We start from the raw sequence: 44,357 nt of genomic DNA, 5'->3' as shown, positions 1-44,357 counted from the left end.
ATAAATACATTATAAATATAATTAAAGAAAATGATAATTTATGTCTAAAAAACTTAAATAGTTAAAAAATTATATTCACGAATTATTTCTTTAATAATATTTTAAAAATTAGTTATTCTACTGCTAAAATATCTATCAAAAAATATATTCCATTATTAAATCGTCTTAAATTATACATAACAAAAAACGACTCCTAATTTGAACTTTTATTTCAAGCCATTTTAGGGGTCATTTTAAGTGTGCTTTCACATAAACACATTATTTTTTTATTCTTCGTTATACATTATATAATCAAACAATTCAAAAAAAACGTCTATTTCGCTTTTGTCTTTATTTAACTTTAACTTTAGCATAGTTCCTTCCATTTGATTAAGTAAAATTTTTGAAACTTTTTCTGAATTAATATGCTCATATCTTGAATTAATTTTTTTTAACATTTCTAAAAATAAGGTAAGTCTTAATTCAATTTTTTTATAGTTTTTTAATACTTCTTTTCTTACATCTTCGTTTATATCTGACATTTCTATAGCAATATTACCTAAAAGGCTACCACCATGATAATCATTATCTATTATACTATTAAAATACTTATTGAAAAATAGTTTTAACTTTACACTTGATAAATCATCAACAACAGCATCAAAAAATTTAATTAAATTATCAGAATGGTAATCAATTACTTGTACTAATAAATCTTCTTTATTTTTAAAATAGTAATAAAATGACCCTTTAGGTATTTTACATTCTTTTAATATTTCACTAATACCTGTATTTACATAACCTTGATAATAAAATAATTTAGCACTCTTTTTTATAACGTCTTGCTTTTTTTTCTCAACTTTTATATCCATATTTAAACTCTTTTACTAATATACTAATCATTAATACGATAACCGTAGGGACAAGCCAAGCCATTCCTATTTGACTAAGTGGCAATGTGTTAGCCATTATTTGATCTATAATAGCAATTGTTAATGTTGTATATGTTGTGTAAAATATAACCCTATCAGTTATTAGTCTACCCTTAAATATTGTAAGTCCAATTAATACAATAAGTACTGGGTAAAATACATTTAATATCGGACCTGCTAATTTTATTATTATATCTACTTTTAATTGTGAGATTATAAAAGAAATAGTAGATATTACGATTACAATTATCTTATAATCAATTTTTTCGTTTAACAATTCTTCAAAAAATTCACTAACAGATGCTATAAGTCCAATAGCTGTTGTAAGACATGCTAATGAAGTTATTATTCCTAATATAATTTTACCATAATTTCCAAGTAAAACTTCTGTTATTTTTATAGTATATTCTGTTCTGTCATATTGAATGGCATTAGGTATATTTACTGTATTTCCTAAATACATAAGTCCTGCATAAACTCCCATCAATCCTATTAATGCTATAAATGAAGCTTTAATAGATAATTTCATAGCATTTTTTTCATTTTTAACAGCTTTGTATATTAACTGTCCAAATATTATAGCTGCTATTGCATCTAATGTATTATACCCTTCTAAAAATGAAAAAGTAAAAACATTTTTTACTGTTACTGGATTAACTACTGTGTCTTTATTAAATATTCCTAATACTATTAATATTATTAAAGTTATTAATAATAAGGGAGTTAATATTTTACCTATTTCATCTAATACTTTTGCCTTATTTATACAAAAAAGTATACATAATACAAAAAATATTCCTGTTACAATAGTTGCATTTACACTAGGGAAAATAGGGTATATTCCCATTTCAAATGTAGTTGCAGCTGTTCTTGGTATAGCGATTATTGGTCCTATTGATAAAAAGGCTAGTAGTAAAAAAATCTTACTAAACATTTTACCCATAGGATCAAATAAAGTTAGATAATTCCCTTTATTTTTAAATACGACTAATAATCCAACTAAAGGTAGTCCTACCCCTGTAATTACAAAACCTATTGTTGCTAATAAGAGATGCTCTCCAACTCTTAAACCTATGGCACTTGGTAAAAGTACATTACCCGCACCAAAGAACATAGCAAACAATGCAAAACCTAATATTAAAACTCTTTTTGTATCTTTCATTAAAGCTCCTCTTCTAGTAATACTGTTGCGATAGCATAATCTTTTTCATGTGATATGCTAAGTTTAACTTTATGTTGTTTATATTTTATATATGGTTTACCCATATCATTATTTTTTATTTCTATATCTAGAAAATTAAAATTTCCTCTAAAACCTGTACCCATCGCTTTTGAAAAGGCTTCTTTTGCTGCAAATCTACATGCATAAGATTCAAATTTATTTTTTCTACTTTCACAATATTTTATTTCATTTTCAGTATAAATTTTTTCTCTAAAGCCATCTTTAGATAAAGCTTTTTTTATTCTTTCAACAGAAACTATATCTACTCCTATTTCCATAATTTATACCCTTTATATGCATTAATAGTTGTAGTTTCTACAACTTCTTCATAACTTATCCCCTTAATATCTGCAATTTTTTTTGCAACATATTCAGTAAATATTGGATTATTTCTTTTACCTCTATATGGCTCTGGTGTTAAATAAGGGCTATCTGTTTCCAAGACTATTCTATCTAATGGAATTTTAGATACCATTTCACTGGTTTTTCTATTATTTTTAAATGTTAAAACTCCACCGACACTTACATAATATCTATCTAGTATATCTTTTACTTGTTCATATGTACCTGGATAACAATGTAATATTCCACCAACGTCATTATATTTTTTCAATATATTTATAGTATCTTCTATTGCATCTCTTGTGTGTATGACTATTGCCTTATTTAATTTTCTTACCATTTCTATTTGTCTTATAAAGCCAGCAATCTGAATGTCTTTTGGGTCAGTCATCCAATGATAATCAAGACCTATTTCACCTATACCTACTATCTTAGGATTAGTTCTAGCCAATTTCTCTAAATGGCTTAATTTTTCATCTGTCATAGTAGATATATCGGTTGGGTGAAAACCAATAGAAGCATAAATTTTTGCATTCTCATTAGCAAACTTTATTGCTTCTAATGAACTATCATAATCCCAACCCGAACAAACTACAAATTCCATATTTTCATTTATATTTTCTATTATATCATGTATATCTGTATCATATTTACTATCATTTAAATGACAATGTGCATCGACTAATTTTCTATTTTTATCTTGCAGCATCTACTCTTACTCCATATTTATAGTATTTTTTCCAATATGAATTATTTAAACTTGATAATATAACTCCCTTTGAAGATGAAGCATTTATAAATAATGAATTACCTAGATATATAGCAACATGATTTACTCTATTTCTTGGTCTGAAAAATAGTATATCTCCTGGTTTTAATTCATTTTTATTTGTTATTCTTTTGCCATTTTTTACTTGATCAATACTTACTCTTGGTAGTTCATATTCAAATACTTTTCTATAAACTCTTCTTGTTAAAGCAGAACAATCAATTCCATTGTGTGAATCTCCACCCCACTTATATTTGACACCTTTCCATTCTTCAAAAGATGAACTTAATTTATCAAATAATATAATATTATCAATTTGTTCATAATCATTATCTAAACTTTGTCTTAATTCTTCTGATTTTACTTGTATATATTCTTCATCATGTACATATTCACTATCATAATTTTCCAATTCTACATTTTCTAAATTTTCTAAATCTGCACTTGCTGCATCTATTTTTATATCAACTTCATTTTGACTAATATCTGCTCTTACCAATGTGAAGTTTAATAACAATAAAATATATGCAAATTTATTCAGTCTACTTCTTATCATATAACCTCCTTTTAAAATTCTAATATTACATTAACAGGACCTGTTGCATTAGAAATAATATCCATGTCACTTTTAAATTTACCTGTTACTACCTTATCATACTCTATTTTTAAATTTTCTACAAATTTATCATAAATTTTTTGTGCCAATTCATGGTTTGCACTATCATCAAAACTAAGCGTAGTTCCTTTATCCGCTTTGGCATATAAAGAAAAACTAGACACTACCATAATACTTCCATTAATATCTTTTATATTTTTCTTTAATTTTCCTTCTTCATTTTCAAAAAATCTTAATTTAAGTAGTTTATTAATTGCCTTATCTATATTAGTATAATCATCATCTTTTTTTATACCTAAATATACTAATAAGCCATATTCCATTTTCTTCTCAATATCACTATTTATTGTAATGTTAGCAAAACTAACTCTTTGTATTAATAACTTCATTATTTATTACTTTCATTCTTTTTATTAAATATTAAATCAATAGGACAACCTACAAACCCAAAATATTCTCTTAACTTATTTTCAATATATCTTTGATAAGAAAAGTGAACTAATTCAGGATTATTTGAGAAAAATACAAATCTAGGTGGTTGTACTCCAACCTGTGTTGCATAATTTATCTTAACAGCACGACCTTTTCTTGTAGGAACAGGATTTTGTGCCATCATATCTGCTAATACTTGGTTAAGTATTCCCGTTGTTATTTTCTTATTATATTCTTCATTAATTTCTTTAACCATATCTATTATATCAAAAATTCTTTTACCTGTTAAGGCAGATATAGTAACTATTGGTGCATAATTTAAAAATGGTACTTCTGATTTTACTTTTTCAACATATTCTTTTACTGAATTATTATCTTTTTCAACTAAATCCCATTTATTTATTGCAATAATTATTGGTTTTCTAGCTTCATGTATAAGTCCTGCTACTCTTTTATCTTGCTCAGTAATAAGTTCTAATGAGTCCAACATAAGTACACAGACATCTGCTCTATCTATAGCCTTAACTGCACGAAGAACACTATAATATTCTATACTATCTTCTATTTTTGATTTTCTTCTTATTCCTGCTGTATCTATTAAAGTATAAGCTGTTTCTTTATATCTAAAATTAGTATCTATTGAATCTCTTGTAGTTCCTGCAATATCACTTACTATATTTCTTTCTTTATTTAATATCTTATTTATTAAAGAAGATTTTCCAGCATTTGGTCTACCTAGTACAGCAATCTTTAGACCTTCATCTACATTATCGTATTTATCATTTTCAAATTTTTCGACTACTTCGTCTAATAAATCTCCTAAGTTAGTTTTATGCTCTGCAGATATTCCTACTATTGTTTCAAAACCAAGTGCATAAAATTCCAAAACATTATCTTTATCTTTAATGTAGTTATCTATTTTATTTACTGCTACTACTACTTTTTTATCTTGTTTTCTAAGTATTTCTGCTATTTCTTCATCTAATCCTGTAATTCCTACTTTACCATCTACTAAAAATATAATAACATTGGCTTCATCAATAGCAACTTGTGCTTGTTCTTTAATTTTACTCATTAAAAAGTCATTATTCCTAGGCTCTAATCCACCTGTATCTACCAACACAAAATCTTTACCTAACCAGTCAATACTTCTGTATAGCCTATCTCTGGTAACACCTGGTACATTATCAACAATAGAAACTCTATCTCCTACTAATTTATTAAATAGTGTTGATTTTCCAACATTAGGTCTACCAACTATTGCAACTATTTGACTCATATTTTTTCCTACTTTCATTTAACAAAAAAATATCTTACAATCTTATTATATCAACATTTTTGATATTTTCAAATTTTTTTATTTGTTTTTTTGTTAATTTTAATTTAAAATTTATTTTTTCTAAATAACTTTTTTCTATTATTTCTATGTTTTCATCATTTATTATTTTATCAACTATATTTTGTTTGGTATAATCAAAATTGATTATAACGGTGTATTTTTCTATATATTCTTCTATTTTACAAACTTCAAACAATTCTTTTGCAACTCTTGCATAGTTTCTAATAAGTCCACCTGCACCTAATTTTATGCCTCCAAAATATCTGGTAGCAACAATCGCAAAGTTATATATTTTTTTTCTTTCAAAAATATCAGCCATAGGTTTTGCTGCTGTATTTTGCGGTTCTCCATCATCGTCATATTTAAAATATTCTTGACCATTTTCTACTATTCTATATACTGGTACATTATGTGTTGCATCTTTATGCTTTTCTTTAATATGCTCAATGAAATCTATGGCTTCTTGCTTAGTTTTAACACCTTTAATATAACCTATAAATTTTGATTTTTTTTCTATAAATTCTATTTTAGTACTACCTACTACAATATCCATGACAATAATCCAAAAACATATGTATATACACTTCTTAGTATATTAGAATATATAAGTAACATAATAAGAAAGAATGATATAAAAGGGTTAGCTTCTATTCTATCTAATGCATATTTAAAATCTCTTGGTACTATTAATCTTAATATTCTACTACCATCTAACGGTGGTATAGGAACTAAATTAAATACTCCTAATACTATATTAATTATAATAAATTCTATTAAAAATATTCTAACATATACTATAAATATAAATTTATACAATAGTAGTGCGGTAATTACCAATAAAAAATTGGTTGCTACTCCTGCTATGCTAACAAGAAATATTCCTAATTTTTTTAGTTTTAAATTATAGTAATTAACTGGCACTGGTTTTGCACTTCCGATAATAATTGGCGAACCAAATAAAAGTAACATTGCAGGTAATAATAGACCTTCTAAATCAAAATGTTTTATTGGATTTAAAGTAAGTCTCCCTGCATTTTTAGCAGTATTATCTCCTAAATAATAAGCAACTATACCGTGTGCTATTTCGTGTAAAACCACTGCTATAAAAAATGCTGTTACTCTAAATATACTAAGTATTATGTCATTTCTGTCTATAAATAAACTTAATAATATGATTATTAATGGTATAAATTTTAAATATGGGTATTTTAAATCTAAATATTCTATTCTATATCTTATCTTGTTTAAATTATTCATCATCTTTATTCCCTACAACTTTCTTCATTTGCTCAACTACACTCGCAAAAGTCTTTTTATTTTCTTCATTTAAATTCATTAAAGTTTCGTGTAATTCTAATATTTGCTTTGGATTAGCAGGTAAATTTTGTATCTTTTTACCTTCAATTAGAATTTCTTCATCTAGTATTATTAAAAATTTAAGTATTCCTGTTTGCTTTAATATATTTATTATTTCTTTATTAGGCTTTAATAAATTCAAATACTCATCATTTTTTTTCTTAAATATCATAGTGTATTTAGCAATAAGACCTAAAAATGTACTATCTAAATATGTAGTTTCTGTAAAATCTAATATAGGCGTTTTATCACTTTCATCTAGTATTTTTTCTATACTAGTTACATTTTTCATAGTAGCCTTACCACTTATTTTTATAATATTTACACCATTACATTTATCGTAAATTGCTGTATCCATAAAATCTCCTAACTAAAATCCTCAAATCTATATACTCTATTACAAAAGCCACATACTGTTTCTACATAACCTTCTTCAGATAATATTTCGTTAATTTCTTTTTTTTCTAGATTATTTAATACTAAATTTTTAAAATTTTCTTTATTACATTCACAGGCAAACTCTAAATTTTTAGTTTCTAATATATTATATTCTTCTATATTCTCAAATATTAAATCTGCTACTTTTTCCAATGTAAAATCATGTGCTAATAATTCTGTTAAATTATATATCATTTTCATTTTTTCTTCATATTTATCAAATATATTTTCATCTGAATTAGGTAATAACTGTATAATTAATGCTCCGCTTTTATCAAATTCATTATTATCATTGAATTTAATACTAGTTTTAATTATTGTTTTTAATTGTTCAGAATTTTTATAATATTTTTCAAATACTTCTTCTATTGTTTCATCTTCATTTATTTCTAAACCAGTAATATATGGCGTTTTTAAACCTAAATTAGTTTCTACTAATATAGTTCCTTTACCTATTTTATATAAAGACTTAAATTCATCTATATTTTTTACATTATTTATTTTTATTATATCATTTTGATCTAAATTACAATTTGCTATAACTCTACCATCATATTTTGCTAATGCTTTAGCATTACCTAACATACCATCAGCTTTTAATACCAATGCTATTTTACCAGAATCACTTTTTATATTCATAGATAATATAGATGCAATGTTTAACAATGCTATTTCTGATGTTAAAAACATTTCGTTATAATCACTATATTTCTTAGCATTTTTAACTATTGAACTAGTATCTGCTATAGCAAATCTTACATTTTTGCTTGTTCCTATTATTATTCTTGATTTCATTTTTTTCTCCATAAATAAAGACTAGTTAGACTAGTCTTTAACTAAAATGTATGTCCAAATCCAAATGTGATTTTTCCACCTTTTTGTTCACCTTTATTTATTAATGGTACTCCGTAATCTAATCTTATTAATCCCAAAGGAGTATTTATTCTTATACCAGCACCCACGTCTGATTTAATATGAGATTTAAATCCTTTAAATACTTCACCTATTGTTTCATATTTTTGATAACCATTATTATCAAATTTATCTGCACCAGTTTTTTGTTCTGCATATATACCTGCATCTGCAAAGAAAACTGCTTGTAAGTATTTATTAATATAGAATCTATTTTCTGCTGTAACTGAAGTTATAAAATTAGTTCTTGCTGATTCGTTATAACCTCTTAATGTTTTACCATAATTATCTGTTACAAACAATGAATTAGATGGTGTTGAATTTGTTGCAAGACCTAGGTTATATTTAAATGCGAATGAATTTTTATCTTTAATTATTGATTTATAGAACAATGCGTCTAAATTAAATGAACCATAGAATCTTGGTCTAAATACTGTTTTCTTACCTAATCCTGAGTTCTTTCTATAACCATCTATTTTTTGTTCAAAATCCTTTTTATGAGCAAGAGCTTTCTCTTCAGCTAATACTTTACCTTCTGGTGTTAATTTCTTATCTTTAATATGTGGTGTTAAACCAGAATTATCTTGCTCTTTTTTCAAGTCTTCATATGCTTTACTTAATCCAAATGGTGTTAAATGATTATCTTTTAAAATACCATTAGCCTCAAATGTTGCAACTACGTTTATACCATTTTTAGGTAAGAAAACGTCATCTCTTGTATCATAGTTAAATACTAAACCTGTACCTAATAATACTGATTCTCCTATTTTTAAACCATGTTTAGTTTTAGCTGTGTTATAATACAATTTAGGTTTTGCACTTAAATATATATCTTTATACACTCTTTTACCTATACTAAAATCTAAACCAAATGTATATTCATTTGCAGGTCTTATTAAGTTTGCAAATGGTGAATATAGGATATTACCATCTATTTTTTCATCTCTTTCTAAATCCTTTTTAGTAGATTTTTCTCTTTTTAAGAATAATGATGCTCCCGCTTGTACTTGGTCCGTATTTTTTATCCATGGATTATAGTAATTTAATGCAAATTGATAACTTCCACCTGTTGAAAACGAAGCACTTAAACCAACGTCTTGTTGTGTTCCTAAAAAGTTTTTATCTGATATTCCAACTTCTCCAACTAAACCAGATTGTTTTGAATAACTAAGTTGTGCATTGATTGAAGCTGTTCTTCTCTCATCAACAACTATGTTTAATATTCTATTTTTTGTATTAGTTGGGTCTATTTCTAGTCTTGGATCTATAACGTCAAATAATCCTGTTCTTGCTAAATTATTTTTTAATTGTGTAACACCATCTAATGTTAAAATATTTCCTAATTTTATATTTTCATTTCTTTCAAATACAAAAGGTTGTGTTTTTAATTTAAAATCACTTTCTAAAAATCTAACATTATCTTCTCTAACAGTAGATTTAAGATAATTAATTTTAGTTAATGTCCCTTCTGATATTTCTATAACTAAGTTATTATTTTCATCTAAATTTGAACTTGCTATAAATGGTGCTATTACACCTGCTTTAAAGTATGCTTCTAAAATTGGACTTCTTTGTGGGTCAACAAAATAGTAATTAAATAATCTACCCTTTTCTAATCCTAACGATTTTTTTAATTCTTCCACGTCAAATACTGTTACACCTTTTAAAGTTACACTATTTAAAACTGGATTTTCTTTAACATTTAAAACTATATCTACACTTTTATTTTCCAAATTAGTTTTAACATCAGGAGTTATTGTTTGGAAATACCCTGTTTCTATAATTTTATTCATAAGTTCTTTTATTTTTTCAGGATCAAATAAATCTCCTCTTTTTATATTGCTTTGTTTTATTATTTCTGATAAATCTACATTTCTATTCCCTGCTACACTAATATTATTAACATATACATTAACTCTTTGATTAGTATTAGCATTTTGAGTAAGTATATCAGTATTTTCAGCCATAACATTAGCCGTTATAAATAATGAAACTAATAACATTACTTTTTGTAAATTTTTTCTCATTTTTTTCCTTTCCTATTAAAGATATCTGAAATATGATTAAATTTTCTTTTAAAGCTTACCCCAGTATAAAAATCAATATCTTTAATACCTTTTACTTTTGAATCTAATTTAACACCAAAATTAGCGTTAACATTTTCTTTTATATCATATGATAAACCTATATCATAATCTATTGCATTATTTCTTGTGTCAAATGGTATGTTAGTTTTCAAGTTCCAATATATATTTTTATATATTAAACCTTGTAAATAGAAATTAGCAGAAGCGTTTCTTAAATTACCTATTGTAAATTCCTTACCGTTTAAACCGCCTGCATTTATTTCAAATTTTGTAAACCCTAACTTTTGAGCTATAGGGTTAGTAAATGTACTAACTAATTGATTTATGGCAGTTTTAGCTGCAAAATTAAATGCATCTTTACCACTATCAATATTTTTTCCATTAAGAGTCAATAAATTAATTATTTCTTCTCTTGACCTAGAGTTTTCAGATTTAAAGTTTATAAATATATCACTTAATTTTGAATTAATAGATAATTCTATATTCTCATTATTTATATTTGTTGCTGCTTTTAAGTCAATTGATGGGTTTAATTTAACGTCTGTTCTATCAAATTCAACCTTCAATCTATCTACTCTAAAATGATTTTTGTTAAAATCAAATGATCCATTATCTACATTTAAAATTCCATTTACATATGCTTTATTTCTATAATACTCTATATCTAAATTCCCTACTACTTTACCACCTATATCTTTTATTAAGATATAATTAGGAATATCAACTAAAATAGGTTTCTTAATATTTAAATCTACTTTAACTTTATATTCTCTCATTATATTATATACTATTTCTTGAATAATTGTAACAAAATAATTTGATTTTTTATTTTTATTCTTTGTTTCAAAGGCATTTATATCATTTAAGTAACCACCTAATATTTCAACTTTTCCTAATAATTTTTTCTCGTTTAATGTCAGACTTGTATTAAATTTAACATTATTTTTATTATTTTTAAGTACAACATTTCTTGACATTAATTTAAGATTGAAATCATTTAATTTTAATTTTTTGTTATTTATAAAATTTTCATCTAGTACTGGGAACATAAAATTACCTGTCAATTCTATTCTTCCGCCATTTAAATTTGTGCTAAATTCATTTATTTTAACATTTTTATTAAGTAAGCCTATATCTATATTGGCTCTTTCTATGTCTATATCAGTTGTTAATAATCTTAAATTATTAAGTTTAATATCCCCTTTTACATTACCGTTACTGGCAATTAAATCTACGTCCGCTATACCACTTGCTTCTTTTACATTTTTATTAAGTTTTAAAAAACCTAAATCAAAATCTTTTGCAAGTACCTTAAAGTTATAATCTAATGGTGTGTATAATAAATAACCATCTACTATTAAAGGATTTTTTTCATATTCAACATAACCTTGTCCTATATTTATACCTTTATTATTAACTTGTATAGATAATGCTAAATTTTTAAATTTATTCTCTAGAATATTTATTTCCCTAGAGTTAATTATTACTTCTCCAAAATAATCTTTTAAATTACCCCTCAAATATGCATTTAATTCTACATTTCCTAATAAATCAGGAGAAAATTGAGATAAATCTACATTTTTTGAATCTAAGTCTAAATTCATGTTTAAATTTTCTAAATCAATGTATAAATTAGTTGAGTATATACTCTTACCATCCTTTATAAGTTGAAATTTTTCTATATCAATTTTACCTTTTTTATTTTCTTCTAATATATCAATATCTTTAAATTTAGATTTTATACTAAATTCAGGCATACTTTTGTTATTATATTTAATATTTTTAAGCCTTAATGTCATATCTCCATATAAATTATCAAGTTTTCCTTTAATATTTATATCACTTTTAAGTACTGCGTTTAATTCATCAAATTTTTTAATTTTAGATAATTCTTGGTCTATTACCATTTTAGCATCTAAATATTTAGCTTTTATATTATAATTTACTAATAATTTACTCTCATTTAAAATAGCATTTAATTTTAAATTTTCATTTTCAATTAATACGTCTGACTTAATAACCCCTATTTTTTTACCATCTAAATATATATCTGAGTTTTTAAGAGTACCAGTAGCATTAATATTTTTTAAATCTGTACTTCCACTTAACGCTAAATTACTAGCCATAACATTAATATCTAATTTCTTTGAAGTAGTATACAGCATATAGTTTTTTAATTTAGCATCAAAGTATATTAACTTATCATCTAAATCATATCTAGCAGTTGCATCTAAAAATTCATTTTTTATATTATTTATATTTATTTTATTATCAGCATATTCAATATCTGCTTTCACATTAACTAGTCTTTGATAATTTAACCAAACTTCATCTGCTTGAACTTTTGCATTTAATTTTCTTTCACCTAATATATCTTTAATTACACCTTCGGTTTGCAAATTATGTATATCTACAACTTTATAAAAATACTCTGAATTTGTTTTAAATTCAACGTCTATTTTATCTGATTTACCTACTACCTTAGCATTTATATTTCCATATTCTTTAAGTTTTGCAACTATATCATAGTCATGATTAGAATTAGCATCGGTAGTACCATTTATACTGATACTATTATCATTATTAGATAACTTAGCAAATATTTTTTTATCATTATATTCTATATCGGCATTAATTTCTTCAACTACTGGGACATTAGTTGCATCTATATGCAACTTGACCATTTGCTTTTCTATGTCATATTCATTAGATTTAAGTTTTATTTCTATATCATCTAATTTACTGGTTAATAAAATATTTTTTTCATCTAGCGTTAATTTAACGTCTTTTAAATCATTACCAAATACATTTAAACTATCTGATTTAATATCTAAATTATATTTTTCTAATTTTATTTTTTTATCTTTAAAAGTAAATAAAGTATCTATACTTCCACTAACATTTCCATCAATATCAACATTAATTTTATCTAATAATTTATATTTTTTTAAAGTGTAAAATGAAATATCTTCTATATCTAATTTTAATTTCATATTATCATTTAAAACTGTATTTAATGTTAATTTAACTGGTTTATTATCTACCCTAGCATCGGCTATAATATCTATTTTTTTATCTTTTACTACTAATTTAGCATTAATATCTTTAATTTCTTTGTCAAAATCTTTATAATAAGCACTATCAACTGATATATCTAAATCAGATTTAATTTTATTTTCCTGATTTTTTTTATATATTTCCAATGTACCATTTAATGTTGCTAAACCGGATTTAATAAAATCAATGGGTACATATTGTAAAAATTCATCACGAGCCTTATAATCTTTAAAATTTAATTTAAGATACTTATTCTCTTTTCTAAGTCTTACGCCTATAACACCATTTTTAGTAAGACCTTCTACATTTATATCATAACCTATACCTGATAATAAATTAATTTTCCCATTTACATTTTCAACAATTTCTTCTATTTCTTTATCAAATTTTTTACTAATATATCTAATTTTAGAATCATGTAAATATACATTTCCTAAATTAGAATTTCTTCTTTTTTTACGCTTTATATTAGTTTTTGGAAGTATATTATCTACATTAAATTTTCCATCTTTATTTTGTATAATATCAAAATTAGCACCGTAAACGTCTACGCTACCTATTCTTGTTATTAGTAAAGGATTAAATCTTAATGTTGCTTTTTTAATAGTTCCAACTTTTGTTCCGTCTAATTCATTAACTACTACGTCATTTAAATCAATATTAAAACCATTTAATTCTATTTTACCTGCATCAATATTTAATTTCACTAAATCTTTCACGACAAAATTAGTAATTTCTGTTATATTATACTTTATCGTATAATATGTAGAAGTGATTAGTGTTATTAATATTAACGGTATTATATATTTCAATTTTTTCATTTTATCACTCTTTTTTATTTTTAATTACATTATATTATATTATAAATAGTCATATATTTCAAATTTTTTATTTTTCTATTCTTGGGCATTTTTCTCTATCTTATTTTATTTTTAATATGTTTTTACTAGGTAATGAATTTATAATATTTTTTCCATATCGTTTAGTATATACTCTATTATCTAATATTATTATGTCTCCACTATCTTGCTTACTTCTTATAAGTCTACCTATACCTTGTTTTAACTTAATTATCATTAAAGGTAACTGGTAATTCATAAAAGCATTTATATTATGCTTAGACATATTTTCAGTTATTGCTTCAATTATTGGGTCATCAGGAGATATAAATGGAAGTTTTACTATAACAACACTTTTTAATTTTTCTCCTTTTACGTCTACACCTTCCCAAAAACTATCAGTCCCTATCAATATAGACTTTTTATTAATTTTAAAATTTTCAATCAAATTATTTCTAGACATAGTCCCTTGCTTTAATATATTGAAATGTTCTAAATCAAGTTTAGCATAAATTTGTTCAACTTGTTTATATGAAGTACAAAGTATAAAAGTTCCTTCATTATTTTTTTCTAAATATTTATTTAAAAAATCAATTACATATTCCATATAATCATTGCTATTAGGATTGAAATTATTAGTTGATATTCCTATTCTCATATTCTTATCATAGTCAAAAGGTGAATTTACACTATAAAATTCAAAATTATTTAATCCTAGTCTTGATTTTATAAAATCAAAACTATCGTTTACTTTTAAAGTTGCAGAAGTCATTACAACACTTATTCCTTTAAATATGCTTTCAAATTGATTAGATATATCTATTGGTGTTGATACTATACTTAACTCTGCTGTATTTGAATTATATTGAAACCAATTAACATAATCTTCTTCGTTATTTTTTTGTATCTCAAATAATTTTTCTAAATTTTCTTTTATTTTAGCATATAACATATAAAAACTTGATTTTACTTCATCGCTTACTATGTATATATCAAGCATATTTTCAATCTTGTTTTCAAGCTTTATTAAAATTACTAATTTTGATTTTAATCTATCTATATATTCATAATATTTATCTAATTCTTTTTCTATTTTATTTTTTCTTATATTATAACTATTATTATTTAATAGTATGCTTATTAAATTATTACTTAATAATAGATATATATCATATATACTGTTTATGACATCACTGAAATCAATTTTTATATCTTCTAGTTGCTCTTTATTTGCCCCTAAATTCGTCAATTCGTTAATTAGCCTAGTCAATACACCTTTGTTAGTCTTTTTGTTGTGTAATAAGCCTATATTTAAAAATATATCTTTGGAATTAATTTTAACTTCAAAATACGATCTTGCAACGTTTTCTAGTTTGTGTGCTTCATCTAGAATTAAAATATCATATTCAGGTAACATATGCTCAAATTCAAATGAAGAAAATAGCAAAGAATGATTAACTATTAATACTTCTTTACTTTGTAAACTTCTTCTAGATTTGTAAAAAAAACAGTTATTAGTTTTAGAACATTGATATTGTGTACAATAATCAATATCACTACATACACTAAGCCACTGCTCATTAGTTATACTAAAATCTATTTCTGATTTATCTCCTGTTTTAGTATTTTTATACCAATTTATCAACTCTTCATTGTCAGAATTTTTTAGTAATCTATTACCACAAACAAAGTTAGAACGACCTTTTACAATAGCATATTCTATTGGTTGGTCTATAATTTTTTCTAATAAGGGTAAATCTTTATTTAATAATTGTTCTTGTAAATTTATTGTGTTAGTAGATATTAATACTCTTTGTTTATTTTTTTTTGCATATAAAATACTTGGCATTAAATATGCCATTGTTTTACCTATACCTGTTCCTGCTTCTATTAGTATATGTTTATTATTATTTATAGCATCTTCTACTATTTCAGACATTTCTTTTTGTCCTTGCCTATTTTCAAAAAGAAAATCTTTTTCCATTTTATTAAAATATTTTTCCATTCTATTTATCACTTTCACTTATTCATCAATTTCACTATAATATTTATTTTCTAATTCTATTAATTTTCTAGTATATGGATGTTTTGGGTTAGTAAATATATTATCGGTCGTATCACTCTCTATAATCTCACCTTTATACATTACATATATTCTATCTACAAATTTTTTCATAAGATTTATCTCATGAGTTATAAAAATTATAGATTTCTTATTCTCTTTAATCTTTTTTAACAAGTTTATAACTTCTAATTTACTTTCAGTATCTAATGCTGTTGTGATTTCATCTGCTATAAATATCTCTGGGTCAGAAACTAAGGCTGCTGCTATTGCAATTCTTTGATTTTCTCCACCACTAGCTTCAAATGTATATTTATCAAGATATTTTTTAGTATCAAATAATCCAACTTTATCAAATAAATTTTGTATTCTTTTCTCAAAACCGTTATAGGTTTTATAGTGTGAATAATATAAATGCTTTAACTGTTTCCCTATTTTAACTGTTGGATTTAATAGTGTAAAAGCATTTTGGAATACCACTCCTACCTTATCGTTTAATTTAAATTTTTCAACTTTTATTTCACTTCTTTCAGGTAATATACCTAATATATATTTAACTGTCAAAGTTTTGCCAGAACCAGATTCTCCTAATATTCCCACAACTTCATTTTCATAAACTTCCATATCTATATTTTTTAATAAATGTTCTCCATCAATATGTACATTTAATTTTTTAATTTCTAATTCTTTTACCATTCTTTATACTACCTTTACCCTTAGAAAATTTATTTGCATAATATACTATTACTATTATTATGATACCTGGAAATAATGTAAACCATGGTGCTTTTATAAAATACGATCTAGATGCATTTAACATATTTCCAAGAGTTGGTATAGATGGATCTAAACCTATTCCTAGAAAACCAAGGCCTGCTTCCGTCAATATTCCTTTGGAAAAATTTATTCCCAAATTTGTTAAAACATATTTTTTTACATTAGGAAATATATGCTTAACAATTATTCTAATATTTTTAACTCCATATGTTTTTGCAGCAATTACATAGTTTTTATCTTTTTCTTTAATTACTAGTCCCCTTGCATAATTAATCACAAGTGGTAAATACATAATTATCATAGAGATTATTAATGATATTTGTGGTTTTTGTATTATTACTACCACTGTAACTGCAATTAATATTGATGGAATTGATAATATGATTTCTACTAACATTTGAAAAACATAATCAATTATTCCACCAAAATACCCCGATAAAAACCCTATAATATTCCCAATTATTGTACACAAACCTATTGAAATTGCTGATATTAATACAGTATTAAAAGTTCCCAATAATAGTCTAGTATATATATCTCTACCTAAATCATCAGTTCCCATTAAATTACTTAGACTAGATCTTTGTAAAAATTCAGAATTAATATCATATGGATTTTTAATAAATAATACTAGGATAAAAAATATCACTATATATTTTACATATTTTCTCATTTATTAACACCTAACCTTATTCTCTTATCAAGGCTAACATATAGTAAATCAATAATTAAATTTATTATTATTACAACTAAGGATGTATAAATTATTAAAGCTTGTAATAATTTAATATCTCTTGTTGCAATAGATGTTAATAAAAGTCTTCCTATACCTGGAATCGAAAATATTTGTTCTACTATTACTATACCTGTAATTAATTCCAAAATTATTAACCCAAATAATGGTATAGTTGTAAGTATGGCATTTTTTAGAATATACATATTTAATATTCTCTTATTCATTCCATTTGAATATAGAAATTTAACATAATCTAATCTAGTTTCTGTGTAAAGATTTGCTTTTATATTTAAAGTTATAAACGCAATCTGTGGTATTGAAATTATTATACAGGGTAATATAAGAGAAACAAATGTCCCATTATATGAAGTAATAAATAGATTCAATATTACTGAAAATATAAATATAAATATTATGCCTAACCAAAATGTTGGAACTGCTATACTTATATTTAAAATAATTTCAAATATTTTTTTTATTTTTTTATTTTTTATACTGTTTATATAAAACGACAATATAACTGAAACGAAAAAAATTATTAAAAGTGAAATTATGCTAACTAATATAGTCAAAGGTAATGTTTCTAAAACTAAATCTTTTACGGGCATATCATATCTATAAGACATACCAAAATCACCCATGATTACATTTTTTAGCCAATGTATATATCTAAGTAAAATTGGCTCATCTAAGCCAAAATTACTTCTAAATTCTAATATTTGTTCATAAGTTGCATCAACACCTAATATAGCTGTTGCAGGATCACCTGGTATAAGTGATATTATGAAAAAAGATATAGTTGATATTATATATATACTAAAAATTCCCTTTAATATTTTTTTTATAAAATACATTTTATTCTCCAAATTTTAATTTTGCAAAATCAACATATGGTATTGTATAAGTAGTATATCCTGTAATATTTTTGTCCATAGCAACTGCTATCTTAGGATCCATTATAAAGGCACTAGCATAATCATTTATCAATATTTCATATGCTTTTTCATACAATTCATCTCTCTTATTTATATCAAATGTCTTTTTAGCAAGCATTATAAGTTCATCATATTCATTATTACTATAATTTAAAAAGTTTCTTTTATAATCACTTGTAAATCTTCTATATACTGAATCTTTATCTAATTTACCCGATAAAGCTATAAGTGTAATATCATAATTTCTATCAGTATATACATCTTTTAACCAAGTTGCAAATTCTTGTGGTATTATATTAACTTTTATACCATGTTTAGATAATTGCTCTTTAATAACTTGTGCAGTATCTAAATATATCTTGTAATTAGATGGTATTTTTAAATCTAATGTTAAATCTTTTACTAATTCTTTATCAACATTAGTTTTTAAACTTTTTAATTCTATTGCATAGTTATTTGTTGCTTTTTCTATTATTTGTTTCTTATCTATAGCAGATACTATTGATTTTCTTAATTCTAAATTAAATTTCTTATTATTTATACCCATGATAAATAACATATTCTCAGGGTAAGTTATAATCTTTTTATCTTTTATATCATCTAATCTTTTAGTATCAACTGAACCTAAAAAATTGTATTTATTACTTATGAAATTTAAAAATATAGTTTCTACATTAGGTATTATATCTATATCCACTACTTCTATATTTGCTTTATCTCCATAGTATTTATCAAACTTATTAAGAATTAATTTATGTTCTCTTGTATATTTTTTTACAAAATAAGGTCCTGTTCCGTTTTCTATTTTATCTAAATCATCATATGTTTTTTCAGATATTATAGGTGTTGTTAAACTATATATAAATGAAGAATCAGGTTCTTTTAAAACTATATTTACTTCTAATGGATTTTTAGTTTCATTAATTGATACTATATTATTAAATTCTTTCTGATATTTTAATTCTTTAATTTTATTTAAAGAAAATATTACGTCTTTTATGGTTAATTTTTCTCCATTATGAAAATATACATTATCTCTAATGATAAATGAATATGTTTTCCCATCTTTATCTATACTATATTCTTTTGCTATAGCAGGTCTTAATGTTCCATCTTCTTTTGGCATTAATAGACCTTCATAAACATTATACATAATCTCCTTAGTTGGTGCTGAAACCATCTTATATGGATTAATACTATCTATATCAACCTTTATTGCTGTTTTAATCTCTGAATTTTGTATAGTTGAAGTTTTACTCCCGCATGATACTGCTAATACCATAAATAAGCACATAATAATTTTTTTCATAGCTATCTTTCCTCTCTTAATTAAATAATTAATTTTCTAAGTTAATTATAGCAAAAAATACAAATATTTACCACATTTATTAAAATTTATAAAATTTTGATAAATTCATGAAAACACTTGACAACTATATTAATTTTGTAGTAAAATTCATTTGTTGGTCGCATAGCTCAGTTGGGAGAGCACCTGCCTTACAAGCAGGGGGTCACTGGTTCGAGCCCAGTTGTGACCACCATTAATTTGGAGGTGTAGCTCAGATGGTTAGAGTGCTTGCCTGTCACGCAAGATGTCGCGAGTTCGAGTCTCGTCACTTCCGCCAATAAATATATATGCCCAGATAGCTCAGTTGGTAGAGCAAAGGATTGAAGCTCCTTGTGTCCATGGTTCGATTCCGTGTCTGGGCACCATTAAATTATTAGCTAGATACTAGCTTTTTTTTTATAATAACTACGAAAGGAATATAGCAATGAAAAAAAACATAGATGCCATATACATACACATACCCTTTTGCAATAGGAAATGTTCTTATTGTGATTTTTACATACTGACTAATATGGCAAGAGAATACGATAGATATGTAGATTATATAAAAAAAGAGATAAATCTATACCCAAAGTATACATATGATACAGTATATTTTGGTGGAGGAACTCCTTCTGTTTTAGGTATAGAAAATATTAAAAGTATAATTTCAACTTTAAATTATACAAAAGATGCAGAAATTACTTTGGAATTAAATCCAACTAATATGAACTTAGATAAACTAAACGAATTAAAAAAATTAGGTGTTAATAGACTTAGTATAGGTATACAAAGTTTTAATGATGATATACTAAAACTTATGAATAGAGAACATAATAATGCTGATGGTATAAAAACATATTATGATGCTAGAAAAGCCGGTTTTGATAATATATCACTTGATTTAATTTTTGCAGTACCTACACAAACTCTTGAAATATTAGAACATGACTTAGATATGATAGAAAAATTAAACCCTGAACACATTTCCATATATTCACTTATTTGGGAAAAGAAATCAAAATTTTATAAATTACTTAAAGAGAAAAAAATAATGGCTCTTAGTGAAGAATTAGAGACTAAAATGTTCTTAAGAATTATTGAAAGATTAAAAGAAATGGGTTATGAACATTATGAAGTTTCTAGTTTTGCAAAAAATAAATTATACGGTAGACATAACGTTAAATATTGGGAAAACAAAGAATTTATTGGAGTAGGTATAAGTGCTTCTAGTTATTATGATGATAAAAGATTTGAAAAAATAAAAAAACTAAAAACATACTATGAAATGCTAGATAAGGGAATTGTTCCAGTAAATGAAACTACAATTGAAATAGTTGATGAAAAAGAAAGAAAAAATTTAAAATATATATTAAGCCTTAGATTATTGAATAAAGGTATTGATATAGCAGAAGATAAAAAAGAAATTATAGATAAATTAATTAAAAGAGGTTTATTACAAATAATTAATCAAAAAGTACTCTTAACTAGAAAAGGGTTATTATTAGCAGACACAGTTTGCATAGAACTTATGGACTAAAAAAACTAAGCTTTTTAAGGCTTAGTTTTTATATAGTCTATTTTTTATTAATAGGATTTTTTGCATCATAATGGAATATTACATTAGAATCTGAATAAGTTTTAAATTCAGGATTTAATTTCATAAATTTAATTAAACTTTCAGCATCAGGTAAGAATGTATCTTCTGCTCCTCTTTCTTTAAATATTTTTCCGAAAGTAGCATATCCATCTTTTCCACCAGCTATATATGCATTAGTTCCTACTACATATTCTTTACTTTCATCTATTAAACTCCACGCACCAGTCTTAGCATCTTGTATTTCAACTTTTACTAATCTTTTACCATTTGCATCTTTATATTGATTTGCTTCATATCTTATACCTGCTCCATATGGGAATGCTCCTGTTGAATTAGTTGATGCAAAATCTATAGCATCTTCTAGTACTTGTTTAATTTCAGCACCTGTTAATTTCATTAAAACTAAAGTATTTCCAAATGGTAATATAGTATATGCGTCATTATATGTCATTACACCTGGTTCTATATTTGCTCTAACTCCACCAGAATTTTGTATAGTTAAATCTATATGTGCATTTTCTCCAAAACTTCTCATTTGTGTTAACATAGTTTCAGCGATAAATCTAGTTGCAACTGAACCTTTTGGATTATCTTTATTAGGTATTCTATTTTCTGAACCACCTGGCATTGATTCTCCAACTAATTTACCTACAACTTCACCACCTAATGATTTCTTTTGTTTTTCATATTTAGAAAGTATTTCAGCCGCTACTTTATCTGCTTTCGCTCTAACAAAGTATGGATTACCATCTAATTTATTTAAGATTGCTTGTAATTCTTTTCCTTTAGGATTATATTTTTTACCATTATTATCTTTTCTTTCAAAATAATTTGTATGATAGGGGATTAATGGTTGTGCTTTAATTTTAGTTATTAATCCATCTTCATTAAATTGAACTTCTAAATCCCCTACTATTTGTGAATAAGACCACGCTTCAACTACTACAACTGGCTCATTACTAGGGCTTCTAAATACAGTTGGGTATTCACTTTTAACAGGTAAACCTAATTCTCTAAGAGAATCATTACCAAATAAATAATGTGTATCTCCTGTAATTATTACGTCTATTCCTGAAACTTTTTGAGCAATTTCAAAATTCTTTTCTGCTCCTGCATGAGATAATAATATAATTTTATCTATACCCATTGCTTGTAATTCTTTAACATATTTTTCACTTGCTTCTATTTCATCAACAAATTTAATATCTTTACCTGGACTAGAAGAATTTACAGTTTTTTTAACTACATCTAATCCTATAATTCCTATTTTTTCTCCATCTATTTCTTTAATAGCATAAGGTTTCCAATAATTTTCTAATATACTACCTTTATCAGGATTTACATTAGCAGATATTGTAGGGACTTTTAAATAGTCTAAGAATTTTTTTAATCCTTCATTACCAGCATCAAATTCATGATTTCCTAGTGTGAAATAATCTAAACCAGTTACATTCATTAAATCAGCATCTGCTGACCCACCGAATAAAGTAAAATACAGAGTTCCTGTAATAGCATCACCTGCATGTAATACTATGGGATTAGTTTTTGTTTTCTTTAATTCTTTTATTATCCCAACCATTTCAGGATAACCACCTATTTTAACCTTAGTTTTAACACCATCTATTTTCATATTAACAACTGATGGTTCTAAATGTGAATGATGATCGTTAATGTGAATTAAATTTAGTGCTATAGGTTTAGATGCAAATAAAGTTGCAGATACTAATGCTGATATAGCAAAAATTAATTTTTTTGACATAAAATAACCTCCTATTTTTATTTATATTATATTAATACTCTATTATTATACCCTTAATATCGCTATTAGTAAATGATTTTTTTTAAATTTCTTTCAAAAAAGAACCCCTAAAGGGTTCTTTTAAATTATTTATTTTGCTTTTTTTCTAAATGTTTTCTAACTTGTCTAGTTAATTTATCAGCTAATAAATCTATTGCTGTATACATATCTTTATCTATCTCTTCTATTCTAATTGTCTTACCTAAAATATATAAAGTTGCACTTGCTTTATGTAATGTTCCTTCTGTTTTTGTTTTTTCTACTTCAATTTGAACGTCCATTTTATTAATATCTTCGGTATATTTTTCAACCTTAGATAATTTTTCTTCTGCATAATTTTTAATTGCTTCTGTCAAATCTAAATGCTTCCCACTGATAATAAACTTCATAATAACCTCCTATATACTAACTAATTTAGCATTTTTAAGCATATACTTCTTATTTGCTATATTAGCCAATTCAATACTGTGGGTAACTATTATTATAGCCTTATTTTTTTCCTTATTTATTTTTAAAAACAACTCATTAATGTTAATACTATTCTCAGTATCTAAATTACCAGTTGGTTCATCTGCTAAAATAATTTTAGGATTATTTATTAAGGCTCTTGCAATAGCCACTCTTTGCTTTTGTCCACCTGATAATTCACTAGGATAAAAATCTAATCTATCTCCTAAACCAACTAAACCTAACAATTCTTTGGCATGTTCATATACTTTATTTTTATCTTTACTATTTCTAAGTGCTGGCATAGCAACATTTTCAATAGCAGTAAATTCTGGCAACAAATGATGAAATTGAAAGACAAAACCAATATTTTCTGATCTTGTTCCTTCTAATATTATTTTACCCTGATATTGTGTATCAAGCAAGCCTAAAATATTTAATAAAGTAGATTTACCACTACCAGATTTTCCCTGTATAGATATTAAATCTCCATCATTCACTACAAAATTTATATTATCTAATATTTTTATTTTTTCTACTTTTGTTTCATAAATTTTAGTTAAATTTTCTAATCTTAAAATTTCCATATTTACTCCTATAAATTAAATTTAATAGCTTGTGTTGTATCTAATTTAGCAGCATTTCTTGCTGGTATTATAGAAGCTAAAAACACTAATACTAGCGAAACTAAATAAATTATTAATACTTCACTTAGTTTTATATCTATAGGTAATTTTGATAGATAATATGTATTACCTAAAATGGTTTCTGATAATAGTGATAATCCTTTTATAGCAATAGGACTTAGTATCATAGATACAACTATACCGGATATTGCAACAAATATACCTTCAAATAAAAAGATTTTCATTATATTTTGTTTAGTATAACCAAATGCTTTTAATATACCTATATCATTAGTTTTTTCTCTAACAGATATATTTAATATTACTGCAACAACAAAACTTGCTATGATAAATAAAAAACTTAGTATAGTTATCAAAATAAACTTTTCTATTCTTATAGCTGATAATAAATTAGAATTTTCATCAGCCCAAGTGTATGCATATAAATTTGAATCTTTTAATATTATTTCATTTTTAAGTTTATCTAATTTAGTTATATCACTAGGATTTTTAACATTAATATTTATTGATGTTATTTTATTTCCAACTTCATTTAATATTTTACCAACTTCTAATGGAACTATTACTAAATTACTATCATAAGGTAAAAAACCTGTTTTAAATGTTGCGACTAATCTTAATCTTATTTCTTTTCCTTTAAGTGATAATACATTAATATTATCTCCTATATTAGCACCTATTGATTTTCTAAGTTCTTCTCCTATAACTACTGTATCTAAATCCGAACTTAATAAATTCCCATCTTCTATATTAACATTTAAACTTCCAATATCAGTTGCTTTTATTAAAGGTATTATATTTTGTCCATCATATTTAATAAAACCTTGTATATCAATAGCTGCAGTTTTATTAATTATTTCACTGTCATTAATATTAGAAATTGTATTTTCATATTCATTCTCACTTTGATCTATATATTTAACTGTTAAATGTGGATTAAGTGAAAGTAATGAATTAAGTGTATTTTTAGTTAAACCACCTGAAACTGCAAGTGATGTTATAAAAACTACTAAGGCTAATGAAATAGCCGTAATAGAAATTATAGTTTGAAATTTTCTTTCTTTTATATGCCTGTATGCAATAAATAATTCTACCATATTACTCCTATTTTTCTACTTTTTTGCCAGAAATTTTTGATATTATTGTTACAAAATCAATACTTTTATTTAAGTTTAATCTTATAATATATTTTTTCTTTTCTGAAATTAATTCTAAACAACTATCAAATTTAGTTCCACCAATTCTAGCCATTACTATTTTTAAACTGTCTACTTTCGTTAAATCAATTACATTTTTTTCAAATATAAGTTTTTTATTTTCTATGATTAACTTATAAGTAAGAACTGTGTATATTGAATAAATTACATATGAACTTATAAAAAGCAATAAAATCACTACAATAATATTTAGACTGTGTATATTTCTTACTGTATATAATATATTAATACTTATTATTAATATAAACAAAAAAACTTTTAAGTAATAACTTTTTGATATTGTAAAAATATATTTGTCTTGAATTTCTGTTATATTATTTGTTTTCAATTTTTCAAAAAATTGCTCTATTTTATTCAATTATTTATTCTCCTTTTCTTTTTTTATTTCTTTTTCATCTTCATTTTTTTCTTGATTTTTATCTTTTTCTTGATTTTCTTCTTTATTGTCATTATCATCTATAAATTTATATAATTTTTCTCCATCCTTAGACATTTTCAAATTATTTCTAGATATTTTTTCAATATGACTTATTTTTTTTGTATCTTCTATTTCTTGTTTTAATTTTTCATTTATTTTCTTTTCTTCTTTTAATTTTTCTTCTAATATTTTAGTTTGTTCTTTTTGATAGGCAATTTTAGCCCTTCTAGCAGGTATTGGTCTTAAAATACTAATTATTAAGAAAATCATTACTAAAAGAAAAATAATTTTATATATATTTTTTTGCATATTACTTACCTTTTTCTGCTTTCAATTTATTTACTATTTCTATAAAGCTATCTAAATTCTCAAATTTATTATACACAGATGCAAATCTAACATAGGCTACTTCATCTATATCTATTAAATTATTTAATATTATATCTCCTATTTCAGAACTTTTTATTTCTTTTTTATAATTTTCCCTAATTTGCATCTCAATTTTATCAACTAATTCAATTATTTTATTATGATCACAATTTCTTTTTTCGAAGGCCCTTATAATTCCATTAAAAATTTTTTCTCTTTGAAATAAAGAAGTAGTTCCATTTTTTTTGAGTACTAATAAACTAGGAAGAGTAGCAGATTCCATAGTATTAAATCGCTTACCACACTCTCTACATTCTCTTCTTCTTTTTATTGAATTGTTTTCTACTAATCGTGAATCTACAACATTAGTGTCCTCATGTTTACAAAAAATACATCTCATTTTAACTTTCCTTCAATCTTAAAATTTCTCCAATTTCATCTTTAGTTTTAGCATTTAATAATTTTTCTCTAAATTTTTCTTCTTTTATAAATCTTGAAATTTTTGCTAATAATATTAAATATTCTTGTGATAAATTTGTTGGTGCTAAAAACATAAAAAATAATTTTACTTCTTTATTATCAATAGAATTATATTCAATAGGATTTTCAGAAATACCTATTGTCATTATTATTTTATCTACTCCACTAGTTTTAGCATGCGGTATGGCAACACCTTTTCCTATTCCCGTACTTCCCAAATTCTCTCTTTCAAGTAAATCATCATAACATTTTTTAGCATCATTTACTTCATTACAATTTGCTAAGCCTGAAAAAAGTTCTTTTAATATACTTTTTTTATCTTTAGAACCTAATTTTAAATTTATAGCCTCTAATTTTAAGTAATCACTTATTTGCATTTCTACCAACTCCTATCATTATTTGTGTATAATCTATATCTACCCCTAAATAATCATTAATATATTTTTCTATATTTTTTAAGGTTTTAAAATTTATACTATTATCATATATTCCAATATCTAACATAACTTTTTTCAAATATGAGTTTAAAAATTTATCATTAAAATTTTCTGATTTAAGTAAACTGTTATCTATGTTTTCTAAATAATTTAATACTTTTTCTACTCTATCGTACAATAAATGTTCAACTACACTATATGTTAAAATTTTATTTAAAGTATATACAACATACATTGCCATTTGCAATTTATCAATATTACTATATATCTTATTATACCCTATTTTCATATTATAGTTCATTAAAATATAGTTATCATTTGTTTTTTTTAATTCACATTCTATATATGAAATTGGATTAAGACTTATTTTTTCTTTTTTATTAGTAGATCTTACTCCATATGCTATTGCATTTATTTTACCATATTTTTTTGTAAATAATGAAATACTCACATTAGATTCATTTACATTTTTTCTTTTTAATACTAAAGCTTCATCTTTTAATATTTCCATATATAATTTATTTCTTCCTCATCGCTCACAAATTTTATACTACTTATTTTATTATTTTTATATTCAAAATATATTTTATATAGTTCTGACTCTATACGCTTTATTTTTTTATTTTCAACTATATATTTTCTACCATCTTTTACTACAGTTTTATCAATTTTTTGTAATGTTTTTAATGCTAATATTATATCATTATCTTCATTTACATAACTTTGTTTTACCGTTTGTTTTAATTTAGGATAATATACATACTTTTCACTATCAGTATATGTATATATTTCTCCCTTATTTACCTTAGGTTCTAATATTTCTACTCTAATTTTATTTTTCTTATAATCTATATTATATTTCTTATGATATTTTTTCCCTGTTTCTTCTATTTGTGCTGCAAAATCTTTATTAAAAAAATCTACTGCAAATGAATTCAAACTTAGGAAAATAACTATTACATATTTTAAAAATCTCATTTTTTCACCTCTTTTATCACTAATACAAAATTTATATTGGCATATTTATATTCTGGTTTAAATACTAATTCTTTCGTTTCCTTAAATTCTTTAATATCTCTTATTCCGTAAGTACCTATATATATGTCTTTTATAATAAAGTCACTTATACCTGATGTTTTTATTTCAAATCTAATATTATTATAATCATTTATATCAGTATTATAATTTTTAACTGAAAATGTTCCATTCCCATTACCCCTTAATATACCTAAATAACTATCATTTAATATAACACTTATTTTTGTGTCCTTATTAACTAGTAATTTAACTTTTGAATATGTTGGGAAAGTTTTTTCAATTATTCCTATCATACTTCCTGAATATATTACAATTTGTCCATTTTCTATATTGTCATTACTTCCTTTTTTAATGTACATGACATCATTTGAATAAGCATCTTCTACTAATTTAACTTCTGCTACTGTAGTTTCGTACTTAATATCTTTTTTTATTTCTAATAAATTTCTAAGTTCTAAATTTTCCCGTACTACATTTTTTAATCTTTTCAAATCAAATTCTTGTTTTTGATATTTTCTTTCTTTTTCTTCTATTTTTTTTATGTACTCAGCACTATTTGAAACTATATCAATCTTTGTTTTAAAGTTTTTAATATCATCATATATAATTGATTTAAAATTAACTAAATTATCATTCAAATGAATTGTTCCTGTTTTAACATAGTTAAAAGCAGTAAATATAGGTTTTTTTAAAACTATTATAGAAATTATAATAAGTAATATTTTTATTATTCTTTTTACGTTTATTTTATTATATCTTCTCATATACTACTTCCTTATATTTTTTAATACTTCTTCCTTATCCGAAAAATGTATTTTGTTAGTTCCTATTATTTGATAATCTTCATGACCTTTACCAGCTATCATTAAAGAGTCATTTTCTTTAAGCATTAAAACTCCCATTTTTATAGCTTCATCTCGTTTAGTAATTTTTTGATAATTAGTATATGCTAATTCTATTAAGCCTTGCTCTATATTATCAATTATTTCATCAGGATTTTCAGTTCTTGGGTTATCTGATGTTAATATTATATAGTCAGAATACAATGCTGCTTTTTTAGCCATAATAGGTCGTTTAGTCTTATCCCTATCTCCACCTGCTCCAAATATACATATAACTCTACCTTTTGTTATTTCTTTAAGAGTTCTTAATACATTTTCTAAACCATCAGGTGTATGTGCATAATCTACAACTATTTTACAATTCTTATTATTTGGTATTAATTCAAATCTTCCAACCACAGCATCAATTTTTGATATTTTATCAATTATATATTCTATATCTAAACCTAAATTTGTAAGCATACTTATGACTCCTAGTATGTTATATAAATTATGTTTCCCCATAAGTTTAGTATCTAATCTATATTTTTTATTATTATATTCTATTTCTACCTTCATTAATTCATTGGTATACTCTAAAACTTTTCCTTTAATTTTACCTGTTTCTATTCCAAAACTTATGCTTTTTTCCTTTATAGTTAAATCTTTTATAGTCGAAACATATTTATCATCAGTATTTATACTTATCTTGGCATCTTTTTTTAATAAATCTATAATCCTACATTTCGCATTAAAATATTCATCAAGTGTTTTGTGATAATCTAAATGGTCTTGTGATAAATTTGTAAATATTGCACCATCAAATTTTAACATATCTACACGCCCCATTGATAAAGCATGTGAACTAACTTCCATTATAAAATACTCTACCTTTTTTTCTACTGATTTAGCCATTAATTTGATTAAATCAAGTGATTCAGGTGTAGTATTATTTGCATTATAATACTCATCTAAAATTCTATAATTTGTAGTTCCTATTCTTGAACTATTTGGCAATATATTTTCTAGTATATATGTTGTTGTTGTTTTACCATTAGTTCCAGTAATACCTAATATTTTTAGATTTTTTTCTGGATGATTATATATATTAGCAGCAATTTTTCCTAAATTGTTTCTTAAATTTTCCACATAATATATATTAACATTGTATTTAGATATATCTATATTTTTATCATCTACTAATACTATACTAGCACCTTTTTCAATAGCATTTGATATATAATTTTTACCATCTACTATGCTACCTTTCATAGCAACAAAAATATTTCCTTTTTTTATTTTTCTAGAATCATATTCTATACCAGTATATATATCTTCATACAATTTTTTTAACACTTCATATTTTATATTTTCAAACATTTTTTATTCTCCAAGCATAATTTTTACCGTATCTAACACCTTATCTAAACTTACTTCTTTGCTTTCATTAGTTTTTCTACTTTTAACTTCAACTATACCTTCACTTATTTTATTTCCAACCACAATTTTAATTGGTATTCCTATTAAATCAGCATCTTTAAATTTAAATCCTGCCTTTTCTTTTCTATCATCAAATATTGCATCTATATTATTATCTAATAAATTTTTATATATTTGTTCAGATTTAGTTAAAATTTCTTCATTATTTATATTAGTTGCTATAATATCTACTGTATATGGTGCAATAGATACTGGCCATATTATTCCGTTTTCATCATTAAATTGTTCTATTGCTGCAGCTGCTATTCTTGATACACCTATACCATAACAACCCATAATTACAGTTTGTAATCTACCATTTTCATCTAATACTTTTGCATCCATAGCCTTACTATATTTATCACCTAGTTTAAATATATGCCCTACTTCAATACCTCTAGCAATTTTTAGTTTTCCTTTACCATCTGGTGATATATCGCCTTCTCTTGCTGTTCTAATATCTGCTACTACATCATATCTGATATCACTTAAATTAGTATTAATATAGTGATAATTCTCTTTATTTCCCCCTATAACAAAGTTATAAAGATATTTAACACTTTCATCCATAACTATTTGAATTTCTTTAGGCATATCATTAGTTGGTCCCATATACCCTTTTACTATATTTAATAATTCTAAATCTTTTTCATCTACTAATTCTAATTCCACACTTAAACCAAAAGCGTTTTTTACTTTTATAATATTAACGTCTAAATCTCCCCTAATTAAAGCCATGAAATATTTAATTTTGCCTTTAATATCTCCTTTAAATAATAAAGATTTTACTGTCTTAGTTTTAGGAATATCTAAAAAATTAGATAATGCTTCAATAGTTTTTACATTAGGAGTTTCCACTAACTCCATTTTCTTAGGTTCTTCTTTGACTTGTTCTAATTCAATTATACTTCTTGCTTTTTCTACATTTGCTGCATAATCACTTGTATCTGAATAAAGTATATCATCTTCACCTGCACTTGCTAAAACCATAAATTCATGACTTTCAGCACCACCTATAGAACCCGTATCTGCTTCAACAGGTCTAAAATTAAGTCCGCATCTATTAAATATATTAATATATGTTTGTTTCATATTCTCATATTCAGCATCTAAACTATCTTGTGTTAAGTGATAACTATATGCATCTTTCATTATAAATTCTCTACCACGCATAAGTCCAAATCTTGGTCTCATTTCATCTCTAAACTTAGTTTGTATTTGGTACATGTTTATAGGTAATTCTTTATATGAATTTATCATATCTTTGAATATTGCAACTGAAACTTCTTCATGTGTTGGTCCTAATACAAAATCTCTTTGATTTCTATCTTTAAATCTCATAAGTTCAGGCCCATAGTCATTAAATCTACCTGATTCAATCCATAAATCAGAAGGTTGCATTATAGGCATAAGAAGTTCATTAGCACCAGCCTTATTCATTTCTTCTCTTACTATATTTTCAATTTTTTTTAGTACTTTTAGACCGAGTGGTAAATACGTATAATTCCCCCTAGAAATTTGTTTAATCATAGATGCTCTCAACATTAATTTATGATTTATCGCTTCAGCCTCTTTTGGACTTTCCTTGTATGTTTTTATCAATAAGTTTGAAAATCTCATTGTTCCTCCTAATTTTTTTTGATTATCTTATATTATATCATTATTTTAAAGTTTTTTTAAGTTTTTTTTCATTTCTTTTCTCTATTTATATATAAATCAAACATAATTTTTTTAGCTTCTTCTAATGTCAATTTTCTTTGAACTTCTTCCATTTTGCTTTCTATTCTTTTTTCAGTCTCTGTTAAAAATTGTATTCTATCTTCATCATTATTTGAAATATTTGCTAATGTATACAAAATATATTCTTCAATTTTAAATTTTTCTTTTTCATTTTTTAAATCTAGTTTTTTTGAAATACGATTCATGCCATCTAACATAATACCCATATTTTTTTGCTTAACTTCGCTTAATTCTCTATGCCCTATTGTATTACAAGAAACAAACGTAAACATTGCTAATACTACCACTAATACTTTTTTCATCATTCTCTCCTTTTTTTTACATTAAATCATAAGAAACATACAGATAATCTGAATATGGTGTAATTATTTTATCTTCTTTTAATTCTATTTTTTCTATATTATGATCAAATTTTCTATTCATTTTCCTTATTTTAATATTCATTTTAACATTCTCATTTGAATTTGCTTTTTTTACTTCATGTTGCACTATTTTGCAAGATGTTATTAATAATACTGTTAATATTAACAAATTCTTCATCGTGTTTCCTCTATTCTTTATGTTTATTATCTTGCTTATTTTTAATATCTTTTATTAGATATTCATTATTTATTTTACCATTATGTTCTTCTAAATATTTTTTAACAAATTCTTTTACTTGTTCTATTTCTTTAATATTTTTTACTATATCTAGCAATACTAAATCTGAAATTCCACTTTGTTTAAGTCCAAATATTTCCCCTGAATTTCTTAATTTTAAATCTTCTTCTGCAATTTTAAAACCATCTGTTTCATTTTCTAATATTTCTAATCTTTTCTCAGATACTTCATTTGTAGTTGTTGATTCTAAAAAACAATATGCTTTTTTGTCTCCACGACCAACACGTCCCCTTAATTGATGAAGTGATGATAAGCCAAATCTTTCAGCACTTTTAATCAACATAATATTTGAATTAGGCACGTCAACACCCACTTCTATAACTGTTGTAGAAACTAATATATTTATCTTATGTTCTTTAAAATCATTCATTACTGTTTCTTTATCTTTGTTTTTTAATTTACCGTGTAATAATCCTACATTGTATTTACTAAATTTTTCTTTTATTTCATCATATAATTCTAGCACTGAAACCATTTTTAATTTTTCACTTTTTTCAATTAATGGTGCCACTATGTATACTTGTTGACCATCAGATAATTTTTTATCTATAAACTCATACATTTTTTCTTTTTGCTCATCAGTTTTAATATATTTTGTAATTACTTTTTGTCTACCTTTTGGCATTTCATTTATTGTACTTATATCTAAATCGCCATAAATAGTTAATGCTAATGATCTAGGTATAGGAGTTGCACTCATAAATATCATATTTGAAATATTAGATTTTTCTCTTAATGCATTTCTTTGCTCTACACCAAATCTATGTTGTTCATCAATTACAGTAAGTGCTAAACTTTTAAATATTACATTTGTTTCTATCAATGAATGTGTTCCTATTACTATATCTACTTCTCCATTAGCAATATCTGATAATAATTTTTCTCTTTTTTTACCCTTAACTGAACTAGTTAATAGTTTTACTCTAATTTCTAAATTTTTAAAATTCTCTTGCACATTATTATAGTGCTGTGTAGCTAATATTTCAGTTGGAGCCATCATAGCCGTCTGATAATTATTTTCAGCCATATATAGCATTATAATCATCGCTACAACCGTCTTACCTGAACCTACATCTCCTTGTATAAGTCTATTTATTATTTTTCCTTTTTTTATTTCATTGTATATAGTAGTTATTACTTTTTTTTGCGAATTTGTAAGTTCATAATTAAGACTTGCTATATATTTTTTTACTAACATTTTGTTATCATTTGTAAAGTATAAATGTTTATTATTCTTATCAATTAAATATTTATTTTTTAAAATACCCATTTCTAGGACCATAATTTCTTCATATGTAAATCTTCTTATGGCTAAATCCAGTGCTATGCTATTTTCTGGAAAGTGTATATTAGTTATTGATTTTGTTCTAGACATAATTTTGTTGTTATATAAAAAATCTAGGGGTATATTTTCTTGTAATAATACTCCATACTTATCTATTGCATTCTTTATTAAATCTCTTAATTTTTTTTGATTTATTCCCTTAGTTAGAGGATAAATAGGTTCTAAATTAACACTAGAATTTAATGTCGATATATCAGCACTTTTTTTATAACTTGGATTTATCATTTGTATTCTAGCCGCTTTTTTTATCTTAGCAGTAACTATTAAATCTGTTCCCACCACTATATTAGAATAAACATATTTATTGTTAAACCAAATAAGTTCAATAAAACCTGTTTCATCTGATAAAATTGCAGTAACCATTAATCTATTTTTAGCTAAATATCTCCTATTTATACTTATTATTTTACCTTTTACTATAGCTGTTTCTCCGTCATAAGTATTAATTATTTTTTTATACACGGCACTATTTTCATATGCTCTTGGAAAATAGTAAAATAAATCATATAAATTATATATATTTAAATTTTTTAAATTTTTAATAGTTACTGTTGTTAATCCTTTTAATTTTATATTCTCTAAATCTTGAAATAAAGCATCATATTTAGTCATTTATAAATTCCTTAAATTTTTCAAATGCTCTTGCTCTATGACTAACACTATCTTTCTCTTCTATGCTTGCCATACCAAAAGTCTTTTTTAAATCAAAACTATAAAACACAGGGTCATAACCATGCCCATTAGTTCCTTCTAATTTTTTTGTAATTAATCCCTTAGTCTCTCCCCTAAAATGATAATATCTTCCATCAGGAAATACTAGTGTTAAAACACATACAAATTTTGCATTCCTATTTTTACCATTAGTTTTATCTACTTCTTTAATCAATGCCTCACATCTATCTTTATATTCAGGTAAATGATTCATGTATCTTGCTGTATGTACACCTGGTTTATTATCTAATGCTTCTACTTCTAACCCAGAATCATCTGCTAATACTACTTTATTAGTATATTCAGATATAGTTTTAGCCTTTATATATGAATTTTCTTCAAAATTTATACCATTTTCTTCTATATAAGGCATATCTATGGTTACGAACTTAACATTTAATTTTTTAGCCATTTCATTGAATTCTTCTAATTTTCCCTTATTAGAAGTTGCTAATATTATTTCTCTCATATCACACCTCTTATTTTATTAAATATACTACCTATACTATACCATTTATTATGATAAGTTTCAATTTAAATAATTTTTGAATTATATAATAAAAATACTTTCAAAACAAAAGTTTCAAAAGTATTTCATCATATCTCTAAATTCCATCTTCTAAATCATCATTATTTGAATTACGCATTACTAATTTAAATTCTTCAATTTCAGATTTACCAGTTTTTAAAGCTATTTCAACTGCTTCAATTAAAGATATATCTTCCATTTCAGATGCTAACATCATTAGCATTGGAACATTTGTTCCAGATATTACCGATACTTTTCCAGACAATTCCAAAGAAATTTCTGAACAAATTTTAAATGGTGTTCCTCCTTTAATATCAGTTAAACATATTACTCCATCAGTATTTTCTAAAAATTCATCTATTTGATTTTTAATCTTTATTTTTAAATTTTCAGATGTTTCTTCTTCAATAAAATCAATATATTTTATATTTTCATTTACTCCAAATAACATTTTTAATGTTTCAAATATACCTGATGACACTTTACCATGTCCTGTTAATAATATTGATACCATATTAAAGAACTCCTACTAATGCTCCAAGTATTCCTATTGCTAAAGTTAAGAATACTAGTATAGTTGCAGAAACATTTTTTCTAATTAAGTATAACATTAAGAATGTGTAACATACTGGTAATAATCTTGGCATAACTCCATCAAATGCTTTTTGTAATTCAACAGTTGCCTCACCAGCAGGTATTGTAACTGTAACTACTAGATTAATAAATGTTGCTATCATTGCACCAACTACTGTTAATCCTAAGATACTAATTGCCTTAGTAAATCTTTCAGTATTTTCTTTTAATGTAGTTATTGATCTAACACCCGTTTTATAACCATAGAACATTAGACCAAATTTTAATGAAAATTGCATAACATTAAATAATACTATAAATATTATTGGTCCCATTATTGAACCTTGCAAAGCAAATGATGCTCCTAATCCTGATGCTATTGATAAGAATGTTAACCAGAATAATGAATCTCCTATACCACCCATAGGACCCATAGTTGAGACTTTTATTGCTCTTATTGTATCAATATCTTCTTTATTTTCTTCCATTGCTATTACTAAACCTAATATGAAAGTAATTAATAACGGATGAGTGTTAAAAAATTCCATGTGCATTTTCATTGATTTTTTCAAATCTTCTTTATCAGTATGAATTGCATTTAAACCTGGTAATAAACTAAATAACCAACCTGCTGCTTGCATTCTTTCAAAATTAAATGCTGCTTGACAGTAAAATGAACGAATTGCCATTTTCTTTAGTAAAGAAGATGTTATGACTTTTTTTACTTCTCTATTTATATATTTATTAGATTCCATCTTCTTCATCTCCTCTCGTTGCTACTACTTTTCCAGTATTTGAATAATAATCATAGAGTGCTATTGAAAGTCCTGCTAATGTTATAGCAACTAAATCTAATTTTAAGTATGCCGCTAATATGTAACCAACAATTAAGAAACCAAAGTATTCTTTTTTTAACATTATATTTAATAATAATGCAAACCCTATTGCAGGCATCATTCCACCAGCTACACCAAATCCATGAACTAACCATTCTGGTAATGCAGATATTAAATTTTTAACTGGTTCAGCACCATAATAAACGAATAAGAATGAAACTCCACCAAATAATACAAATCTAATCATTAATTGTAATAAAATTATAAAATTAATTCCACCAGTATTTGCATCATCAGCACATTTATCTCCATAACTCATCATTCCTGAATATAGTGCAAACATTAATGTAACTATAATTTGCCCTATTAATGCTAATGGTACTACTACAGCTATTGCTTCTTTTGCATCTATTCCTGTTAATAATGCTAAAGAAATACCCATTACTCCCCCAACAACAATGTTAGGTGGTTGAGCACCTGCTAATGGAACTAATCCCATAAATATTAATTCAACACTTCCTCCAACAATTAGCCCTTTTTGTAAATCTCCTAAAATTAATCCAATTACAAGCCCTGCTATTATAGGTCTATGAAGTGATTGCAATCCATCAAATTGTTCAATTCCAGCTATACCTGCATAAATAGCAATTAATAATGCTTTAATAAACATAAAAATATCTCCCCTCTATAATAACTTCATTATATCTTTACCTAAATCAGTAGGAACTCCCTTTACGGTAAGTTTCACTCCAAATTCAGATATTTTTTTAAATGTTTTTATATCTTCTTCATCAACAGATACAGTTGGCGTTATTTGTTTTTTTCCTTCTGCAAAATGCATGTTTCCAACTATCCATTCAGGAACTACTAATCCTTTTTCAGTTAATGCTAAAACATCTTGTGGTGTTTGGCATACTAATAAGATTTTTTGTCTATCTGCCGCTTTATGTATTACTGCCGCAGTTTTTTCAATAGTAAAATATCTTGTGTCAATTCCTGCTGGAACTACCATATCCATCAAACTTTGTTGTACTGGATCATTAGCTGCTTTGTCATTAGCAACTAAAATCAAATTTGCCCCTATACTATTAACCCATGTCATACCAACTTGTCCATGAACAAGTCTATTGTCTATTCTTGCTGCTAAAATATTTGCCATAACATTACCTCCTATTTTTCTAATTTATATTTCCAAGATGTCGCAGTTCTTACTAGAACTTCATTTAAGCCTTCAATATTTTCTTTACATTCTGTATTTAAGAAATCTATACATGCTTTTTCACCATTACTTGCATAAGGTTTTATAGAATCTTTCCAAGTTGCTCTTCCACATAATACTCCATTAAATTTAGCTTTTGATTCATATGCTAATTCTAATGATTTTTTAAATAAATCCATACTTACCCCGCCACTTAGGAATATATATGGTAAATCAGTTGAATTTGATTGTTCTAAATAGAATGCTTTTGCTTCTTCTTTGTTATAAACAACTTCTTGTCCATAACCTTCAACAAAATTCATATCTACTGGTATTTCTACTTTTAAAACATCTACATTATATCTTGCCTTAGAAAATTCTTTCATTGCTTCTATTACTTTTCTAGGTCTAACTTTTGCATATTCTTTACCTGTTAATCCTTTTTCTGAATATGAAACTATTTCTAAGAAAAATGGTATATTTTCTCCCATACATTCGCTTCCTAATCTTTCAACAAATATATGTTTTTTCTCATTTATTTCTTTTTCACTATCTATATCATAGTATAGTAAGAATTTAATAGCATCTGCTCCTTGCTCTTTTAATCTTCTTACTGACCATTCATCTAGTATATCTGGTAATCTTCCTTTTTTAGTTGCATCATAACCTGTTTTTTCATATGCTAGCAATAAACCACATTCTTTATCTCTTACTCTAGTTGCAGGTAATCCATACTCAGGATCTAAAAGTATAGAAGTTGAGTACTTAGTTAAATTAGAAGAAACTAATTTCTTGTAATCTTCTATTTTTTCAGCACTTACTTCTCCTTCAATATGAGCCCCTATCATCTTTTTAATTGATCCTCTTTGGTCTATAGCCAACGCCCCTATTAAACCATCTTTACTAGATAATTTTTCTAAAAATTTATATTTGTTCTCTGAAATTTTCATCTGTACCTCCTACTTAAACTTATGAATTTCAAATTTTTTTACTACTCTATTTACTTCACCTGTTGGAAATGGATTATCTGTTGTTAATCCATAACTTTGTGATTTGAAAAATGCATACATTTGACCATATATTAAATAAGTTAATATTGCAGTAACTTCATTTACTGTTTTTACATTTTCAGGATGTATACATAAATTAGATACATTAGATATTTTAACTGGTGTTATACTATATGAAACTAACATGTCAACTACTTTTTCATTATACATTTCTTCATATAATCCTAAATCATATTTTCTTGCATACTCGTTTACAGAATTACATAAGAAAACTATTGTTTTATCATTTAGTATTGCTTTTGGTCCATGTCTAAATCCTAAAGTAGTATCAAATTTGGCGACTGCTTTACCTGCTGCTAATTCTAATACTTTTAAAGTTAATTCTTGAGATAAACCTTTAAAATGCCCTGAACCCAATACTATTATTCTTTCATGTTTTTTATTTGCTAACTCTTTCATTACTTCAAGTTTAGATTCTAATTCTATTTTCGCAGTTTCTATACTATCAAGTATATTATCAGTAGTGTAAAATATTAAAATTCCAAATAATAGCATAGAACTAAAACTACTTGTCATTGCAAACCCTTTATCATTTGTCCCATCAGGCATAATATATAGGAAAGTATTTTTTTCAATTTTACTTCTACTTGCAAGTTCTCCATCCTTATTGCAAGTTATAAACAAATGATAAACTTCATCAATTAATTCATTAGCCAAATCAACACTCGCAACACTTTCAGGAGAATTTCCTGATCTTGCGAAAGAAACTAATAAAGTTTTTTTATTCTTTTTAAAATACATAGTAGGATTATTAACTATATCAGTAGTTGCTACTGATCTAAAATTGTATTCTCCCTTACTATTAAGTAGTGGTTCTAATATATTACCAACATATTCAGAACTTCCTGCACCTGTAAAAATAATATCAAACTCTTCATTTAAACCAATTTCATTAAAAAAATGTTTTATATTTTCTTCCTTTGTCTTAAACTCTTCAAATAGAGTTTTCCATATATTGGGTTGCGAACAAATTTCATATGCTGTATTATAAGAATTTGTTTGCTTTAATATCTCTTCATCAATCCCTAAAATTTTCATTAAATCCTCCTTCAAAGTGGTAGATACCACCCAATATAAGATAGCTTGATTTTATAATTTTGTCAATACTTCTAAACTTTTTTTATTTATATCTGATTATTAAATATTATACTTTGATACAGAAATTTTTCAAGATAATTTCAAAGTCATTTTAAATAATATGTTAACTTAATTAACATTTAAATTTTTTTAACATAAACTAACAATATAGTTTTATACATATAAGTGTAATATTAATCACTTATTTCTTGTTGATAAAAATTATATTTTTTTTGATAATTTATTAATCATTTTATCAAAATATTAAAAACAAATAAAAAACGAGTAAAATTTTTTTTACTCGATTCTTTTTTCGTATAATTTGTTATACTCTAACCTCTTGTCTTTCCACCAGCAACATTACATGTAGTTCCATGTATGTAGCTTGCTCTTTCACTAGATAAATAAACTACTGTATCTGCTATTTCACTTAATTTTCCAACTCTACCTAATGGAGTGGTTGTTGTACTCTCATAGCCTTTTCTAATTTTATCAACAATAATTCCTCTAGTATATGCCAATGCCTCTTCATAAGTTAGAGTTCTTAATCCAGTTGCTTCAATTATTCCTGGTGCTATACCGACAACTCTTACTCCATATTTCCCTAATTCTTTACACCAAGTTCTTGTTAAAGAATTCATTGCATTTTTACTTGCTGCATAAATTCCTTGACCTTCTGAACCTTCCATTCCACATTCAGAAGAAACATTAACTATAACACCAGAATTATTAGCCGTCATAATTCTTGCTACAGACTGTGTCATAAGAAAAATTCCTTTGACATTTATATCCATTATTTTATTATAAATAACTTCATCTAATTCATATTGACTTCCTGGATATTTAGTATCAACTAATAATCTAGGAATATTAATTCCAGCATTGTTAACTAAAATATCTATTTTCGAATATTTTTTAACTGCTTTATCTACTACATTTTCAACATCTTTTTTTACTGAAACATCTCCTTTAACATATAACAAGTTTTCCTGATTTTCACCTTTAAATTCTGGTTTTTCAGAAATATCATTTACTATAACATTACATCCTTGTCTTAAATATTCTTCTACTATAGCTTTTCCTATTCCTGATGCTCCACCAGTAACTAACACTATTTTATCTTTTAAATTTAACCAATTCATTTTTTTCTACTTTCTAATTATTTTTATTTTTGTTCCTATTACAATATTTTTATTAAATTTTTTATCAACTACTATATTTCCAGATAAAAGATTACTTATATCTCCTGTAAAATTAATTGTTAAATGCCCCAAATTAACTAAATTTTTTTCAGCAACTTCTCCAATTTGCAATATTTTATAATCATCATCACCAATATATATAATATCTCCTGCAACAATTCTACTTGTTGTAGATTTTATATCAATTATATAACAATAATCTGCTAATGTATCAGGCACACCATCACCAAAAAAAATAATAGTGTCTGCTCCAAACTCATCTACAAAATTTCCTATTTTTTTTACAACATTTTCATAAATTATCATTTAGTCTCCTAATTTTATAATTTTAACTATATAATCCTATACTTGCTATCCATGCAACTATTACTCTTGGCACACCTATTAAAAATCTTGAATAAAGAACTGAAACAACTCCAACTTCAACTGTTTCTGGTTCAGCTTCTGCTAAACCTAATCCAACAGGTATAAAATCACAAGCACATTGAGTATTAATTGCAAATAAAGCTGGTAATGCTAAACTTGGTGCTATATTCCCCTTACCTATTTCAACTCCGATTAATGTTCCTATAATTTGTGCTATAACAGCACCAGGTCCTAGTAATGCAGATAAAAATGGTATAGAGCATACAAATCCTAGTATTATTAAACCGTATATATTCCCAGCAAGTGGTGTTAATAATGAAGCAAACCAATTACCAAATCCTGAACCTTGTATTACTCCTATTAACATAGCAACAAATGCCATAAATGGTAATATTGTTGTTATCATTGATTGAACTGCATCTCTTCCAGCCTGATAAAATATATTTACTACTCTACCAGTTCCCATACCTATTTTTTGTATAATAGAAGATTTTGAATTTTTTGCAATTGTTTCCGAAACTTTTTTATCTGCTGAATATTTAAATTCTTTTTTATTTTTTTCTTCTACTTTTTCTTTTTCTATTTCATAATCTTCATCTACTGAATTTATTTGTTCTAATCCAACACCTGAAACATAAATGTCTTCTTTAATGTGTATTGATAATGGTCCACTTGGTCCTATTGGCATAATATTTACGGTAGGTATTCTTTTTTGAGGATATATTCCACATCTTAAAGTTCCCCCACAGTCAATAATAACTAAAAAAATTTCAGAATCTGGTACTGATGTTTTAAAACCATTTACTGCTATACATGATGTCAATTCAACTATTTTTTCAACTATTTCAGGTTCTGCTCCACCTCCAGTTATATAAACTAATTTATTTTTTTCCTTAGTTGGCGTTACAAATAAGGGCCCTCCAAATCCACCATGTCCTTTTTCAATTTTTATCGTTTTAAACATAACTCCCTCCTAATTATTTAAGTGTATTTTTTAATATTATATTTTGTTGTTTCATAACAATTTTAGTCGTAAAGTCTGTAATCCAACCAGCAAAAAAATTCATTACTAAACCAACTAATAAATATCTAATAGCTAATGGTGTTATATTTAATCCTAATTGTTCAACGCCAGTTGCTATACCCAAATAGATAAATATTTCTCCCACATTTATATGTGGAAATACCCCACTATTTGTATGACAATGATAACTTGCTGATGCATAATAACTAGGTTTCATTCTTTCAGGTAAAAATTTACCCATAGACAATGCCATAGGATTTGCTAACATAAATGCTGCTAAAAATGGTAATATTCCGTATGCTAATATTACATTTTTTGAACATATTTGGGCAAATGTATTAATTTTTTTTGGTCCTATAAGTGCTATTAAAGTATTCATAAATACTAACAACAATAATACTTTAGGTATAATTCCTACTACCCAACTTATGAAAACATTTCCACCTGTTTCAAATAATCCATTAAAACTTGATGCTAATGATACTAGTGTTTCCATATTTCCTCCTTATATATTTTATTTTATTTTTTCAATAATTTTACCAAATAAACTTTTTGGCAATGGTATTTCTTCACCACAATTAACTTTTTTAAATGTTTCAACACTATCCAAAATAGCTTCTGTCAGTGATAAAGACAATTTTTTATTTAAACACATTTCTTTTGTAATACAAATTATTTTAGTGCCATTAAAAATATCAATTTTTTTAAATCTCGCTAATACAGTAACTCCTTGCATATATGCCCCGTCTAATATTTCATTATTGGAATTTAATGAAAACATAACTATGGCTCCTGCTCTAAATCCACCTTTTTTTTTACCAATGGCTACTTTCCCATTTTTTCGTAATTTTGAATAAAATATATTAAAATTTTTTATTTGCATAAATGTAAAAATATATTGCAAAATAAAAGAAATTAGTAATAATATTATTATAGTTATAATATTCATTTATCTCCTTTCTATTTTATAGTATTATATACCCCCCCCCCCCCTATAAAAGTCACGTCTTTTTCTCTTTTTTTTTTATAAAAAAAAATTAAATAATCAAAATTCTAATTATTTATTTTATTTAATTTTAAAAAAATATTTTTTTAAATTATTTTTTCATTCCTTTTTT

The 44,357-nt window shown here is 25.0% G+C and carries 47 protein-coding genes and 3 tRNA genes; 4 read left to right on the top strand and 46 right to left on the bottom strand.

Annotation, left to right across the window (positions count from 1 at the left end):
• Positions 1–266 precede the first annotated feature (266 nt).
• The 18 genes from AWT72_RS01795 to AWT72_RS01710 form a co-directional block, all read right to left on the bottom strand.
• A complete protein-coding gene (locus AWT72_RS01795) occupies positions 267–851 on the bottom strand; it encodes a TetR/AcrR family transcriptional regulator (protein ID WP_067139916.1) in 585 nt (194 codons plus the stop codon).
• Positions 835–2,073, bottom strand: coding sequence for a branched-chain amino acid transport system II carrier protein (brnQ, locus tag AWT72_RS01790; protein ID WP_067139913.1), 1,239 nt, complete (start codon positions 2,071–2,073; stop codon positions 835–837). Before brnQ ends, AWT72_RS01795 begins: the two co-directional genes overlap by 17 nt.
• A complete protein-coding gene (gene acpS / locus AWT72_RS01785) occupies positions 2,073–2,411 on the bottom strand; it encodes a holo-ACP synthase (protein ID WP_067139910.1) in 339 nt (112 codons plus the stop codon). The genes brnQ and acpS overlap by 1 nt, the downstream gene beginning before the upstream one ends.
• Positions 2,402–3,184, bottom strand: coding sequence for a TatD family hydrolase (locus AWT72_RS01780; protein WP_067139907.1), 783 nt, complete (start codon positions 3,182–3,184; stop codon positions 2,402–2,404). Before AWT72_RS01780 ends, acpS begins: the two co-directional genes overlap by 10 nt.
• A complete protein-coding gene (locus tag AWT72_RS01775; protein ID WP_082680501.1) occupies positions 3,171–3,800 on the bottom strand; it encodes a C40 family peptidase in 630 nt (209 codons plus the stop codon). The genes AWT72_RS01780 and AWT72_RS01775 overlap by 14 nt, the downstream gene beginning before the upstream one ends.
• Positions 3,801–3,811: 11 nt before the next feature.
• A complete protein-coding gene (gene dtd, locus AWT72_RS01770) occupies positions 3,812–4,249 on the bottom strand; it encodes a D-aminoacyl-tRNA deacylase (RefSeq protein ID WP_067139904.1) in 438 nt (145 codons plus the stop codon).
• Positions 4,249–5,571: a ribosome biogenesis GTPase Der gene (der, locus tag AWT72_RS01765; RefSeq protein ID WP_067139901.1), complete on the bottom strand. Its 1,323-nt coding sequence runs from the start codon at positions 5,569–5,571 to the stop codon at positions 4,249–4,251. The genes dtd and der overlap by 1 nt, the downstream gene beginning before the upstream one ends.
• Before the next feature lie 34 nt (positions 5,572–5,605).
• Positions 5,606–6,184 (bottom strand): IMPACT family protein, encoded by a 579-nt coding sequence (locus tag AWT72_RS01760; RefSeq protein ID WP_067139898.1) that lies wholly within the window; start codon positions 6,182–6,184, stop codon positions 5,606–5,608.
• Positions 6,172–6,891 (bottom strand): site-2 protease family protein, encoded by a 720-nt coding sequence (locus AWT72_RS01755; RefSeq protein ID WP_067139895.1) that lies wholly within the window; start codon positions 6,889–6,891, stop codon positions 6,172–6,174. Before AWT72_RS01755 ends, AWT72_RS01760 begins: the two co-directional genes overlap by 13 nt.
• Complete coding sequence (locus AWT72_RS01750; protein ID WP_067139892.1) at positions 6,881–7,345, bottom strand: STAS domain-containing protein; 465 nt, start codon at positions 7,343–7,345, stop codon at positions 6,881–6,883. Before AWT72_RS01750 ends, AWT72_RS01755 begins: the two co-directional genes overlap by 11 nt.
• 8 nt (positions 7,346–7,353) lie before the next feature.
• Positions 7,354–8,220 (bottom strand): Hsp33 family molecular chaperone HslO, encoded by an 867-nt coding sequence (locus tag AWT72_RS01745; protein ID WP_067139889.1) that lies wholly within the window; start codon positions 8,218–8,220, stop codon positions 7,354–7,356.
• A gap of 41 nt (positions 8,221–8,261) precedes the next feature.
• A complete protein-coding gene (locus tag AWT72_RS01740) occupies positions 8,262–10,364 on the bottom strand; it encodes a BamA/TamA family outer membrane protein (protein WP_067139886.1) in 2,103 nt (700 codons plus the stop codon).
• Positions 10,361–14,302, bottom strand: coding sequence for a hypothetical protein (locus tag AWT72_RS01735; RefSeq protein ID WP_067139883.1), 3,942 nt, complete (start codon positions 14,300–14,302; stop codon positions 10,361–10,363). Before AWT72_RS01735 ends, AWT72_RS01740 begins: the two co-directional genes overlap by 4 nt.
• Positions 14,303–14,402: 100 nt before the next feature.
• Positions 14,403–16,343 (bottom strand): ATP-dependent DNA helicase, encoded by a 1,941-nt coding sequence (locus AWT72_RS01730; protein ID WP_156413064.1) that lies wholly within the window; start codon positions 16,341–16,343, stop codon positions 14,403–14,405.
• Positions 16,344–17,078, bottom strand: coding sequence for an ATP-binding cassette domain-containing protein (locus tag AWT72_RS01725; RefSeq protein WP_067139877.1), 735 nt, complete (start codon positions 17,076–17,078; stop codon positions 16,344–16,346).
• The gene (locus tag AWT72_RS01720; protein ID WP_067139874.1) at positions 17,056–17,832 is read right to left on the bottom strand and encodes an ABC transporter permease; all 777 of its coding nucleotides are present in this window, start codon (positions 17,830–17,832) and stop codon (positions 17,056–17,058) included. The genes AWT72_RS01725 and AWT72_RS01720 overlap by 23 nt, the downstream gene beginning before the upstream one ends.
• Positions 17,829–18,749, bottom strand: coding sequence for an ABC transporter permease (locus AWT72_RS01715; protein ID WP_067139871.1), 921 nt, complete (start codon positions 18,747–18,749; stop codon positions 17,829–17,831). Before AWT72_RS01715 ends, AWT72_RS01720 begins: the two co-directional genes overlap by 4 nt.
• Position 18,750: 1 nt before the next feature.
• On the bottom strand, positions 18,751–20,139 hold the full coding sequence (locus tag AWT72_RS01710; protein ID WP_067139868.1) for an ABC transporter substrate-binding protein: 1,389 nt from the start codon (positions 20,137–20,139) through the stop codon (positions 18,751–18,753).
• Positions 20,140–20,295: 156 nt separating this feature from the next.
• Here AWT72_RS01710 and AWT72_RS01705 point away from each other — a divergent pair.
• From AWT72_RS01705 to hemW, 4 genes are all read left to right on the top strand, one after another.
• Positions 20,296–20,371, top strand: a tRNA-Val gene (locus AWT72_RS01705).
• Positions 20,372–20,378: 7 nt separating this feature from the next.
• Positions 20,379–20,455: transfer RNA gene (locus AWT72_RS01700), tRNA-Asp, on the top strand.
• A gap of 12 nt (positions 20,456–20,467) precedes the next feature.
• Positions 20,468–20,543: transfer RNA gene (locus AWT72_RS01695), tRNA-Phe, on the top strand.
• Positions 20,544–20,602: 59 nt separating this feature from the next.
• Positions 20,603–21,697 (top strand): radical SAM family heme chaperone HemW, encoded by a 1,095-nt coding sequence (hemW, locus tag AWT72_RS01690; RefSeq protein ID WP_067139864.1) that lies wholly within the window; start codon positions 20,603–20,605, stop codon positions 21,695–21,697.
• A gap of 37 nt (positions 21,698–21,734) precedes the next feature.
• On the opposite strand, the gene nadN is transcribed toward hemW, so the two are convergent.
• From nadN to AWT72_RS01550, 28 genes are all read right to left on the bottom strand, one after another.
• Positions 21,735–23,516, bottom strand: a complete 1,782-nt coding sequence (gene nadN / locus AWT72_RS01685) for an NAD nucleotidase (protein ID WP_067139861.1) — start codon at positions 23,514–23,516, stop codon at positions 21,735–21,737.
• Between the two features lie 125 nt (positions 23,517–23,641).
• Complete coding sequence (gene hpf, locus AWT72_RS01680; protein ID WP_067139858.1) at positions 23,642–23,944, bottom strand: ribosome hibernation-promoting factor, HPF/YfiA family; 303 nt, start codon at positions 23,942–23,944, stop codon at positions 23,642–23,644.
• Between the two features lie 9 nt (positions 23,945–23,953).
• Positions 23,954–24,589: an ABC transporter ATP-binding protein gene (locus tag AWT72_RS01675; protein ID WP_067139855.1), complete on the bottom strand. Its 636-nt coding sequence runs from the start codon at positions 24,587–24,589 to the stop codon at positions 23,954–23,956.
• A gap of 8 nt (positions 24,590–24,597) precedes the next feature.
• Positions 24,598–25,746 carry an ABC transporter permease gene (locus AWT72_RS01670; RefSeq protein WP_067139852.1) on the bottom strand — a complete coding sequence of 383 codons (1,149 nt, stop codon included), beginning with the start codon at positions 25,744–25,746 and terminating at the stop codon, positions 24,598–24,600.
• Positions 25,747–25,753: 7 nt separating this feature from the next.
• The gene (locus tag AWT72_RS01665; RefSeq protein WP_067139848.1) at positions 25,754–26,224 is read right to left on the bottom strand and encodes a hypothetical protein; all 471 of its coding nucleotides are present in this window, start codon (positions 26,222–26,224) and stop codon (positions 25,754–25,756) included.
• Positions 26,225–26,593, bottom strand: coding sequence for a septum formation initiator family protein (locus tag AWT72_RS01660; RefSeq protein WP_067139845.1), 369 nt, complete (start codon positions 26,591–26,593; stop codon positions 26,225–26,227). It abuts the gene before it with no gap.
• 1 nt (position 26,594) lies between these two features.
• The gene (nrdR, locus tag AWT72_RS01655) at positions 26,595–27,053 is read right to left on the bottom strand and encodes a transcriptional regulator NrdR (protein WP_067139842.1); all 459 of its coding nucleotides are present in this window, start codon (positions 27,051–27,053) and stop codon (positions 26,595–26,597) included.
• Between the two features lies 1 nt (position 27,054).
• Positions 27,055–27,510, bottom strand: a complete 456-nt coding sequence (locus AWT72_RS01650) for a PTS sugar transporter subunit IIA (protein WP_067139839.1) — start codon at positions 27,508–27,510, stop codon at positions 27,055–27,057.
• The gene (gene recO / locus AWT72_RS01645; protein WP_067139836.1) at positions 27,497–28,081 is read right to left on the bottom strand and encodes a DNA repair protein RecO; all 585 of its coding nucleotides are present in this window, start codon (positions 28,079–28,081) and stop codon (positions 27,497–27,499) included. Before recO ends, AWT72_RS01650 begins: the two co-directional genes overlap by 14 nt.
• Entirely contained in the window at positions 28,069–28,548 is a 480-nt protein-coding gene (locus AWT72_RS01640; protein ID WP_067139833.1) for a hypothetical protein, read from the bottom strand. The genes recO and AWT72_RS01640 overlap by 13 nt, the downstream gene beginning before the upstream one ends.
• The gene (gene mreC, locus AWT72_RS01635) at positions 28,545–29,372 is read right to left on the bottom strand and encodes a rod shape-determining protein MreC (protein ID WP_067139830.1); all 828 of its coding nucleotides are present in this window, start codon (positions 29,370–29,372) and stop codon (positions 28,545–28,547) included. Before mreC ends, AWT72_RS01640 begins: the two co-directional genes overlap by 4 nt.
• 3 nt (positions 29,373–29,375) lie before the next feature.
• Positions 29,376–30,809 (bottom strand): UDP-N-acetylmuramoyl-L-alanyl-D-glutamate--2,6-diaminopimelate ligase, encoded by a 1,434-nt coding sequence (locus AWT72_RS01630; RefSeq protein ID WP_067139827.1) that lies wholly within the window; start codon positions 30,807–30,809, stop codon positions 29,376–29,378.
• A 3-nt stretch (positions 30,810–30,812) separates the two neighbouring features.
• Complete coding sequence (locus tag AWT72_RS01625; protein ID WP_067139824.1) at positions 30,813–32,528, bottom strand: proline--tRNA ligase; 1,716 nt, start codon at positions 32,526–32,528, stop codon at positions 30,813–30,815.
• Between the two features lie 68 nt (positions 32,529–32,596).
• The gene (locus AWT72_RS01620) at positions 32,597–32,950 is read right to left on the bottom strand and encodes a hypothetical protein (RefSeq protein ID WP_067139823.1); all 354 of its coding nucleotides are present in this window, start codon (positions 32,948–32,950) and stop codon (positions 32,597–32,599) included.
• Between the two features lie 16 nt (positions 32,951–32,966).
• Positions 32,967–33,188, bottom strand: coding sequence for a hypothetical protein (locus AWT72_RS01615; RefSeq protein WP_067139820.1), 222 nt, complete (start codon positions 33,186–33,188; stop codon positions 32,967–32,969).
• Between the two features lie 10 nt (positions 33,189–33,198).
• On the bottom strand, positions 33,199–35,265 hold the full coding sequence (gene recG, locus AWT72_RS01610) for an ATP-dependent DNA helicase RecG (RefSeq protein WP_067139817.1): 2,067 nt from the start codon (positions 35,263–35,265) through the stop codon (positions 33,199–33,201).
• On the bottom strand, positions 35,258–35,833 hold the full coding sequence (gene rdgB / locus AWT72_RS01605; protein ID WP_067139814.1) for an RdgB/HAM1 family non-canonical purine NTP pyrophosphatase: 576 nt from the start codon (positions 35,831–35,833) through the stop codon (positions 35,258–35,260). Before rdgB ends, recG begins: the two co-directional genes overlap by 8 nt.
• Positions 35,834–35,969: 136 nt before the next feature.
• Positions 35,970–36,407, bottom strand: a complete 438-nt coding sequence (locus AWT72_RS01600; protein WP_067139811.1) for a PTS sugar transporter subunit IIA domain-containing protein — start codon at positions 36,405–36,407, stop codon at positions 35,970–35,972.
• A 1-nt stretch (position 36,408) separates the two neighbouring features.
• Positions 36,409–37,221 (bottom strand): PTS system mannose/fructose/sorbose family transporter subunit IID, encoded by an 813-nt coding sequence (locus AWT72_RS01595; RefSeq protein ID WP_067139807.1) that lies wholly within the window; start codon positions 37,219–37,221, stop codon positions 36,409–36,411.
• Positions 37,211–37,972 (bottom strand): PTS mannose/fructose/sorbose/N-acetylgalactosamine transporter subunit IIC, encoded by a 762-nt coding sequence (locus AWT72_RS01590; protein WP_067139805.1) that lies wholly within the window; start codon positions 37,970–37,972, stop codon positions 37,211–37,213. The genes AWT72_RS01595 and AWT72_RS01590 overlap by 11 nt, the downstream gene beginning before the upstream one ends.
• A 15-nt stretch (positions 37,973–37,987) precedes the next feature.
• Positions 37,988–38,461 carry a PTS N-acetylgalactosamine transporter subunit IIB gene (gene agaV / locus AWT72_RS01585; RefSeq protein WP_067139802.1) on the bottom strand — a complete coding sequence of 158 codons (474 nt, stop codon included), beginning with the start codon at positions 38,459–38,461 and terminating at the stop codon, positions 37,988–37,990.
• 11 nt (positions 38,462–38,472) lie between these two features.
• Positions 38,473–39,450, bottom strand: coding sequence for a tagatose-bisphosphate aldolase (lacD, locus tag AWT72_RS01580; RefSeq protein ID WP_067139799.1), 978 nt, complete (start codon positions 39,448–39,450; stop codon positions 38,473–38,475).
• 9 nt (positions 39,451–39,459) lie between these two features.
• Entirely contained in the window at positions 39,460–40,608 is a 1,149-nt protein-coding gene (locus AWT72_RS01575) for an SIS domain-containing protein (RefSeq protein WP_082680499.1), read from the bottom strand.
• A gap of 371 nt (positions 40,609–40,979) precedes the next feature.
• Positions 40,980–41,789, bottom strand: coding sequence for an SDR family oxidoreductase (locus tag AWT72_RS01570; RefSeq protein WP_067139793.1), 810 nt, complete (start codon positions 41,787–41,789; stop codon positions 40,980–40,982).
• A gap of 6 nt (positions 41,790–41,795) precedes the next feature.
• Complete coding sequence (locus AWT72_RS01565; RefSeq protein ID WP_067139790.1) at positions 41,796–42,155, bottom strand: PTS glucitol/sorbitol transporter subunit IIA; 360 nt, start codon at positions 42,153–42,155, stop codon at positions 41,796–41,798.
• Between the two features lie 22 nt (positions 42,156–42,177).
• The gene (gene srlE / locus AWT72_RS01560) at positions 42,178–43,179 is read right to left on the bottom strand and encodes a PTS glucitol/sorbitol transporter subunit IIB (RefSeq protein WP_067139788.1); all 1,002 of its coding nucleotides are present in this window, start codon (positions 43,177–43,179) and stop codon (positions 42,178–42,180) included.
• A gap of 13 nt (positions 43,180–43,192) precedes the next feature.
• Entirely contained in the window at positions 43,193–43,735 is a 543-nt protein-coding gene (gene srlA, locus AWT72_RS01555) for a PTS glucitol/sorbitol transporter subunit IIC (RefSeq protein ID WP_067139785.1), read from the bottom strand.
• An 18-nt stretch (positions 43,736–43,753) separates the two neighbouring features.
• Positions 43,754–44,188: a transcriptional regulator GutM gene (locus AWT72_RS01550; protein WP_067139782.1), complete on the bottom strand. Its 435-nt coding sequence runs from the start codon at positions 44,186–44,188 to the stop codon at positions 43,754–43,756.
• Between the last annotated feature and the right edge of the window lie 169 nt (positions 44,189–44,357).

The organism is Oceanivirga salmonicida (genome assembly GCF_001517915.1).
Taxonomy (GTDB): domain Bacteria; phylum Fusobacteriota; class Fusobacteriia; order Fusobacteriales; family Leptotrichiaceae; genus Oceanivirga; species Oceanivirga salmonicida.
Note: the sequence above shows the minus strand (reverse complement) of the source record. Positions and strands in the feature narration are given on the sequence as shown.

What these genes read in the sequence shown, in the direction of transcription:
- AWT72_RS01795 (WP_067139916.1), bottom strand. Translation starts at nt 851, where the DNA reads ATGGATATAAAAGTTGAGAAAAAAAAGCAAGACGTTATAAAAAAGAGT.
- brnQ (WP_067139913.1), bottom strand. Translation starts at nt 2,073, where the DNA reads ATGAAAGATACAAAAAGAGTTTTAATATTAGGTTTTGCATTGTTTGCT.
- acpS (WP_067139910.1), bottom strand. Translation starts at nt 2,411, where the DNA reads ATGGAAATAGGAGTAGATATAGTTTCTGTTGAAAGAATAAAAAAAGCT.
- AWT72_RS01780 (WP_067139907.1), bottom strand. Translation starts at nt 3,184, where the DNA reads ATGCTGCAAGATAAAAATAGAAAATTAGTCGATGCACATTGTCATTTA.
- AWT72_RS01775 (WP_082680501.1), bottom strand. Translation starts at nt 3,800, where the DNA reads ATGATAAGAAGTAGACTGAATAAATTTGCATATATTTTATTGTTATTA.
- dtd (WP_067139904.1), bottom strand. Translation starts at nt 4,249, where the DNA reads ATGAAGTTATTAATACAAAGAGTTAGTTTTGCTAACATTACAATAAAT.
- der (WP_067139901.1), bottom strand. Translation starts at nt 5,571, where the DNA reads ATGAGTCAAATAGTTGCAATAGTTGGTAGACCTAATGTTGGAAAATCA.
- AWT72_RS01760 (WP_067139898.1), bottom strand. Translation starts at nt 6,184, where the DNA reads ATGGATATTGTAGTAGGTAGTACTAAAATAGAATTTATAGAAAAAAAA.
- AWT72_RS01755 (WP_067139895.1), bottom strand. Translation starts at nt 6,891, where the DNA reads ATGATGAATAATTTAAACAAGATAAGATATAGAATAGAATATTTAGAT.
- AWT72_RS01750 (WP_067139892.1), bottom strand. Translation starts at nt 7,345, where the DNA reads ATGGATACAGCAATTTACGATAAATGTAATGGTGTAAATATTATAAAA.
- AWT72_RS01745 (WP_067139889.1), bottom strand. Translation starts at nt 8,220, where the DNA reads ATGAAATCAAGAATAATAATAGGAACAAGCAAAAATGTAAGATTTGCT.
- AWT72_RS01740 (WP_067139886.1), bottom strand. Translation starts at nt 10,364, where the DNA reads ATGAGAAAAAATTTACAAAAAGTAATGTTATTAGTTTCATTATTTATA.
- AWT72_RS01735 (WP_067139883.1), bottom strand. Translation starts at nt 14,302, where the DNA reads ATGAAAAAATTGAAATATATAATACCGTTAATATTAATAACACTAATC.
- AWT72_RS01725 (WP_067139877.1), bottom strand. Translation starts at nt 17,078, where the DNA reads ATGGTAAAAGAATTAGAAATTAAAAAATTAAATGTACATATTGATGGA.
- AWT72_RS01720 (WP_067139874.1), bottom strand. Translation starts at nt 17,832, where the DNA reads ATGAGAAAATATGTAAAATATATAGTGATATTTTTTATCCTAGTATTA.
- AWT72_RS01715 (WP_067139871.1), bottom strand. Translation starts at nt 18,749, where the DNA reads ATGTATTTTATAAAAAAAATATTAAAGGGAATTTTTAGTATATATATA.
- AWT72_RS01710 (WP_067139868.1), bottom strand. Translation starts at nt 20,139, where the DNA reads ATGAAAAAAATTATTATGTGCTTATTTATGGTATTAGCAGTATCATGC.
- hemW (WP_067139864.1), top strand. Translation starts at nt 20,603, where the DNA reads ATGAAAAAAAACATAGATGCCATATACATACACATACCCTTTTGCAAT.
- nadN (WP_067139861.1), bottom strand. Translation starts at nt 23,516, where the DNA reads ATGTCAAAAAAATTAATTTTTGCTATATCAGCATTAGTATCTGCAACT.
- hpf (WP_067139858.1), bottom strand. Translation starts at nt 23,944, where the DNA reads ATGAAGTTTATTATCAGTGGGAAGCATTTAGATTTGACAGAAGCAATT.
- AWT72_RS01675 (WP_067139855.1), bottom strand. Translation starts at nt 24,589, where the DNA reads ATGGAAATTTTAAGATTAGAAAATTTAACTAAAATTTATGAAACAAAA.
- AWT72_RS01670 (WP_067139852.1), bottom strand. Translation starts at nt 25,746, where the DNA reads ATGGTAGAATTATTTATTGCATACAGGCATATAAAAGAAAGAAAATTT.
- AWT72_RS01660 (WP_067139845.1), bottom strand. Translation starts at nt 26,593, where the DNA reads ATGCAAAAAAATATATATAAAATTATTTTTCTTTTAGTAATGATTTTC.
- nrdR (WP_067139842.1), bottom strand. Translation starts at nt 27,053, where the DNA reads ATGAGATGTATTTTTTGTAAACATGAGGACACTAATGTTGTAGATTCA.
- AWT72_RS01650 (WP_067139839.1), bottom strand. Translation starts at nt 27,510, where the DNA reads ATGCAAATAAGTGATTACTTAAAATTAGAGGCTATAAATTTAAAATTA.
- recO (WP_067139836.1), bottom strand. Translation starts at nt 28,081, where the DNA reads ATGGAAATATTAAAAGATGAAGCTTTAGTATTAAAAAGAAAAAATGTA.
- AWT72_RS01640 (WP_067139833.1), bottom strand. Translation starts at nt 28,548, where the DNA reads ATGAGATTTTTAAAATATGTAATAGTTATTTTCCTAAGTTTGAATTCA.
- mreC (WP_067139830.1), bottom strand. Translation starts at nt 29,372, where the DNA reads ATGAGAAGATATAATAAAATAAACGTAAAAAGAATAATAAAAATATTA.
- AWT72_RS01630 (WP_067139827.1), bottom strand. Translation starts at nt 30,809, where the DNA reads ATGTTTGAAAATATAAAATATGAAGTGTTAAAAAAATTGTATGAAGAT.
- AWT72_RS01625 (WP_067139824.1), bottom strand. Translation starts at nt 32,528, where the DNA reads ATGAGATTTTCAAACTTATTGATAAAAACATACAAGGAAAGTCCAAAA.
- AWT72_RS01620 (WP_067139823.1), bottom strand. Translation starts at nt 32,950, where the DNA reads ATGAAAAAAGTATTAGTGGTAGTATTAGCAATGTTTACGTTTGTTTCT.
- AWT72_RS01615 (WP_067139820.1), bottom strand. Translation starts at nt 33,188, where the DNA reads ATGAAGAATTTGTTAATATTAACAGTATTATTAATAACATCTTGCAAA.
- recG (WP_067139817.1), bottom strand. Translation starts at nt 35,265, where the DNA reads ATGACTAAATATGATGCTTTATTTCAAGATTTAGAGAATATAAAATTA.
- rdgB (WP_067139814.1), bottom strand. Translation starts at nt 35,833, where the DNA reads ATGAGAGAAATAATATTAGCAACTTCTAATAAGGGAAAATTAGAAGAA.
- AWT72_RS01600 (WP_067139811.1), bottom strand. Translation starts at nt 36,407, where the DNA reads ATGGTATCAATATTATTAACAGGACATGGTAAAGTGTCATCAGGTATA.
- AWT72_RS01595 (WP_067139807.1), bottom strand. Translation starts at nt 37,221, where the DNA reads ATGGAATCTAATAAATATATAAATAGAGAAGTAAAAAAAGTCATAACA.
- AWT72_RS01590 (WP_067139805.1), bottom strand. Translation starts at nt 37,972, where the DNA reads ATGTTTATTAAAGCATTATTAATTGCTATTTATGCAGGTATAGCTGGA.
- agaV (WP_067139802.1), bottom strand. Translation starts at nt 38,461, where the DNA reads ATGGCAAATATTTTAGCAGCAAGAATAGACAATAGACTTGTTCATGGA.
- lacD (WP_067139799.1), bottom strand. Translation starts at nt 39,450, where the DNA reads ATGAAAATTTCAGAGAACAAATATAAATTTTTAGAAAAATTATCTAGT.
- AWT72_RS01575 (WP_082680499.1), bottom strand. Translation starts at nt 40,608, where the DNA reads ATGAAAATTTTAGGGATTGATGAAGAGATATTAAAGCAAACAAATTCT.
- AWT72_RS01570 (WP_067139793.1), bottom strand. Translation starts at nt 41,789, where the DNA reads ATGAATTGGTTAAATTTAAAAGATAAAATAGTGTTAGTTACTGGTGGA.
- AWT72_RS01565 (WP_067139790.1), bottom strand. Translation starts at nt 42,155, where the DNA reads ATGATAATTTATGAAAATGTTGTAAAAAAAATAGGAAATTTTGTAGAT.
- srlE (WP_067139788.1), bottom strand. Translation starts at nt 43,179, where the DNA reads ATGTTTAAAACGATAAAAATTGAAAAAGGACATGGTGGATTTGGAGGG.
- srlA (WP_067139785.1), bottom strand. Translation starts at nt 43,735, where the DNA reads ATGGAAACACTAGTATCATTAGCATCAAGTTTTAATGGATTATTTGAA.
- AWT72_RS01550 (WP_067139782.1), bottom strand. Translation starts at nt 44,188, where the DNA reads ATGAATATTATAACTATAATAATATTATTACTAATTTCTTTTATTTTG.